Source organism: Sphingomonas sp., from assembly GCF_025362505.1.
Lineage (GTDB): Bacteria > Pseudomonadota > Alphaproteobacteria > Sphingomonadales > Sphingomonadaceae > Sphingomicrobium.
Genome location: NZ_JANYGG010000044.1, coordinates 1 through 57,112 on the forward strand (window position 1 = coordinate 1; position 57,112 = coordinate 57,112).

Consider the following 57,112-nt stretch of genomic DNA (forward strand, 5'->3'; position numbering starts at 1 on the left):
CGCGTCTTCAAATCCTACGACGATATCCTTGATCACTGCTGCTTCGCCTGGAACCGTCTCACCGACCAACCGTGGCGCATCATGTCCCTCGGGCTGCGAACTTGGGCGCATCGGTTCTAATCAGAGAGTCTTGGTATAAGATATTCCTCCGATCTGGGTTTACAGGGCGTTGGCCCTTTCTCGCAGATGAATTTCCAGTTTGGTGCGGACGGCGGGACTCGAACCCGCACGCCCAAAGGGCAGAAGATTTTAAGTCTCCAGCGTCTACCGGTTCCGCCACGTCCGCACTTGCACGGGGGTTGCCCGGTACGCCGTCTGGGTCAAGCTATTCGGCGTTCACTTCGCCGAGATTGAGCCGTTCGCGCATTTCCTTGCCAGGTTTGAAATAGGGCACGCGCTTGGCCGAGACTTCGACCGGCTCGCCGGTACGTGGATTGCGGCCGACGCGGGCATCGCGGCTCCGGGTAGAAAAGGCGCCGAACCCGCGCAGCTCCACGCGCCCGCCTTCGGCCAATTGCCCGGTGATCGAATCAAACAATGCGCCGACAACTTTTTCGACTTCACGCTGCGTGAGGTCGGGGAAATCGCTGCACAATTTCTGCACCAGTTCAGATCGAATCATGGTCCCCGCCCGTTAACTTCGCTTAAGCTCGGTTCCCGCCAAGCCGATACGTCTAGAGTTGTCAAAAAAAGAACGGCGGCGCAAGCCTTTCCGCCGCGCCGCCGCTCCGTGATCGGTCAGCCGCGAACGGCCGCCCGCGCTTTTTACAGACTTACTTCTTGGCGGCCTTGAGCGCTTCGCCCAGAATGTCGCCCAGCGATGCACCGCTGTCGGACGAGCCATACTGCGCAACCGCCTGCTTTTCTTCGCTGATCTGCAGCGCCTTGATCGAGAAGGTCGGCTTCTTCGAGCGATCGAAGCCGGTCACCTGCGCGTCGAACTTCTGGCCGACCTGGAAGCGCTCGGGGCGCTGCTCGTCGCGGTCGCGGCCAAGATCGGTGCGCTTGATGAAGCCGGTCACGCCGTCGTCGCCGACCTGCACTTCCAGCCCACCGTCGCGAACCTCGAGCACGGTCACGGTGACTGTCTCGTTCTTGTTGACGCCCGAACCGCCCGACGTGCCGGCGCCGCCAGCGGCGACCCCGCCGCGCTCAAGCTGCTTCATGCCGAGCGAGATGCGCTCCTTTTCGACATCGACGTCGAGCACGACGGCCTTGACCGTCTCACCCTTGTGATGAAGCGCCAAGGCTTCTTCGCCAGTGACGCCCCAAGCGATATCCGACATGTGGACCATCCCGTCGACGTCGCCGTCGAGCCCGATGAACAGGCCAAATTCGGTGGCGTTCTTGACTTCGCCCTCGACCTGGCTGCCGACGGGGTGCTTCTCGGCAAAGTCGCCCCACGGGTTCGACTGGGCCTGCTTGAGGCCGAGCGAAATGCGGCGCTTCTCCTCGTCGACCTCAAGGATCTTGACTTCGACTTCCTGCGACGTCGAGACGATCTTGCCCGGATGGACGTTCTTTTTGGTCCAGCTCATCTCGGAGACGTGGACGAGGCCCTCGATGCCCGGCTCCAACTCAACGAACGCTCCGTATTCGGTGATGTTGGTGACGCGGCCGGTGAAGTTGCCCTCGATCGGGTATTTCGCTGCGGCGCCTTCCCACGGATCGCTCTCGAGCTGCTTCATGCCGAGCGAGATGCGCTGTGTGTCGCGGTTGATGCGGATGATCTGCACCTTGACCGTGTCACCGATGTTGATCAGCTCCGACGGGTGGCCGACGCGCTTGTAGCTGATGTCGGTGACGTGGAGCAGGCCGTCGATGCCGCCAAGGTCAACGAACGCACCATAATCGGTGATGTTCTTGACGATGCCTTCGATCACCTGACCCTCGGCGAGGGTCTGGATCAGGCCCGAGCGCTGTTCGGCGCGGGTTTCTTCGAGGATCGCGCGGCGCGACACGACGATGTTGCCGCGACGGCGGTCCATCTTGAGGATCTGGAACGGCTGCGGCAGGTCCATCAGCGGACCGACGTCGCGCACCGGGCGGATATCGACCTGGCTGCCGGGCAGGAACGCCACGGCGCCGCCGAGATCGACGGTGAAGCCGCCCTTGACCCGGCCGAAGATCGTGCCTTCGACGCGCTCGGCCTTCTCGAATTCCTTCTCCAGCTTGTCCCACGCGGCTTCGCGGCGGGCGCGGTCGCGCGACAGCATCGCTTCTCCGCTGGCGTTCTCGACGCGGTCGACGAACACTTCGACTTCGTCGCCAACCTTGAGTTCGGCCTTCTGGCCCGGCGCGGCGAATTCGCGCAGCGGCACGCGGCCTTCGGACTTCAGCCCGACGTCGATGACGGCGAGGTCGTTCTCAATGGCGGTGACGATGCCCTTGACGACCTTGCCCTCGAAGGACTCGTTTTCGCCGCCAAGCGATTCATTGAGCATTGCCGCGAAATCGTCGCGGGTCGGAAATGCCGTTGTGGCCATAAAAAAGGTGGTCTTTCAAAAAGCGTTTCGGCCGCTGGCCGGACCAACATGGTCGGCTTCCGTCGAGCGGACTTTGGTGAAACCCTGTCCGCCGCGACGACCCCATGCCGGCGCGGCATCCATTGGGTGCGAAATACGGGAGGAGCGCCAACAGCAAACGGCGCACCCGGACCCGGCGGCCCTCAGGACCACCGACCAAGCCGCGCTCGCCAAAAGACGGGCCGCCCGCGAGACACTCCCGCCGGACGGCAGCGCGCTTAGCCCAGCAAGGGGCAAAGGGCAAGGAAAGCGTCAGGCGAAAAGGCCGGCTGCCTCAGCGATGGCGACGTAGATGGCGTCGAGGTCGGCGTCGTCGATGCAATAGGGCGGCATGACGTAGATCGTGTTGCCGAGCGGGCGAAGCAGAAGGTCGCGGTCGCGGAAGTGGGCAAGAAGACGCGGGGCGAGCGCCGAGAGGTAGCCCTTGTCGCGGGTTTCGAGGTCAATCGCGGTAATCGTCCCGAGCGCGCGGGAGTTGGTGACTCCAGGTAATCCGGCGAGCGCCTCCAACCGCGTCGCCTGCCGCGCCGCCAGCGATGCGACCCGCTCGAGCACCGGCTCCTCCCGCCAGATCGCGAGGTTGGCGGCGGCGGCGGCGCAGGCCATCGGATTGGCGGTATAGCTCGACGAGTGGAAGAACAGCTTCGCGCGATCGGTCGAGCGGTGCGCTTCAAAAATCGCCTCGCTCGCCAGCGTCACCGCCAACGGCACCGCGCCGCCGGTAAGGCCCTTCGACAGGCACATTACGTCGGGCACGACACCGGCCTGCTCGCACGCGGTCAGCGTCCCCGTCCGGCCCCACCCGGTCATCACCTCGTCGGCTATGAACAGCACGTCGTGGGCGGCGCAGATCCGCCGCATCTCGGTCAGCACCCACGCCGGGTAGAACAGCATCCCACCCGCGCCGAGGATCAGCGGCTCGACGATCAGCGCGGCGGGCCTGTCGCGGCATTCGCGTTCGAGCGCGTCGAGCGTCGCCTGCTCGGCGCCCGATGCCGGGAAGGGAATGGTGCCGACGTCGAACAGCAATGGCTCATAGGCGCGGTTGAACGCGCCGCGCGCGCCAACCGACATCGCGCCGATCGTGTCGCCGTGATAGCTGTGCTCGATCACCAGCAGGCGATGACGCGGCTGGCCGATATTGAGCCAGTATCCGAGCGCCATCTTCAGCGCGACCTCGACGCTGGTCGACCCGGAATCGGAGAAGAAGACGCGGGTCAGCGCTGGCGGGAGGATCGCCAGTAGGCCGCGCGCGAGCTCCTCGGCCGGCTCGTGAGTCCAACCGGCGAAGATGATCTGGTCGAGCTTGTGCGCCTGCTCGGCGATCGCCGCCATAATCCGCGGGTTTCGGTGACCGTGCGTCGTTACCCACCACGACGAAATCGCGTCGATGATCCGCCGGCCGTCCGCGGTGTAGAGCGCGGCGCCCTCGGCGTGGGTTACGAGCGGGATCGGCTCGCCCAGCCCATGCTGGGTGAACGGATGCCAGATCGGCGATCCGCTCACGCAAAGTCCGCAAGGTCGAAGTTGGCGGCGAAGGCAGCGGCGAGCGCGGCGGGCTCGAGCGGGTCGATTCTCGGCAGGCGTCCAAGCCGCCTCACCCGACCGATCCGGCAGATGGTCGCCTCGCTATCCTCCTGCGCCTCGCCGATGAAAGCGATCCCGAGGATCGGCACACCGCGCGAGCGGAGCGCCTCGATCGACAGTAGGCTGTGATTGATCGTGCCGAGCGCGGTCCGCGCGACCAGCACCACCGGCGCTCCCCATGTCGCGAACAGGTCGGCGAAGAGGGTTTCGCGGACGATCGGGACGAGCACGCCCCCTGCCCCCTCCACCACCAGATCGTTAATGGGCGGGAGCATCAGACGATCGAGGTCGATTGCGAGCCCGTCGATCTCGGCGGCACGGTGGGGCGAGCAGGGCGTTTTCAGGCAATAGGCTTCAGGGAGCGTTGCCCTCAGCCCGGCACCCGCCAGCGCGACGACCCGTTCGCGATCGGTACCATCGTCGAAACCGGCCTGGATCGGCTTCCAGTATGTGGCGCCGAGCGCCCCGGCGAGGGCTGCGGCGAAAACCGTCTTGCCAATGTCGGTATCGGTCCCGGTCACGATGATAGCCCGGGTCACAGGGCCACCTTCAGCGCATCGGCAAGTGCATTCACGTCGGCCTCCTTCGCATTGAGGGTAAGCGAAATCCGCAGCCGTGATGTCCCCGCCGGGACGGTCGGCGGGCGAATGCCGCGGACATCGAACCCGGCCGCCTGCAGCGCCGCCGCGGCGCGCATCGTCGCGCCATCGTCGCCGATGATCAGCGGCAATATCTGCGATCCGGTCGGCGCGATCCCAAGCGGAGCCAGCTTTCGTTCGGCATGTGCGACAAGCCGCCACAACGCCGCGTGGCGCTCAGGCTCATCGACCAGGATCCGCAGCGCCTCACGCACCGCGCTCGCCATCAGCGGCGACGGCGCGGTCGAGAAGATGAACGGGCGTGCGCGGTTGACAAGGAAGTCGCGCAGCAGCTCCGGCCCGCACAACAGCGCTCCCTCGCAGCCGAGCGCCTTGCCGCAAGTGTGCAGCGTGACGACGTTGTCGGCATCGTGGATCGCGTCGGCGAGGCCGCGCCCGTCGCGCCCGAACACCCCCGTGGCATGCGCTTCGTCGATGACCAGCATCGCATCGTGCGCCGCCGCGACCTTAGCCAGATCGACTAACGGCGCCCGGTCACCATCCATCGAGTAAAGACTTTCGACCGCGATCCACGCCCTCCCCATCCCGCCCGCCGAGCGCCAGCGCTTGATCGCGTCGTCGAACCCGTCGGGGTCATTATGTGCCGCGCTGGTTACCTCGGCCCGCCCCATCCGCATGCCGTCGAGCGCGCTGGCGTGGATCAGCGCATCGTGGACGACGAGGTCGCCGCGCTGCGGCAGCGTCGCGAACAAGGCGGTGTTGGCGGCGAACCCGCTCGAGAAATACAGTGCCGATTGCGACCCGAAAAAGGCCGACGCCTCGGCCTCGATCAGCTCATGCTCCGGATCATTCCCGCGCAGCAGCCGCGAACCGCCCGACCCGACCGGTACACCCCGCGCCATCGCCTCGCGCACTGCCTCGGCAAGGCGCGGCGCCGCGCCGAGCGCAAGATAATCGTTCGAGGCGAAGTCGATCCCCACCCGTGGCCGCAGCGACCGAATGCGGTCGATCGACGCAAGATGCTCGAGCTGGTCGCGATAGTCTTGCAAGCCACCCATCGTCCGCGCCTTAACCAATTTCGCGAGGCGCGCCATCAGGCAGCGGTCAGCGGCGCTGTTCGACCAACGCGATGGCGGCGGTAATCGCTTCGTCGATCTGCAATTCGCCCGTGTCGAGCAACTCCGCATCCTGCGCCATTAACAGTGGCGCCGCCTCGCGGCCCGCGTCGCGCTCGTCACGCGCCCTGATGTCGATCAGCACCTCGTCGAAATGCGCCGGCTTGTCTTTCGCGACCAGCTCGTCGGTGCGGCGGCGCGCGCGGATCTCGGGGCTGGCGGTGACGAACAGCTTCGCCGTCGCGTGCGGCGCGATGACCGTCCCCGTGTCGCGCCCGTCGAGCACCGCTCCACCCTGCTGGTCGGCGAAGTCGCGCTGCCGGTCGAGCAACGCGGCACGAACCGCCGGGAAGGCAGAAATGCGCGACGCCACCTCACCGACGATCTCCGACCGAAGCTCGGGATCGTCGGGCGGCACCAGCCCGGTCTTGCACGCACGGACCGCTTCGAACTCGCTCGCAGGGTCGCCGCCCCAGCGCAAAAGGCTCAGCGCGACCGAACGATACAGCAGCCCGGTGTCCATGTGCGGCAAGCCATAATGCGCCGCCAGCGCCCGCGCGATCGTGCCCTTGCCGCTGGCGGCGGGACCATCGACAGTGATTAGCAGGGGACGCGCTTGGCTCACGCCAGGCGCTTTGACAGGGGGCCGGGGCTATGGCAAGGCGCCGGCGACTGACCGGGCGGCGCCTTTCGCTGCCGTCCCTCACTACAACATTGGAGACGCGGCCAGATGGTCAAACCTGAATGGGGTCACAAGCGCACTTGCCCCAAATGTTCGACCCGCTTCTATGATCTCGGCAAGGACGAGCCCGTCACGTGCATCGCGTGCGGCGCGACCTTCTCGCCCGACGCGGTGCTGAAGTCGAAGCAGCCGCAGGCGTTCGAAACGGCGCAGGCGCCCGACAAGCTCAAGGACGCCAACGAGGATCTCGGCGCCGAGGATCTGGTGCCCGACGAGGACGAAGAGCCTTCGCCGGACGACGAGGTCGACCTGACGACGAGCGACGACGATCTCGGCGTCCCGACCGGCGCCGAAGAGGATGAGCATTAAGTTTGGCTAGCCTGCACTGGCCCCGGCCGGTGCAGGCTAGCCAAACACGCCACGCGATAATTTTTCCCATTTCCAGCGGGGGAAACATCGCCTAATGGCGCTGACATTGGGGCCGTAGCTCAGCTGGGAGAGCGTCGCGATGGCATTGCGAAGGTCTGGGGTTCGATCCCCCACGGCTCCACCACCCCTTCCCAGGCCTTTGTAAGGCGCAGGGATCACCGGAAAACAAGCGCTGTTGAAATCCCAGCTGATCCCGATTCTTGGCGATCAACTGTCGCCCGATATTGCCTCCTTGCGCCAAGCCGATAAAGCGGCCGCAATCATCCTGATGTGCGAGGTGGCCGAGGAAGCTACTTACGTTCGCCATCACAAAAAGAAGATAGCGTTCATCTTCAGCGCCATGCGTCATTTTGCCAACGAATTGCGGCAGGCCGGCTGGACTGTGGATTATGTGGCTCTGGACGATACCGAAAATTGTGGATCATTGCGGGGCGAAGTCGCGCGCGCAGTCGAGCGGCATGGCACGATCGCGGTCACGATCACCGCGCCGGGCGAGTGGCGCTTGCTCGAGGACATGCAAGGCTGGCCATGCCAACCAACGATCTTGTCGGATGATCGCTTCTTGTGCAGCGATTCGGCATTCGCCGCCTGGGCCGAGGGCCGCAAAACGTTGCGGATGGAATATTTCTACCGCGACATGCGCCGCGCAACCGGGCTGCTGATGGATGGCGACCAGCCGGAAGGCGGGAAATGGAATTTTGATCATGACAATCGCAAGCCCGCCAGAGGTGAGCAGCATTTCCCGGGGGTACCGCGCTTCGCCCCGGACGCACTGACAGCGGAGGTGCTGGCGCTGGTTGCCGAGCGCTTTGCTGATCATTTCGGTGATCTTGAACCTTTTTGGTTTGCAGCGACGCGGGCCGATGCTCAGGTAGCGCTGGCGCATTTCATCGACCACGCGCTCGCCCGCTTCGGCGATTTTCAGGATGCCATGTTGCTCAAGGAAAAATTCCTCAGCCATGCGGTTCTCGGCCTCTACATCAACTGCGGATTGCTTGATGCACTCAGTGTGTGCCGCGCTGTTGAAGCTGCCTATCGTAAGGGGCACGTACCGCTTAACGCGGCTGAGGGTTTCATTCGCCAGGTTATCGGCTGGCGCGAATATGTGCGCGGCATTTACTGGCTAAAAATGCCTGATTATATTGCCAATAATGCTTTGGAAGCGACACGGCCGCTGCCTGATTTCTACTGGACCGGCGACACCGAGATGGCCTGTGTCCGCGCTTGCGTCGTCCAGACGCGCGAGGAAGCCTACGCCCATCATATCCAGCGGCTGATGGTCACGGGCAATTTCGCACTGCTAGCCGGCGTCGATCCGTACGCGGTGCATCAATGGTATCTTGCGGTTTATGCCGATGCTTATGAATGGGTCGAGCTGCCGAATACGCTGGGCATGAGCCAATTCGCCGATGGCGGCCTGCTTGCATCCAAGCCCTATGCGGCCAGCGGGGCCTACATCGACCGCATGTCGGATTATTGCAAAAACTGCAGTTTCGACGTGAAGGCAAAGAATGGCGCCAAGGCCTGCCCGTTCAACTACCTCTATTGGGATTTTCTAGTGCGGCACGAGGCACGCCTGCGCCGCAATCCGCGGATGGCCCAAATGTATCGGACCTACGACAAGCTCGCCGATGACCGAAAGCTGGCGATCGCTCAGGATGCCAAGCGGTTTCTGTCCAATTTGTAAGGCCCGACGGCGACGGAGGCTCAGGCCGGGCGGCCGGTCCCGCGGCACCTGTCCGAACAATATTTTACTTCGTCCCAGTCGCGCTCCCATTTTTTGCGCCACGTGAAAGGGCGTTGGCAGGATAGGCAGATCTTGCTGGGCAGCTCTGATTTCTTGCGCATCTTGGCCATGTCACAGATCCAGCGAAAATTGAGGAGCCGCAAGCTTGGGCTCGAGCGCACGCGCCTTTGCACCACGCCGTGCCCTGAGTCCCGCGCGTGACCCGTGTTTGATATATACGCCTTGGGCTTCGGCACGCGCTTCAGCCGATTTGCGACGACTGAAAATCTCGTTCTTGGCGCGCTCGGTCGCTGCCTTGTGGTCCACGATCCGCAAGGGATAGCCGGGACAGGGTGAAGCATTGGCGAAGACATCGATTCGCCATGGCTCATGCACGAGTGCGCCGGCCACACCCGCCAGTTCAGGAACCCACGCACGGATAAAATCCCCGCTCGGGTCTTGGTCATGGCCTTGCTTGATTGGCGAATAGACCCGGACGGTGTTGATGCCGGTTTCGCCCGATTGCATCTGGCATTGCGACCAATGGATCCCGGGTTCAAAATCGACGAACTTGCGCGCGAGAACCAGTCCGGCCTCCTGCCACGGAAGCCACAGATCATAGGTCGCGAACGACATCAGCATCGCGCGCATCCGGAAATTGATATAGCCGACTGCGTTGAGATAACGCATCGCGGCATCGATGAACGGATACCCCGTACGACCTTCGCTCCACGCTTGAAGATGCGCGGCATCGCCGGGCCGAGGTCGCATACCGATATAGATTTTGGCGAATGGTTCCCACTCGATCGCGGGCTCTCGCTCAAGCTTCTGGATGAAGTGACAATGCCAGTGAAGCCGGGCGGTGAAAGACCTTATCGATCGTCCCCAGATGCTATGGTTCGCTGGCCGCTCCCGGGCCAGTTGCGCCGCACGTTGTTGCGCCGCCTGATAAACTTCGCGCACCGAAAGCGTGCCATAAGCCAGATGGGGCGAAAGCCGAGAGCAGGTTTGCTCGGCAGTGACAGGCGACGACATTTCACGCGTATAATGCTCGCCCCGTTCGGACAGAAAACTGTGCAGCAAGGCGACGCCCGCCGCGCGGCCCGGTTGCTGCAGATGAACAAGTCCATCCGGAGCAAGGCCGAGCATGTCGCACGTCGGCAGCGGGTCCGAAGCGACGGGCTCAGCCCAGATGATGTCGGGCGTCGAAGCGATCGGCTGCTGCATCATTGTATTCCAGCGCTTGGCCCAATGGTCGCGATTGAGCCTGCGCTCGCGATGCACGCCAAACTGTTGCCGCTCGGCCCAGGGAATTGTATTAGCCTTGGTCCACGCCTTGACTTTCCGGTCGCGCGCGAAAGTCCAGCCATTGCCGGTTTCCTCGTGCGACCAAAGATCGAACGTTCCAAACGCTCGACGCAGCTCGTCAAGGACCTCGATCGCCTTTCCGCTGCGGATAATCAGTTGTCCGCCTTGAGTAGCGATTTGCGTGCTTAATTCGGCAATGCAACCGCGCCAGAATTGCCATTGCCGCGCGGACGTGTCGGGCAACTGCCAATAATCGGGCTCAACAATGACGAGCGGGAGCACCGGCCCGCAGCGTGCCGCGTCAGCCAGGGCAGCATGGTCGATCAACCGCAGGTCGCGCTTGAACCAGACAAGCTGGATCGTCACGTCGTGATCAACCCCGGGATCTTGTCCTTGAATGCGAAAAATCCCTTGGATGCATGCGGCCATGCGGCGCTGTCCCAAGCCCGGCGAACGGGCACCAGCGCGACGCCGGCTGAGGCAAGCTCCGCAGCAACTGCCGACAGCTGGCTGCCGACTGGTCCAATCGGGGCATAGGGCGTGGCGATGGCCGTGAGCCGAAGTGCCTCGGCCCAACGGATCAAAGCGGCGCCATCAAACTTGTCCAGCATCGCACCGGGGACGCGCAACAGAGTGGCGTTTCTCGAAAGAGCCTCGTCAAGCGCAGCTGTCATGAACGCCGCAACCATCGCCGACCGGGTTGCCGGCATGGGTGCCGCAGCCAGTGCGGTCACGCGCAGATCGCCAAGCTCAAGGCTTTCAGGGTGAAGATCCTCCTCGGTCAGCAGCAGTCCGACGGCGCCTTTCGGCAACGGCGGCGTGTCCGCGATCGGAACGCTGGCTATCGGTGACTCGATCGGCGGGCCCGCGACATAGACAAACGGATCGGGGGTAAATCTTTCGTTGGTAAACTTGGCGATGTTGGCGGCCTTGGCGAGATAGGTTTTGCCCGCCGTCTGCAACCCCGCCACCCAGCGCCATGACAGCGTGTTCGAAGCAGGATCACCGTCGATCAGATGATGATGGAAGAAGTCGGCACCAAGCTGCCATGGCAAGCCGAGCACGAAAATCCACAAGCTGGCAAACCACATCCGCGCATGATTATGGAGATAGCCGGCCTCCTTCAGCTCCACCGTCCATGCGTCAAAACACGCGATGCCGGTCGAACCGGCGCAGGCGGCATGATATTCCGCCGACCGGGTCAGGCTGTCCACCTCGGCCAGGTATTGCGTCCAAACCGCTGGGCGCATCTCGAGCCAGCCTTTCCAATAGGTCCGCCAGCAAACTTCCTGAATGAATTTTTCTGCATCGACGAAACGGTGTCGCGCGAGGACACGTTTGATCACTTCCTGCTCGGTAATCAGCCGATGCCGAATGTAGGGCGACAGCATTGAGATATTTGTCCGATCAGTCGGCCCATGATCGAAATTGCGCTGCCCGGCATATTGTCGCCCGGCATGCGGCAAGAACGCTTCAAGCGCAGCCAGTGCCGCAGCACGTGACGGCTGAAATATGTTGGACATATGAAGAACGTTATCAGCCTTTGCGGTTCGGCAACAGACCCGACGACCGGATATTTTTCAGTCTTTTGAATACCGCAAGGAGCTGGTGAGGGTTTTTAAGCAAGGATCATCTTAACCGTGGGAATCAAACTAGCGTGGCTCGCCCCGCACGCCCGAGCGCCGCGCGATGATCGTACTCGCGGCTCTCGCGAGCCAAAGTCGCCTCAAACCACCTTGATGATGATCAGCGAGACATTGTCGGGCGCGCCGCGGACGAGGACGGCGTCGAGCAATTTCCCGGCGGCTTCAGACGGCTCGAATTCGGCCATTTCGTCGCGCATTTCCCCATCATCGACAAGCCGCGTCAGCCCGTCGCTGGCCAGTAGGAACTGATCGCCCGGTCGCGCATCGCCGCCAACCGTATCGACGATGAGCGTTTCGGCTGCGCCGACCGCACGAGTGATAACGTTGGCGTTGGGGTGGTTGTGGGCTTCGTCCGGAGCGATCATGCCGGCTTCCACCAGTTCCTGGACCAGGCTGTGGTCGCGGGTCAGCTGGCGGATGACCCCGCTGCGCACCCGATAGGCGCGGCTGTCGCCCGCCCAGAAACATCGATACTGGCCGTCGCGGATGATCAAGCCGACGACGGTGCTTCCAATCGTTCGCGGATGGATGTCGGAGCGAGCCAGCACGATCAGCTCCTGATTGACGCGGATCATCGCCGAAACGGCATTGGCGGTGTCGGCTTCAAGGTTGCTGGTGATGGGCAGCCCGGCCAGCGCCTCGACCACCATCGCGCTGGCGACTTCGCCCGCCTCATGCCCGCCCATGCCGTCGGCTACCGCCCACAGTCCGCGCTCGGTGCATTCCAGCAAGCTGTCTTCATTCACTTTTCGGCGCAAGCCGACATGGGTTCGAGTGACGCATTCGAAACCCATCCTTAAGCCCCTCATTTACGCTGCACGGCCAGACTAGCAATTAAACTTGCTACGTGCGATTTCGTTTTTTCGCAAAAGATCGTTGCGGGGGAAATCGACGTTGAGCAAGCCATATAGCAACCGGGCACTGCCCTCCGGCACGATATTGCGCGAATGGCGGCTCGAAGAGATATTGGGCGTCGGTGGCTTCGGCATCGTCTATAAGGGCCGCGGCATCTATTTCGATGAACTTGTTGCAATTAAGGAATATTTTCCAAGCTCGATCAGCGAGCGCGAGGCCGATGATACGGTCGTGCCGATCGATTCCGATGCCGAGGAGGTCCATGCGCTTGGCCTGAAGAAGTTCGTCGAGGAAGCCAAGCTGCTGTGGAACCTGTCGACTCCCACGCGCCACCCCAACATCGTCAACGTCCGCAGCCTGTTCGAGATTCACGGCACCGCCTACATGGTGATGGATTTCGAGGATGGGATGTCGCTGTCGCGGATGCTCAAGAAGGGCACCCGGTTCAACGAGCGCAGCCTGCTCAGCATCGTCCAGCCGATCGCCTTGGGGCTCGACCGGGCGCATCGCGTTGGCGTCTGCCATCGCGACATCAAGCCGCCCAACATCCTCATCAATCCCGACGGACGGCCGGTGCTGATCGATTTCGGCTCGGCGCGGTTCGAGGCGGCCGAGGCGACCAGCACGACGGTTACCTTCCATACCCCGCCGTATGCGGCGATCGAACAATATGTGAAAACCTATGACCAGGGGCCGTGGACCGATATCTACGCGCTCGGCGTGGTGCTTTACGAATGCGTTGCCGGAGAAAAGCCACCCGAAGTGCTCGAGCGGCTTCATGGCGGTCTCGGGACCCCGCTCGCGAGCGGTCACTGGCCGGGCTATAGTCCTCGTTTCCTCGCTGCGGTCGACGCTGCGATGACCATCCGGCCAAGCGATCGGCCCCGCTCGATCCCCGAGTGGCTGGCGATGTTCGACGAGAAATCGCTCCCGATCCATTCGACCACGGTCGAGGTCGATGACGACGACGATGCGACCCGCTTCTCGGTCTACGACAAGAGTGTCGAGGATATCGTCCCGGTCGCGCCGCCGACGTCAACCGTGGCGCCGGGCGAGCGTATCGAAACCCAGGTGCCGGACCATCCAAGCGAGGCCGAATTCAAGCGGTCCGGGCATGAAACGAATGCGACGAAGAAGGCCAAGCCGCTTGCCAAGGAGGCTGACCCGGTCGTGGCTTCAGCGGCGGCTTCGAAGCCCGTCGCCGAGGCTCCTCCCTCAGCGCCAACGAAGACTGATGCACAGGCCGCTTCCGCGACTCCGCAAAAGCCCGAGGTAACGGCCAAGGAAAAGCAAAAGTCCCCTCCCACCATTGGCGCGAAGTCGACGAAGTCGCCGTTGCTGATCGGTGGCGGCGCGGTTGCGCTGGCGGTCGCTGGATTTGGCGGATGGGCGATGCTTCATCGTGGGGACACCGCCCCCACCGAGGCGACCAATGCGGTCACGCCGGCTTCGGTCGGGGCGGTGGCGCAGCGGGTCACGCTGGCCGATTACGAAACGATCGCGCCGGGCACAAAAACGCTCGCCGACGATGCGCGCCGCGCCGGCGCTCCCGCCGTGGCGGTCGATGCCCTCGCCGCTGCCGGTGAGCGTCTTGGCGGATTCTTCGAGAGCCTCGAGCCACTCGTGGCCGACCGTGGCAAGGCCGCCGCGGCGGCGGCGCGCGCGGGCGAGATGCGAATGCTCGCCGCCTCGGCCAGTACCGACTTCGCGACCGCCCTCATGCGCGATGCGGACAGCCGCGTGGCCCGGACGAAGGCGACAGACGATCCGGCGATCCGCAACACGCTGGCGGCGATGCATGGCGCGATCGATCCGGCGGCGACCGTCACCGACTCGGCTCAGGCGCTCGCGCTGGCCCGCCAGGCGCTCGGCCAGTGGCAGGTGGTCGGGTCCGCGGTGAATGCGGCCGGAAAGCAGGTCGCAGCGGCAGCGAAAACCAAGGCGGCCGCGCTGGCGGCGACCGAGTCGAAGAGAGCCGCGACGACCGCGCTGAGTGTGGCGCCAACCAGCGTCTATGCAGCACCGGCGCCCGTCGCTGTTACCGCTCCCTCGACGACCGGGGTGTCGCCGGGCAAGATGGCGCAGTTCAATGCCGTGGTCGACGAAGGGCGAAGCCTCGCGCGGCAAGTGATCGGGTCGAACAACAGCCCTGCCGACGTGTCGATGGCCAAGAATTACGATAAATATCTGCGCACGCTGAAGGATTCGATGCGCGGGGTAAAGTCCGACCGCGATGCCGACCGGCTGATTTCGCAGGCACGCCAGACCAAGGCCTATCTGGTCTATCTCAAACATTAGAGTCGGTTCGAGGACAACGGCACCGGCCAGCACCAGCGCAATTGGAACGAATCTACGCCGGAATCTCCAGCGAGCGTTCGCTGTAGGCGACTGACCACTCGTTGAGGTCGGCGAGCATGATCGCTGCGGTATTGTCTAGCGCGGCGGCGAGCGGCTCGAGCCGGCTTGCCTGCTTGAGGCGCACGGCGTTGGCTTCGAGGGCGACGACGGTGTTGGCGGAGCGGCTGGCGGCGAGGAGGTGCTCGCCATGGCCGCGCATCCCGAACACCGCGGCGCTGACCGCGGGCAATCCGGCGGTCGCGAAGATGAAAAAGCCCATGATCGACTGGATCCAGTGATGAAGCGGGCCATAGCCGATGATGAACAAGACACAGGCGGCGATCACCGCGCCCATCAGGAAATTGCCGATCTCGTGCAGCCGGTGATCGAGCTTGTGCATCCGTTCGGCATTAACCTGATGATAGCTGGCCTGAGGTCCGACCTGTTCACGCAGCACGTCGTCGGCCAACTCGCGGATCCTTGCAGGAGTCATAACGCCGCGCGGACTGTCGAGCTCGCGCCATACCGCCGCGGCATACCAGCGGGTCCAGTCGGCCCCGGCCTCGCGGTGCAGTTGGCCATGGATGAAGTCGCTGCGAAATGGCGTGTTGATCAGCCCCGAACGCTTCAGAAAGGCCAGCGGACGAAGCGATTCGGCCAGATGACGGTATTGCAGCCAACGGCGGTGCCAATCGCCATTGGTTCCCGAACTGGTGTTGAGAAACAGCAGGCCGATCACACCAAGCTCGGAGATGACGAGAAAAATCTTTACGCTCGGGACGATCAAACCCATCAGCGCCAGAAGTACCGCGAGCGCGGACAGCACGTAATTGGTGACATGACCGCTACGGAACCGCTGCGCGTAGAAGATCGCCAGGACATTGGCCCAGCCATAGCTTCGATCGAGAGTAGGCGAGGAGCTTGCCGCCTCGATGCCGTGCAAAGACTGTCGGTCGCCACGGACATCCTGTTCGATCGACCGCGCGCGGTGCGGCGCCCACGAGATCGCCTTTATCTTGAGCAACGCCAGCAGCAGCGGATATTCGATCCGCCAGTTGATGCGCTGTTCCCGCTCGGCGAAATAGAGGGCGAGTTGCTCGCGCTCGAGATCGGTATGCGGTGCCAGCGTCTCGCGCAGCAGGGCATCATAGCCCGCCGCGTCGGCCAGCGGTTCGGCAACCGGATCGATCACGTCGCCCCCGGTCAACAGGCGCGGCGTCCCGACGGTTGCTGTCTCCCGGTCGATCGCGACGTGGATCACCGGCACCGAAGCGGCCAGCGCGAGGTCAACGACGTGTGCGGTTCCACCGGGACCATTGCCTTCGCCGCCGTCCCAGACCGCAACCAGGATATCGGCCGCGGCGATAACGGCCTTGCCGACCAGCACATAGGCGCCTTCGGCATCCGCGCGATCACCGGGCAGCGCGAAATACTCGCCCGAGGATTCGAGCTGGCGGCGGAATTCGTCGCGTTCGACCCCTTCAGCGAAATCCTCGCAATATTCTTCCGGGCTGAACGGCAGCAATGCCCGAACATGAAATCCGCAATCGCTCGCGATGGTTGCCGCGAGCTGGTCGGCGCCAGTCGCGAGCGGGGAGTGGAGGCGAAGCAAGGGCGGAGCGGTATCGAAGATCATTTGCTCGGAATCGTGGAGTCGCACCGCGGCCTCTCGCAGCTCGGCAAATACGGAGGCGATCACGGGTTGCAGGGCTGCGACGGCGCCCGCGGGAAGGATTACCGCGCGATGACCGGTGATGGCGATGTTGAGCGTCAGGCGGGGACGCGGCGGATGCTGAATCGACAACACTACCTCGTCAATAGGGGCTGAAGCATCTGAACCGCCGACCGGTGACTAGAGTTCGGCGCGCGTGCGCAGCGCATGGGTCATCACGGTGTTGCCGATCCTCAGGATCGAGCCGACCTCGAGCATGGTCGGCGCGGAAACGCGTTCGCCATTAACGAACGAACCGTTGGTCGAACTAAGATCGGTAATGCGCAGTTGATCGTCGACCTGCTCGACCAGGCAATGGATACGCGAAACCCTGGCGTCGACAAGAACGACGTCGGCGGGAGCATTGCGCCCAATCTTCAACCCGAGCTTGCCAACGACGAACCGTTTATCGACCCGGTCTTCGATCATCATTTCGAGACAATGCAGCTCGTCGCCGGGCTGCTCAAAGCCATCCGAATTCGTATAGATTTGGGTCGGTTCGTAATCATCGTCGTCGTCTTCGTCGTGGGAGACGTTCAGTACTGCGTTGCCCCGCGATGCACCGATTGCGTTCTGCAACGTCGACAGTGCGACCATCAAATTGTCGACCTTGCCATCCGCGAAGCGCTGGACGGTGGCAAAGCGGCGATCCGTCGGCGCAGCTTGGGGGGCGGCGTATCTTGCGGCGGCGGGCGCTGCCGGCTGACTGTCGGCTTGCGCTCCCTTGCTCCGGTCGATGAATCGGTGAAGATCCTGCACAAAGTTTCGCCAGCCCGGATCGGCGAGGTCGCCGGTCCAGCACGAAAGGTCGGTGGTGTGGGTCAGTTCGAAGATGATCGGCCGATCGCACGGCTCTATGATAACCGGTGCGAGCTTTTTGCGACGGTCGGCGAGCGTAGCTTCCGCCCGCACCCAGCGCGAGGTCACCGAGCGCGGCGACCACAGTACGACCACGGCCTTGGCGGCCTTCAGTTCGGTTTCGATAACCTCGTCGAATGTTTCACCCGAATGGAGCGCGGCATCCCACCAGACTTTGAAGCCTTCCTTGACGAAACACTCCGAAAAATGGCGCGCGGCCGGTCGATCTTCCCGACTGTAGGAAATGAAGATGTCTGGCCCCGGCACGTAATTTAATCCCTGTGGAACGCAGCAATCGATACACAAGCGCCACGACGGCCTTCTATATCATTGCAATTCATGCAGATTTTTACGCCGATTGAAAACACGCGGTATCGTTCTTCGGCGACTCAAAAAAAACCGCACACAATGCCCGAGGTCAAGAATATCGCAGCGCCATGCATACGCAAGGAAAATCCCCTTGTTTTTAGCCGTTACCTGCCCCGCTTAACCCAAAATGAGCCACTTTATCGGTTCGCTGCCGGAGCGCCGATTGACCAACCATCGTATCTCCCTGACAAGGCAGGGGGGGGGTAAAGTTTGACCAGCGAGACACCAGCAGTGGGCGAAACGGCGGTCGGGATCCGCTCGACGCTGCGACACGACCTCTATCGCCAACTCGACCCGGCGGCCCGGAGCGGATACCTTTCGCTGCTCAATCGGCTGCTCGTGCTTTCGATCTGCCTCGCGGCATTCGTGGCGGTGATCGAGACCGAACCGATTATCGTGGCGGGTCGCGAAACCATGTTCCGCCATATCGAACTAGCGTTCGGCACCCTGTTCGGCCTGGAATATTTGGCCCGGCTGTGGGTTTGCGTCGAACAGCCGGAGCATCATGGCGTGCGCCGGTCGCGGTGGCGCTATGCGGTGTCGCCAGCGGCAATCATCGATCTGATCGCGATCCTGCCGGCGCTGCTAGCGCTCGCCGGCGGCGGCGCGTTGGTCCTGCGCTTTTTCCGTGTGCTGCGCATCCTGCGGCTGGCGAAGCTCGGCCGGATGTCGCGCGCCTGGCTGAACCTGATCGAAGCGGTGCACTCGCGGCGGCATGAATTGTGGCTGATCTTCGCACTCGCCGGAGTTGCAATTCTGGTTAGCAGCACCCTGCTTTACTGGGCGGAGTCCGATGCTCAGCCCGAAAAGTTCGGAAGCATACCGCGCGCCTTCTGGTGGGCGGTGGTGACGCTCACGACGGTCGGCTATGGCGACATTTATCCGATCACTCCGCTGGGCAAACTCTTCGCCTCGATGGTCGCTGTCGCCGGGATCGGCCTGATCGCGCTGCCGACCGGAATCCTCGCTGCGGCGTTCAGCGATGCCATGCAGCGCGATCGGCGGATCGAAGCCCAACATCGGCATGACGACCCAGTCAACGAGCCGCCCGATAGCGACGGTGCTTAATCCCGACCGTCGTGAACGGTCATACCACTGCTTACGGGTGGCTCCAAAATGAAGTGGCTGCGGCACTGGTCGAGTGCTGCACGCCAGTTCAGTCGCAGGACGGAATGTTCCAACTATCTGCCCCCGAGTCGATAAACCCCGGAGCTACGCGGCGACTGTTACAGCAATGAGGCGGTAGTTGGATCGCCAGCGGGCGAGCAGCAGCAGTGCGGCGAACGGGGCGAGCCACACCACCCGGCTCTGATAGCGGTCGTGGACGTCGCTCAGTGCCCCGGCGAGCGCGGCGTTGGTGACGAGCCCGGCGATGATCGCGGCGAGCAGGCCGAGACTGTCGCGGTCACGGCGGCGCCATGCGGCGGCCATCAGGAATGGCAGCGCGAGCAGTGCGAGGATCGCGATCGGAGTGGTCACCGCGCGGAGCAAGCGCTTCGGCGTGGTGTCGGTTACCTGGCGCGACGCATCGAGTGCGGGCAACGCTTCGGGACGGTAGCGCGTCAGGGTGAAGGCGATCCCGCCGCGCCGGTCGTGGCAGCCGACCGGGCACTCGTCGTCGAGCGCGGCGAAGTGGACTAATTGGCGCAGCGTGCCGCGCGCAGAGCTGGCGAGGAAGGCCAATGGCCGATCGCGAATTGCGCCGCGATTGGCTTGGCCCATCTCTGCGATCAGCGGCCAGCGGTCCGCCTCGACCCGCGGGTGCCAGACGAGATCGGTGATCGGGCTCGCCGCGCCGCCCCATAGCAGTTGCTGGCTGCCGCGCGGCAGGCTGGGCGCCAGCGCGCACAGCCGCCGCGGTCCATCGCGGCCACAATGGTCGGCGAGCCACGGCGCGATGAGGCCGTCCTCGCTCAACCGCGCGTAGAGAAACAGCGAGCCCATCGGCGCCGGCGCCGGCCGGTGGAGCACGGCGGCGTTAAGCCCGACCTGGAGCAGAAGCGCGGCGGCGGCGGCGGCAAGCGCAGCCAAGGCACGGCGGCCAAACGCTGTCCAGCCGAGCCCGAGCAGTTTCTCGGCGAGCAGCGCGGCGAAGGCGGCGGCGAGCAACACCGGGATGTGGGTATAGTGCATCGACGCGGCGGCGATGGCGGCGAGCCACAGGCTGGGCGCTCCCGCCGCGCCCGGATCGCGCCGGGCGGCGAGCCAGCCGAGCAGCACGGTTGCGCCAGTGAACGCGTCGGGCATGAACTGGCCGGCGTGCCAGCCGAGCGACGAAAGCAGGATGGTTGCGCCAAGCGCGACCAGGGCGGTCCGCGCGGACCCGGTCAGCAGCCGCGCGGCGGGCCACAGGATCGCGGCGAGCAGCAGGCACTGGACGACGATCCCGAGCCACAGCCCGGCGAGGCCCGGCACGGTCGTGACGAACGGTTTGAGGAAGAAACCGTAAATGCTCGACCGGTCGATCGCATAATCATGCCCAAGCGCGATCGCGAGATAGGTGCCGCTGTCGGGGAAAATCAGCGGGAAACAGTTCCACAGCGCGGGCGAGAGCAGCCCGACGGCAAGCAGCGCGATGGCGCCGATGTCACGCGCTCTGGTTGCTGATCCCCCGGTCATCGCTCCAGCTTAGACGAGCGCCGCACAAACGAAAACGGCGGCGTCTTTCGACGCCGCCGTTCGCGTAACCTTGCGGTCAACCTTACTTGAGGTTGCCCGAAACGTTGTTGAACGTCGAGTTCAGCTTGGTGCCGATGCCCTGCATCGCGCCGATGGCGGCAACCGAGATCAGAGCGGCAATCAGGCCGTACTCAATCGCGGTGGCACCCTTTTCGTTCTTGATCAGCTTGAGAAACTTCAGCATGTCCGGTCTCCTATGTGTTCCACGAGAGGACCCGTGTCCCCCGACCAGCACCCGTCCAAGCGGCGCCGGTTGAGAGAAGAACTAGACCCGGAAAATTGAGAAAGACTTAAACCGATAGGTTAGCGCGGCTTAACCATAAGTTTTTTCTACGCGCGACATTCCCCGCGATTAACCGGACATGGCGTCACGGCTTTCGACCGCCCCTGCCGCCACCCTGATGGCGGATATTTGCGGGCCGCCCGCGGCGCGGACCGCGCGGCGCTGTCCGGTCCTTCCTCGGTGCCGCGAACTTGCCCTGCGGCAACTCGAAGCGCAGCGCGCCCGACACGGGGTTGGCCTCGACCAGCTTGAGCTCGAGCTTCTGGCCCATGCGGAACGTTTCGCCGCTGTCATCACCGACCAGCGCTTTTGCGGCCTCGTCATAGCGGAAATATTCATTGCCGAGGATCGCGGCGGGTACCAGCCCGTCACCGCCCAGCCCCTCGACCGTAGCGAAAAAGCCGAACGGCTGGACCCCGCTGATACGGCAGGGAAGCAATTGCCCGACCCGGTCCGCCAGAAAGGCCGCGACATAGCGGTCGATAGTCTCGCGCTCGGCCTCCATCGCGCGGCGTTCGAGCATCGAGATATGCTCGCCGAGCGTTTCCATCCCGGCCGCCACGCCGTCCGAAATCCCGCCCTCGCCAAGCTGGTACGACCGAACCAGCGAGCGGTGCACCGCGAGGTCGGCGTAGCGGCGGATCGGCGAGGTGAAGTGGGCGTAACTGCCCAGCGCGAGGCCGAAATGGCCAAGGTTCTGCGGGCCGTAGCGCGCCTGCATCTGGGTGCGCAGGACCTGCTCCATGATCTCGGGGCGCGCGTCATGGGCGCCGACTCGCTCAAGGATATGGTTGAAGGTCTGTGGGCGGATCACCTGGCCGAGCGCGAATTCAATGTCGAAGGTCGCGAGATAATCCTTGAGCGCGGTCAGCTTCTCGCGGCCCGGCGCTTCGTGGATGCGGTACATCACCGGCGCCTTCTTCGCCTCAAGCGCCTTGGCCGCGGCGACATTGGCGGCGATCATGTAATCCTCGACCAGCCGGTGCGCATCGAGTCGTTCGCGCGGCGCGACCGAGAGGATGCGGCCCTTCTCGTCGAGCATGACGCGGCGCTCGGGCAGGTCGAGTTCGAGCGGCTGGCGTTTTTCGCGGGCGGACAGGAGCGCGCGCCAGCAGGACCACAGGGGCTTGAGCGCGGCTTCGACGATGTCGGGGTCGACGAGCCCGGCCATCCCGTCAATTGCCGCCTGCGCGTCTTCATAGGCGATGTTGGCGGCGACACGGATTTTCGCGCGGGCAAAGCGCCACGATTTGAGCGCGCCGTCCGTGCCGACGACGAGGTGGCAGGCGAGCGCGGCGCGGTCCCTGCCGGCCTTCAGCGAACAGATGTCGGCCGACAATTCCTCGGGTAGCATCGGCACGACGCGGTCCGGGAAATAGACGCTGTTGCCCCGGGCGCGGGCTTCCTTGTCGAGCGCCGAGCCTTCGCGGACGTAGAAGCTGACGTCGGCGATGGCGACGATCGCGTCCCATCCGCCGTCATCACGCGCGGTGGCCCAGATCGCGTCGTCATGGTCGCGGGCATCGGCCGGGTCGATCGCGACGATAGGGAGATGGGTGAGGTCCTCGCGCTCGCCCAGCGGCTGTTTCGCGACCCGCTCGGCCTCCTCGATCGCGTCCTCGCCGAACACATCGCGCAGGCCATGCTTGTGGATCGCGATCAGGCTGAAGCCGCGCGGCGCGAACGGGTCGCCGAGAATCGCGTCGACCCGCGCGGTCACTCGCGGCGGGCGGCCCGACGGTTCGGCCAGGACGAGGTCGCCGACCTCGGCGTTGTTGAGGTCAGAGATCATGAACTCGCGCCGCTCGCGTTTGTCCACGGGGGTCAGGTAATGGCGGCTGCCCTCGGCGCGCACTACGCCGAGCAGCATCTCGGCCGACTTGGCGAGCAGCTTCATCGGGTGGGCGACATGCCCCTTCCCCGCCTCCTCGGTCCGCGCGAGGATGCGGTCGTTGAGCGCCAGCGCCGAGCGCCGCCCCTTCTCGATCACGCGCAGCCGCGGCGGCGGGGTCTCGGCGTGCCATTGTTCGGGCACCGCGAGCACTTGCCCATCCTCGATCGACACCACCCGCAGCACGGTCACTCGGGGCACCCCGCCCGTCTTGTGGAAAGCGCGACCGGGAGCCGAGTCGATCAGTCCCTCGTCGGCCATGTCCTTGAGCAGCGCTTTCAGCAGAATCTTCTCATGCGGCGAAAGGCCGAAGGCACGCGCGATCTCGCGCTTGCCGGCGGGCTGCCCCGATTGCTCAATGAATTCGAGGATCTGCTTCGGGGTGGGAAGGCCCTTGGCGGGGTGCGAGGTGCGATTCATGCGCTCCCATTAGCCGTCATTGCGGGCGAAGCGAAGCAACCCGGTCGGCGTAGTGCTAGGTTGCTTCGCTTCGCTCGCAATGACGGGTTACTTCTCTACCGGCGGCGCGACATAAGGGCGGAACGCGCCGCCGGGGACGGCGCTGGCGACGGGGCTTTCGAAGCCATCGGCCGAGACCGAGGAGACCCCAAACACCCAATCGTCGACGCGGATATGGGGGAGGACAGCCTGGCATTTCAGATCGAACGATTCCGTCATCATGAGCCCAGTAGTGGGGGCATGGAGGGCACTATTTGAAAAACACGCCCACTTCTCTCGGACCGACTTTTGATCAGTCCAACTGACTGCGTCGGTCCGCCGCCAGCGCACAACATGGCTAACCGCGCCACGAACCGGTTTCCAAGTAACTTTCGTATCGGTGCTCACCGCGCCTTCAACCACTGGCTCCGGCGGCGGTGGGGCGCTCGCAATCGCCGCGAGGGCGGCGACGTTGAGCTTGGTCACCTTCGCGAGGTACGCAAAGTCCATATGGTCGATGGTGTCGCCATATGCTTTCCCCTTCTCGACGCGCACATCCTGGTGCTGCCAGTCGTAATTCTCGACCGCGACCGAGAAGCGCACCGCAGGATAGCCGGCGTTGAGAAATTCGGTGTGGTCGCCGCCGCGCCCGAAGCGGTCGTTGCGCCAGATCTGCCGCACGTCGAGCCCGATGGCCAGCCGGTCGGCGAGGCTGTCAAGGAACCGCGAGATGTTGCGCGACGGCGAATCATTCTCGCCACCCTGGCTGCGCTGCGCCTGGGCCAGATCCTCGCGCCCCTGCCAGCGCGGCCCTTCGGAGAAGATGCGGACGTGGGTCGAATCGCAAATCCCGTCCGACCCGCAGACATTGCCGATGATGTCGTTGTTGAGGTTGGCAATGATGTTACAGCCTTGTGTCTTGACGTAATCGGCGAGCAGCTTGCCCCCATACAACCCTTGCTCCTCGCCCGAGAGCAAGGCGTAGACGATCGTCCCGCGGAATTTATGATTCGACAACACGCGTGCCGCCTCGAGCACCGCCGCCGAGCCCGACCCGTCGTCGTTGGCGCCGGGCGCATCGGCGGTGGCGTTCATCGGGTCGGTGACGCGGCTATCGATGTGCCCGGTGATGATCACGACGTCGTTCGGCCGCTCGGTCCCACGCTGGATGGCGATGACGTCGGTGAGCCTGGTCGGCGTGGGGACGCGCTCGCCCTCGACGGTGGTCGTTGGTCGCTCGATGACGAGGCACCCGCCGCACGCCGCCGACTCGGCCTTGAACCGCGCCTCGGCCCAATTCAGCGCCGCGCCGATGCCGCGTCTGGGATCACTCTGCGAGGACAGCGTGTGGCGCGTCCCGAAGCTGACCAGCCCCGCGACATTCGCCCGCAATCGCTCGGCGCTGACCGGCGCGACGATGGCGCGGAGGCGCTCGTCTGGGGACGGCGGCGCGGCGGCGGTCAGTAGTGGGGTGGCGATCAGACCGAGCAATAGCAAGCGAACCAGACGCATTTTCGAACCTCCGACAGGCAAATGCCAGGTTCGGCCGATCTTGCGCCGCCGCCCCGCCGCTGGCAATCTTCGCCGGCGTCCGGGCGCATCCCGAAAATCCCTTTGCCCCCAAGAGCGTTGACTGGCAAAATAGTCGGTGACAAGGCGACCGGCGAATCCGCCATCGCGACGAACCGGTTTCCCGTTCGACGGGCGAGCCTCGCCGGAACAGCACAGGAGTTAGATACCGTGGCCACCGCCCTGAAAATCGAGACATCGTCGGACGCCGAGCAAATATCCGCGCTGATCGCCCGTTCGCGCAAGGCGCAGGAGCAGATCGCCAACTATACCCAGGAACAGGTCGATGCGCTGATCCGGGCGATGGTGTGGGCAGTGGCCAAGCCAGGTGTCGCCGAAATGATCGCGCGCCACACCGTCGAGGAAACCCAGCTCGGCAATTACGAAGGCAAATATCTCAAGATCTTCCGCAAGACCCGCGCGACATTGATGGACATCATCGACGACAAGTCGGTCGGCGTGATCGAGGAGGACGCGGTCCGCAATATCGTCAAGATCGCCAAGCCGGTCGGTGTGATCGGCGCGCTGTCGCCGTCGACCAATCCCGAGGCGACGCCGGTGATCAAGGCGATTTGCGCAGTCAAGGGGCGCAATTCGATCATCGTCGCGCCGCACCCGCGCGCCAAGCTGACCAACAAGCTGATCTGCGACCTGATGCGCGAGGCGATCGTCAAGATGGGCGCGCCGGCCGACATCGTCCTGTCGATCGACGTGCCCTCGATCGAAAAGACCAACGAGCTGATGCGGCAGTGCGACCGCATCCTCGCCACCGGCGGCGCCGCAATGGTTACGGCGGCTTATTCCAGTGGCACCCCGGCGCTGGGAGTCGGCGCCGGCAATGCCGTGATCACCGTCGACGAGACCGCCGACCTCGACGACGCGGCCGAGAAGATTCGCCTGTCCAAGACGCTCGACCTCGCCGCCTCGTGCAGTTCCGACAATGCGGTGATCCTGGTCGATGCCATCTATGACGACATGCTGGCCAAGCTGGTCGCCAAGGGCGGACTGGTGCTCGACGGCGCCGACAAGGCCAAGCTCCAGGACGTGATCTGGGTCGATGGACACATCAACGCCAAGGTCGTCGCCCAGACGCCGCAGTTCATCGCCGGCGTCGCGGGCTTTGCGGTGCCGGACGATACCCAGTTCTTCATCGTCCCCGAAACCGGGGCCGGTCCCGATCATCCCTTCTCGGGCGAGAAGTTGACCGTGACGATGGCGCTTTACCGGGCGAAGGACCTCGACGAGGCGATCGCGCTGACCAACCGCATCCAGGCCTATCAGGGTCAGGGTCACAGCTGCGGCATCTATTCGCGGTCGGACGCCAACATCATGAAGCTGGCGATGGCGACGCGGACCAGCCGCGTCATGGTCAACCAGCCTCAGGCGGCGTCGAACAGCGGCAATTTGTGGAACGGGATGCGCCAGACCTTCTCGCTTGGCTGCGGCAGCTGGGGCGGCAACGGCACCAACAACAACATCACCTGGCGCGACCTGATCAACGAGACCTGGGTGTCGAAGCCATTGGCGGTACCCAAAACCTTGCCGAGCGACGAGGTGCTGTTCGGCGACATCATCGAAAAGCTCGGCTGATGACCGCGTCGGGGCGCCGGTCGACGGCGGGTAGTTCGCCCTTTGAGGCGAGCTTCGGCTTTTCGCGGGCGGTGCGGGTGGGTGACCGAATTCTCGTCTCGGGCACCGCGCCGGTCGAGGCGGACGGATCATCGACCCCCGGCGACGCGGCCGCGCAGACCCGCCGCGTGTTCGCGATCATCCTCGCTGCGATCGAGGAGCTCGGCGGGACCGCCGCCGACGTGGTCCGGACGCGGATGTTCATCGCCGACCCGGCCGACGCCGCCGCGATCGGCGCGGTCCATGGCGCGATGTTCGGAAAGATCCGCCCCGCCGCGACGATGGTCGTCGCGCAGCTCCTCCGCCCCGAATGGCTCGTCGAGATCGAGGCCGAAGCGATAGTGGCAAGCCCGGCCTAGCCTTGCTAGGGCGACACGCATGAGCCAGTTCGACCTCACCGACGACCAGCGCCAGATCCAGGAGATGGCGCAGAAATTCACCGCTGATGCGATCACGCCCCATGCCGCCGAGTGGGACGAGAAGCACGTCTTCCCGCGCGATACGATCCGCGCCGCGGCGGAGCTCGGCTTCGGGTCGATTTATGTCAGCGAGGAAGGCGGCGGGATCGGGCTGGGGCGGCTTGAAGCGGCGCTGATCATGGAGGCGATGGCCTATGGCTGTCCCTCGACCAGCGCGTTCATCTCAATCCACAACATGGCGGCGTGGATGATCGACCGCTTCGGCTCGGCCGAGGTGAAGGCGAAGTACCTGCCCTCGATGGTGACGATGGAGCGGCTCGCCAGCTATTGCCTGACCGAGCCCGGGTCGGGGTCGGACGCAGCCGCGCTCAAAACCAAGGCGGTTCGCGACGGCGATGATTATGTGGTGTCCGGCTCAAAGGCGTTCATCTCCGGCGGCGGCGAGAATGAGCTTTACGTCACCATGGTCCGCACCGGTGAGGATGGACCGAAGGGTATTTCCTGCCTGGTGATCGAGAAGGACATGCCGGGCGTGTCGTTCGGCGCGCCCGAGAAGAAGCTCGGCTGGCATTCCCAGCCTACCGCCCAGGTCAATTTCGACGAAGTCCGCGTGCCGGTCGCCAACCGTGTCGGCGGCGAGGGCGAGGGGTTTCGAATCGCGATGCTGGGGCTCGACGGCGGGCGACTCAACATCGGCGCCTGCTCATTGGGCGGCGCGCAACGCTGCCTCGACGAGGCAGTCGCCTATACCAGGGAACGCAAGCAGTTCGGCCACGCCATCGCCGACTTTCAGGCGACGCAGTTCACGCTGGCCGACATGGCAACCGACCTCGAGGCAGCGCGCGCATTGCTCTACATGGCGGCGGTCAAGGTCACCGAAAATGCCCCCGACAAGACGAGGTTCGCGGCGATGGCCAAGCGGCTCGCGACCGACAATGGCTCGTCGATCGTCGACCGCGCGCTGCAATTGCACGGCGGCTACGGCTATCTGCAGGATTATCCGATCGAGCGTTTCTGGCGCGACTTGCGCGTCCACTCGATCCTCGAAGGAACCAACCAGGTAATGCGAATGATCATCAGCCGCGACCTCCTTCGCCAGTGACAGGGATCATCGCATGACCAAAGTGTCGGGACTTCCATTCGATCCATTCGCCCTTGCGCGGGCGACGGGGGAATCGATAGCGGGGCTCGCCGCGCAGCCGGCAGACCTGCTCGACGTCCAACTCGCGGCGGCCAAGCAGTGGGGCGATTACTGGTCGTCGCTGATGACACCGGGCGAGAAGGTTCGCGACCGCCGGTTCGCTTCGCCCGAATGGCAGGACGATCCTTATTTCCGGGCGGTTCGCGATGCCTATCTCCTGGCGTCTGAACAGTTGCGCGGCGCGATCGGGCAGTTCGGCGGCGACGGGTCGAACGCGGCGATGGCGCGCGTCCTGCTCGACCAATATATCAACGCTGTCTCGCCGACCAATTTCGCCGGGACCAACCCGGCGGTCATCGCTCGGGTCAAGGAAACCGGCGGCAAGAACCTGATCAACGGCTTCTTCAACTTGATCGAAGACATCGCCAGCGGCAAGGGCATCGTCAAACGGCGTTCCGATCACGATGCGTTCGTCAAGGGTGAGACGATCGCGGCCACACCGGGCGAGGTCGTCTTCCAGAATGCGCTGTTCCAGCTGATCCAGTACACGCCGACGACGGCGAAGGTGGCGGCCGAGCCGCTGCTTTACGTCCCGCCGCTGGTCAATCGCTTCTACATGATCGACCTGGTGCCGCGGTCGAGCCTCATCAAGTGGCTCGTGGACCAGGGGCAGACGGTGTTCGTCGTCTCGTGGGTCAATCCGACCGCCGAGCACAGGGACAAGAGCGTCGAGGATTATGTCGTCGACGGCGTCATCACGGCGATCGAACAAGTGCGTAAGCGGACCGGGACGGCGCCCGACCTGTTCGCCTTCTGCCTTGGCGGCACGCTGGTCGCCATCGCGCTGGCGCGGCTGGCGGCCAACGGGCGAGGGAACGAAGCCAATTCGGCGACGCTGATCGGGACGTTGGTCGACTTTTCCGACATGCGCGACTGGTCGGCGTTCGTCCATGAAGGCCATCTGTCGATGCTCGAGGATCGTCTCGAGCGTCAGGGATATATTGACAGCGTCGAGCTGCAGCGGTTGTTCGCGGCGATGCGCGCCAACGATCTCATCTGGTCGTCGGTGGTCCAGCATTATCTGCTCGACCAGCCGGCGCCGGCGTCGGACCTGCTTTATTGGTTCGAGGACGGCGCGCGGATCCCAGCGGCGTTCATGACATCCTACAATCGCCAGCTGTTGCTGGAGAATCGGCTGCGCGAGCCGGCCGGCTTCGCGGTGCGGGGCGAGCCGGTCGACCTCGCCGCGATCACGGCGCCGCTGCTGGTCGTCGCGCTGAAGGAAGACCATGTCTCGGCGTGGGAAGCGGTGTATGGCGGCGCGGAGTTGCTGGGCGCGGACTTCATTCTTGGCGGTTCGGGTCACAACGCCGGGGTGATTAACCCGCCTGCTGCGAACAAGCATGGCTATTGGACGAACGATACGCAGCCCGACTCCGCCGGCGCATGGCTCGACGGCGCGACCCGCCACGACGGCAGCTGGTGGCCGCACTGGGTCGGCTGGCTCGGCGCGCACCGCTCGGGAAAGCAGGTTGCGGCGCGCCGTATCGAGGGCGGGATCGAGCCCGCTCCGGGATCTTATGCAAAGGCTGATTGATGACGATGATGACCGATGAACTCCGCAGCTTCGTCGATGGACAAGCTGGCCGGCTCAGCCTGAACCGGCCCAAGGCGCTGCACGCGCTTAACTTGACCATGGTCCAGGCGATGGCGCACGCGCTGCTCGCCTGGCGCAACGACCCGGCGGTGCGGATCGTGATGATCGATCATGCCGAGGGGCGCGGTTTTTGCGCCGGAGGCGACGTTGTCGGCATCGCCAACAACGTCGCCGGGCATGAAGAAGCGGCGCGCGCCTTCTTCTTCCACGAATATCGGCTCAACCATCTGATGTACACTTACCCGAAACCGGGCGTGGCCTTCATGGACGGGGTGACGATGGGCGGCGGTGTCGGCATCTCCTGCCCGTGCCGCTATCGCGTGGCGACGGAGAACACGCTGTTCGCCATGCCCGAAACCGCGATCGGGATTTTCCCCGACGTGGGTGGCGGGCGATATCTATCGCGGCTGCGCGGGCGGCTGGCGCAATTCCTCGCGCTGACCGGCGCGCGGTTGAGCGGGGCGGAGTGCAAGGCGTTGCGGCTTGCGACCCATTATTTGCCGAGTGCGTCCCTGAAAGAAGCCAAGCACCGGATAGCGGCGGATCCTTACCGGGTCGAAGCAATCCTCGACGAGCTGGCGATCGACCCGCCCGAAGCGCCGATCATGGGCCGCCTGGCGCTGATCGACAAATGCTTCGCGTCGAACTCGCTGAACGAAATCCTTGCCGCGCTGGATGCCGGGGCGACCGTCAGCGATACATGGTGCGCCAAGGAAGCGAAGACCATTCGCGCCAAGTCGCCGACGGCATGCAGCGTCACATTGAAGCTGCTCGTTGAAAGCCCAATGAACCTCCATTTCATCGACGAGATGAAGATGGAATATGGCATCATGGTCCGGCTGATCCGCCATCCCGACTTTCGCGAAGGGGTCCGCGCGCTACTGATCGACAAGGATAATGCGCCGCGCTGGTCGGCGCCGGCCGAGGTCGGTTCCTTCTTCGAGCCGCTGCCGCGCGACGAGGCATGGTCACCATTCCCGGCCGATAACAACGAGGCATTCCAATGAGCTTCGAAACCATCCTCGTCGAACATCGCGGCGCCGTCACTCTGGTCACGCTCAACCGCCCGCAGGCGCTCAACGCGCTCAACTCAGGGGTGCTGCGCGACTTGATCGCTGCCTTCGCCGCTTATGACGCCGACGATACACAGCGCTGCCTCGTCCTCACCGGCTCGGAAAAGGCCTTCGCCGCCGGTGCCGACATCAAGGAGATGCAGGCGCAGGGGTTCGCCGACATGTACGGATCGAACTTCTTCGCTGGCTGGGAGAAAGTCACCGCGACGCGCAAGCCATGGCTCGCGGCGGTGTCGGGCTTCGCGCTCGGCGGCGGCTGCGAGGTCGCGATGATGGCCGACTTCATCATCGCCGCTGACAGCGCAAAATTCGGCCAGCCCGAGATCAAGCTCGGCGTGACGCCGGGGATGGGGGGGTCGCAGCGGCTCACGCTAGCGATCGGCAAGGCCAAGGCGATGGAGATGTGCCTCACCGGCCGGATGATGGGCGCCGAGGAGGCCGAGCGCGCTGGCCTGGTGGCGAGGGTCGTCCCCGCTGCCGACCTGCTCGACGAAGCACTGAAAACCGCGCAGGCGATCGCAGCCATGGCCCCCCTCGCCGCGATCGCGACCAAGGAAATGGTCAACGCCACCTTCGAGATGAGCCTGGCCCAGGGCATCGCCTTCGAGCGCCGCCTGTTCCACGGCCTGTTCGGTACCGCCGACCAGAAGGAAGGTATGGCCGCCTTCGTTGAAAAGCGCCCCGGCAACTGGACCGGCCGCTAGTCCTTTTTCGGAAATAGGCGGTGGCAGCCGCAGGCTGACGGAAGGGTCGGCACCACAAGCGCCATCTCTGCAAGACGCAAAAAGGCCCCGAAGGATCGCTCCCCCGGGGCCTTTTTTCTGTCCGTGGACGGGAGGGCCGCCGAAGCGACCCTCACTCCCCTTACATGCCCGAACCCGGACCGTAAGTGATTTCTACGCGGCGGTTCTGCGGCTCGCGGACACCGTCGGCGGTCTCGACCAGCGGACGGCTCTCGCCGAACGCCTGGGTCGTGATCGCACCGTCGGCGATACCCTTGCCCGCGAGATACGCCTTCACGGCGTCCGCACGGCGCTGCGACAGCGCAACGTTGTAGGCGTCCGAACCCGACTTGTCGGCGTGACCGGCCAGCATGACCGAGGCACGACCGGTCTGCGCATAGGCAGCCGCGGCGTTGTCGAGGATCGCCGCTGCTTCCGGCGTGATGTCCGACTTGTCCCAATCAAAGAACACGATGAATGGACCAACCGGAACCGGAGCCGGAGCCGGGCAAGCCGACGCCGCCGGGATCACCGAACCGTCCGGGCACGTCTGCGTTGCAGGCGGCGGCGGGGGGGGCGGCGGCGGGGGCGGCGGCGGCGGGGGCGGGGGCGGGGGCGCCGCGAAGTTGAAGATCAGGCTCGCCAACAACGAGTGCGACCGGAAGCGCCCGTTATAATTCTCGACGCCGGTCACGACCGTGTCGTTGAACCGCAGCTTATTTACGGTGAAATAACGATACTTCAGGCCGATGTCCATGTTCGGGCTGATCGCCTTGCGCACGCCGGCAATAGCCTGCCACGCAAAGCGGCTGTCGCGATCGGAGACTCCCGAACCCAGCGACGGCACCGACACGTCATACTTGACGCGGGCAATACCGGCGCCGCCGCCGACATAGCCGTTCCAGCCATTGTCGTCGCCGAAGTCGAGCAACAGGTTGGCCATCGACGAGAGCGCCGATGCATGACCGTTGGCTCTGAAGTCGCCCGACGGATTCGTGACACCGGCCGACGTCCGGACATCCTTCAGTCCCGCCCGTTTGTAGCCGATTTCCGCTTCTGCGCGCAGGAACCCGAAATCGTAACCGCCGATCAGATCGCCGTCGAGGCCGGTCTTGTGATTGATGACGATACCGTCGGCGACGTTGAGCACGGTAACTCCCGCGCGCGTCTTGGTATAATCGAAGTGTGTGTCTTCGACGAGCATGGCACCGCCTTCGACCCCGACATACCACGAGTGGTCGCGAGCGACCGCTGGGGTTGCCAGGGCTGTCGAAGCGAGCGCCAGCGTGATGGCCAGCTTCCGCATGTTAATCCCCTTTTCAGATGCGTTCAAAGAGTGAACTGCATAAACACTTTATGGGGAGCCGCGGTGCCGCGCAAGTCAACGATATGCAAAGCCTGTTGCGCAAATACATCAATTCAGCCTCGATTAGCTGTTAAGTGACTGCTCAATGTCACTCTTATGGCGCGATCAGACCATGCGCCCGAAGCGACGATAAAATGCTGCTGATCGTGGCGCGCGCTTGCGCATCGTTGGTCGACCCGCCCACCGTGTCGCTGATCGCCGGCCGCCGCGGTCCGACCACCGCAGTCCCGTCGACCATCAAGCCAGTCGCTCGCACGGTGCCATAATCCCATCCAGCGGCCCCGCGGTGGATCGCCTCGATCCCCTCGCTCGCCACGACCGCGCGCAATCCCTCGCGCGGGACGACGAAGCGCCACCCGCCGTAGGTCGCGATCGCCAGCTGGTCGGCCTTGCCGGCCCACGCCCCGCTCGCCCCCGCCGCGACAATGTAGCAGGCGCCAGACACCGGGCTAGCCGGCGGACTGGCCAGCGCGCGTTGCTCGACACAGGCGGCAACGCACCCGTCGAGCAGCACGAGCGCCTCGTTATGGGCGATTTCCTTCTGCGCCTGGCCGGCGATTAGCAGCGGCAATGAAAGTCGGCTCGTCGTCATCTCAGGCTCCCTATAATGTCACGATAATCACGGCAGCGCGCGACACCGCGCGGTCGCCGACTTGCACGACCGAAATGCTCACCACACCCGCGTCGAACGGCGAAAGCTCACTGGCGGCCAACACCAGCATCGGCGCGTCGCTATCCCACACCCGTTCGACCGCACCGGCCGCGATGCGCACCTGATAGTGCTCGAGCGCCTCGCCCAGCGGCGCGTCGACCCCGTCGCTCCAGCCCCAGCCGAACCGACTCCGCCTCACCCACTCGATTCGCAGCCCGCCCGCGTTCCCGACCGCGTTCACCGCGCACGGCGACGGCGGCCGCAACGCCTCCCCCCCCGCCACTCGCCGCGCCGCGACCGCCGCGCCATCGCCAAGTCCTTGCGCCAGCGCCGCGACCTCGGCCCCGACCATCTCGCCCGGCAACGTCACCGGCGTCAGCCGGTCAGCCTCGATCAGCACGAACATCTCGCCGACACCGTGCCCCGCCATCGCCCATTCGCTCCCGCGCCGCCCGCGCAGCAGGCGAGACAGCCGAAACCGCCCCGCCCCGATCATGTCGGCCTGCCCAAACTGGATCAGCTCGTCGCCCAGCGCGGCGAGGTTCGTCCCCATCGCCAGCGCATCATCATCGCAGCTGGTCAGCCAGGCATCGCAATTCACCAGTTGCACCACAACCGACGACACATCGTCTCGAACCGCCGTACTTCCTACCGCCAGCGCGCTCGTCACGGCCCCGACGATCGCCGCGCGGTTGATCGTCACCATCGCACGCTCGGACCCATTGGCGGTGATCCTCACCACCACCGGTCGACACGCCCCCGCACTCGACGCCGCGATCATCAGGGTCGGCCCCGCCTCGCCCGTGCCAAGGTCGGGCAGGTCGAGTAACACCAGCCGCGTCGCGCTCGCCGCCACGTCGGCCGACCCGCTAGCCCGCCCGCCATCGGCGGCAAGCGCTGCCGCCCCTCCCGACCGCCGCACCAGTTCTGCCGTCACCACCAGCGCCGTCACCTCCACGCTCGCAACATCCCAGTCGCCCGTCAGCCCCGCCCCGCGCACCGTGTCTCCCGGCTGCAAATCAATGAATGCCGGCGGCAACTGCACCACCGCCCGCTCGCGCTCGGCCCACATGCGCGCCAACCGCGCCTCGGCCAGCGCCCGCGCGGCGTCCACTGTCAGCACGGCGGCAAGATCGACCGACAGATGCGTCCGCCCGCCCGCCTCGCCCGCGCCCGCCCGCCCCGACTGGTAATCGCGCGCCGGATCATAATAGCCGAGCCCAAGCCCCGCCGGCATCTCGCCCAGCGGCCGCCGCGACCGCGCCATCTTCGCGGCGCCCTTCTCCGCGACGGCACTGCCCGGATCGGCTTCCGCCACCGTCCGCGAGACCGCTCTCCGATCGCCGACCACAACACCTTCATCGCGCAGCCGAAGCCCAAACATTTCCACAATCGGCGTCACCGCCCCGCGGCGGTCGCTGCCATGCGCCGCATAGCCGCTCAGTGCCGCCACCGCCCCGCTATCGATGACTCCGCCGCTAGCATCGCCAATCACCGCGCCGACCTCGACCGCGCCCTCGTCGCCGACCACCTCGAACGTCAGCAACGGGATGCGATTGCCATATTCGGCCAGCGCGAGATCCTCGAACACCGCCAGCGCCAGCCCGCGAAACGCCGACGTCGCTCCCGCTCCTTCGACCGCCGCGATCAGCGGATCGACCGCCTGCCCCTCGCCACCATCGTGGAACCGCACCGTCCCCGCGACCTTCAGATCGCCCGCCGCGCCGCGCAGCAATTTCCCGTCCGCCCAGATCCGCCCGATCCGCACCGTCCGCCGCGACGACAGCGCAACTGCAAAACTCGCCGTATAGCTATAGCGCAGGCTGTCGCTGCCGCCCTTGCCGCCGCTGACCGCCTGCTCACCTTCCTTGAGGTCGGTCGCCCATATCAGGCTCCCGGCGACCCGCATCGTCCCGTAAATCCGCGGGATCATCGTCCCGTACGAAGCCGTCTGGATCGTTAGGTCGCCCAGCCGAGGCCCCCTTCGCGGTCCGCTCCCGAACAGTTGCTGATCGACCGCTTGCCCGACCAGGCTGCCCAGCGCGCCGCCAACAGGTCCCCCCAGCGCGGTCCCGACCGCGCTCAGCACCAATGTCGCCATTGCTCAAATCCCTCGCGTACGACGCCGAAACACCGCCACCACCGGCCACGGCGTCGCGCCCGGCCGTTCGACCACGCCATGCCGGACATCGGCGTGGATCATCCCGTCTCCGCTCGACACGCCAAGATGCAGCACCCCCGGCCCCGCCCACAGCACCAGCACATCGCCCGGCACGACCCGCGTCCGCGCAATCCGCCGAAACCATGGCACCAGCCCCGCCTCGATCTCGCCCCGCGTCACGCCTCGCAGCGCATAATCCCGCCGCCCGCTTCCCGCCGGAAGTCCATGCGCCGCGAGCACTAATCCCAGGCAATCGATGCCCTGTTCGCGCGACCGCCCCTGCAGCCGGAACCGTGTTCCCACCAGAGCCCGCGCGCGGTCTACCGCGACGGCGCCCGCAACCACGCTCATGCCCCCGGATACCGCGTCAGCAGGTCATTACCCGGAACGTGCGGCTCGCCGCGAAAATTGACGACGTTCGAAAAGCGCGCGGAGCAGGTTGCGATCATCTTGTCGCACCCCTCGCGCAGCTCGACCCGATCACCCACCGCGACCGCACCCGGCGCCAGCTCGCGCACCCGCACGTCCGTCCCCTCACAGCCCCAGATCACGGTCTTCAACCCGGTGTTGGCCCCGCTCAACCAGCGCAGCCGCCCGAACAGAACCCGCCCCTCCGCCGCCCTGTCGATCGTCACCCGATCGCCGTCGCACGCCACCACCACCGCCCGCACTGTCCGCCCGGCCATGTCAACCCGGCACCGCTCATCCCCCAGGCTCGCCCGGCACGTCGGCGACGTCACCGGACACACAGGCGCATCGAGCTTTGCCGCGCCCCCGCGCAGCTCAGCCGAATACGTCTCGCCATCGACCGCGACCTCGCCGATCTCACCCCCGGCCAGGATCATTGCGTCAGCCGCCGGATCGCTCCAGTCGACTGCGCTCAGCGTCACCGCAGCCCCGTCCCAGCGACCCGCCGCCAGGTCGACCGCGCCCAGCGCCCCGCTCGTCACCGCTCCCGCGACTTCGCCCGACCCCGGCTCCAGTCCACCCTTGCGAACGATCCCCGCCGGCATCATCCCCGGCGCCGCCTCGTACCGCACCCCGTCATGCTCGACCGCCCGGTCCACACTGGTCAGTGCGCACCCCGCGCCATCCCTCCGCTCGAGCCGCCAGCAGAACGCCAGGCTGGTCAGCGGCCCCTCGCTGATCCGGCTCATGCCTCGCGCACCTCGATCAGCGGCACGCTCGGCGCCGCGCCCGCCAGGAAACTCGCCCGGTTGATCTCGAGCCGATCCTCCGCAAACCGCACCGGCACGTCGAACAGATACCCTGCCGTCACTGCCTCCCCGGTCACCGGCGCGACGTCGAACAGCAGCTCGCCGCCCGCCTCGACCGTCCACCCCGTCGCTCGGGCGACCCCGCCGACCGCGACCACTACCGACCCAGCCACCGGCCGCGTGATCCGCCGCTCCTCGCCGCCGCCGTAATGCTTGACCAGCGCGAACCGCACCCGCGCGCCATCGCCAGTCCCGAGCAGTTGGTCCGAAACCCCCGCCACCCCCGTCATCCCGCTCGAACTGCAATCGTAAGGATCGCGAAACCGGAACCCGACCGCGCTCCCCCGCCGCGCCCGAAAGAAAGCGATCAGCGCCTCCAGTTCGCCATCTCCGCGCACCCCCGGCCCGGCATCGAACCGCAACCGAGCGCTCGCCCAGTTCGCATTGCGAAACTCATGCCCGCTCGCCGATGTCACGACATTGGTCGAAAAACCCGGCGCAACGCTTGCCTCGACCCCGATCGCAATCGGGAAATCGACCTCGTCGAACGCATTCATCTCATCGTCTCCCCCGAACAAGGTCAGCCCATCGCGCATGATTTGCGGCAGTGCCCAGATCAGCACCTGGCGCACTCCTCGCCCCCGCGCCTCGTCCGCCGCCGCGACGATCGCCCGCCAGTCCGCGCGGGCCGTCCCCGCCGCCGCGAACCCGCTCAAATACTGCTGCTTGTCGGGCCCGTACCCAAGCCGCGCCTCGACCGCCGCATAAGCCCCCCGCCGCCGCTGGTCAGCGCCGTCGGTAACCCACTCATAATCCTCGAGCTGGAGCACATCTGCCGCCGGCAAGGCCCACCCCACCGGCAAATTCGCCCGCCGAACTTCGGGCGATGCCGGATCGAGCGGCCCCGGCAGATAAACCAGCAGATGCGTCACCACCGCCGCGCTCACCGCCCGCGCCGCCGCGAAGATTCCCGCCGTCGCGCTCGACAGCAACACCCCCGCCGCATCGAGCAGCGCCCGTTCGCCCGCGCTCTTGCTCCCGCGTATATCCCCGATCACCACCGGCGACCCGCCGAGCGCCGCCCCTAGAACAGCCCGCGCCGCATCGTCATACAGACAGATCCGGTGATCCGCCGTCACCCACCACCACGGCTCGCCGACCTGCACCCGAGGCACCAACCCTGCCTCGACCGACAGCCCCACGAGTTGCGCCGCGATCCGCTGCAGATAGCCCATCGCGCCCGCATTCGCCGGCGACAGCAACACCGACGGCGGATCGTAAGCCGTCAGCCCCTTCGCCCCGTCGCTCGTCCGCTGCGCCCACGCATCGGGACAGCGGCTCTCGGGCAATTCGAACGACAACGACCAGATCAGCGCATAGCCATGCGCCTTCGCCGCCCGCGCCAGATCGCGATGCCACGCCAGCGCCGCCGCATTCACCCCGGCGCTCGCATCGACTCCGCCCGCCCCCGTCAGCGTCGAATAATGACTCATCCCGATGTAATGATTGATCGTCCCGCGGTAGCCGAGCTTCTCCGCCGCCGCGACAATCCGCTCAGGGCTCAGATCATAGCAATCGTCGTAAGCCGTGCAGATCCCGACCGGCAATTCCGGCGCCACGCAATCGTTGATCGCGACCACGCTGCCCGGCCCGTCACAGGCGATCTCCGAAACCCGCACCCGCCCCGCCGCGACCCGCATCGCGCTCGATCCGGCCGCATAGTCAGGCGGCACCAGGCTGATGAACATTCGCGAAATGCTGCGCACAAAAATCCGCTCGCCGGGCATCGTATAGCCCGCATCGAGCGCGTCGAAATCGAGCTTGATCACGGCATCCCCCGCCGTCCCGACCGCATAATTCCACAGCCGCACATACCAGGCGCGCTCCGCCCCCGACGCGTCGCGCCCCTCGATCGTCAGCGTCGCGCCATTCGCGCCATCGAGCCCGATCAGCCCCTCCGCCTGCCAGCGAAAGCGCAGCACGCACCCCGAATAATCCTCGCTCGTCTCACGCGCGTGCGCCGCGTGCGCCCGCCGATCGCGGCTCTCGAAGATCAGCCCGACCAGATCACCCTGGCGCACGAACGACGCTTCGACGTTCAGCGAATGCCCGTCACCTCCCGTCACGACGCTGGCGCTCGCCCCGCCCGGAAAATCGACCGTCCAGCCCAGCGGATCGAACCGCTTCACCCAATCGCGATCGAGCGGCGCATCGCCCCGCGTGAACCACAGATTCATCGCCCGTCCGCCAGCGCCGACCGCACCGCCCGGGCCACTTGCCGCGACGATTGCCGCAGCACCCCCGGATCGCCGGGGCTTGGCGTGACGATCGAAATCGCCACCCGCACATCGCGCCCGCCGCCTCCGCCACCCGCCGGCTCGATCCGCCCAGCCCCCGACGGCACGAACATCTCGGGCCCGCGCTCACCGACCATATAAGCCCGCCCCGCACTCACCGGCCCGCCCGTCGCCCGCCCCGGCAAGCCGAACACCGACCCCAGCGCACTCGCCACGATTGCCCCGATACCGCCGACCGCCCCGCCGCCGCCCGAGCTTCCGAATGCATTGCGCATCGACGCATTGGCGATCTCGCCGAGCGCGGTCAGCGCGACCTTCTTCAGATCGTCGAACCCGAATTTCCCCGACATCACCGCCTTGCCGAGCGCGCGCTCGATGGTCAGCCCCGCGCGCCCCGCGCCCGACGCCAGCGGCCCCTCCAATTCCCCGCGCATCGCCGCCACGTCGCGCGCGAACGCGGTCGTGTCGGCGCGCACGCTGACCACCATCTGGTCGACGAAATCGCTCATCATTGTTCCCCGTCATCATCCGGAAATCGCGCTAGCAATTCGCCCAGCGTCGCGCGGTCCGCCGGCTCCCCGCCAGCCTCGGTTACCCCACCCAGGGCAGCCGCCATCTCGGCCGGAGTTGCATCCCAGAACTCCCCCGGCCGCCACCCGAGCAACACCGCCGCCGCTCCCGCCAGCCGCGCCGCGCCCGCGCCGAATTCAGGCGCGCCGAAGGACAGGCTCACCCCCGCCCCTGCAGGATCTGCCCAAGCAGCAGCCGCAGCACCGGCGTCACCTTTGCCAGCCCCATCTCGACTACCGCCTCGCCGATCGCCGCTCGCGTGACCCCCGTCGGGCGGCCCTTCGACACATGGTCGAACAGCGCCACCATCTCGCTCAAGCCCAGCCGCCCCTCGCTCGCCCGTTCGACCAGCGCGAACAGCGACCCCAGCTCCTCTTCCGCCGCCACCAGTGCCGAGAAACTTGGCCGCAACACGACCGTCTCGCCGCCGACCACCAGGCTCGCCTCCCCCCGATAAGGGTTGGCGCCACTCACAGCGAAACCACCGGCCCCGAGCTTTCGAGCGCCATCGTGTACGCCCGCTCGCCATTGTAATCGCCCGAATAATCGAGCTTGTTGACGACGAAGCTCCCGCGCATCCGCTCGCCGCTCTCGAAGCTCAATTCATAAGTCTGGATCACCCCCGACAGCGCGAGGCCCCGCACCTGCACCTCCGCCGCGCTCCCCGTGAAAATCCCGCTCGCTGCAACCGACACCGACCGCACCCCCGCGCCCGACAGCAGCTCGCGCCACCCGCCGCTGTCCTTGCTCGTCACCGCGACCAGGTCGCCGTTGATCGCCAAATTGGTCGTCTTCAGCCCCGCCACCGTCGCAAACGTCGGGCTCGCCCCGCCGCTGCCGATCTTGAGCAAAAACGCGCTCCCCCGTTCCGCCGCCATGTTCGTTCTCCCCGTTTGAAAAAATCAGGCCGCCAGCAATCGCGCCCTAAAATCGATCGCCACCGCCCACGGCCCCGCGACATCGCGCACCACTCGCCGCCGCAGCAATTGCACCGAAACCAGCTGCCACCCCGCGACGTCGCGAGTGCCGACTACGCACCCCTCGACCGCGTCGCCCAGCGCCGCCAACCCGTCGGCCCGCGTGTCCCACAAGGTCACTGCCAACCCGACTTCGCGCCCCGCGCCCGACTTGTGCCCCCAGTCGCTCTCGCTTGCCGCATCGAGCGCCACATAAGGAAACCCGGCTCGCGCCGGCGGACCGTCATAAACTCCGTCGAGCAGCCCCAGCGCTGCCAGCCGCCCCGCCACCGCCGCCTGCAGCGCCGCCCCCGCGCTCACTGGATTCGCCCCCGAAGGCGCAGCTGCGAATCCTCGAGCATGACGCGCATCAGGTCAGGCCCGCTCGCCACGATCCCCCGCGCGTCGCGCGTAATTTTCATCAACACAGACACCTCGTTGAGGATTGCCTCGGCCTCTGCCAGCCGCTCCTCCACGCGCTTCTCGATCAGCGCCATTCCACGCTCGATCAACGGGTCCAGCATCATGACCTCACCTCCTCGCATCGCATGACAATCCGGTCGGGGCTGCGCGGGTCGCCGATCAGTTGGCGGATCGCCATCTCCCGCGTCCCCCACCGCACCCGCATGTCGATCGCGATCCCGTCGCGTTTCCGGATCGTCACGACGAACCGCGGCATTGCGCTCAGCGCCATGCCCTGCGCCTCCGCCCCCGCGCCCTCGGGCGCGATCGATGCTAGGCAGTCGGCCACCTTGTGCCAGCCGAACTGCTGCACCCCGATCGACGTCCGCGCCTCGGTCGGCGCCAAAATCGTCACCCGCTCGCGCAGCGTTCCCGCGAATTCGGTCACGACATCCGCATCCGGCGATACGGCCGCCACAGCGCTGTCACCGCGGCCGGCGGCTCCCCGCCCGACCCGTCGCGCTGCGCGAACAAATGCCCGACCAGCCGGACGATTCCCTGCCGCAGCGGTTCGGGCACCCCATTGCGATCGCTCGCCAGCCCGGCCGTCGCGGTCACCCGCACGCGCCCCGACCCGGCCCCCGTCAACCGGACCCAGCCGCCGCCGTGTGCATCGATATCGACCGCGTAATCGCCCGAGGTCAGCACCACCGCCGACCCGTCGACCGCGACCATCTCAACCGCTCCGATCGCCCGCACCGGCGTCGCGCCGAGCCGCTGCCACGCCGCGCCCGCGCTGAGCACCTCGACCACTTCGCGCGCCACCACCACCTGGCCGATGAATGCCTCGCACAGCGCGCTCGCTGTCCGGATCAGCCCGGCGACAATCGCCTCCTCCTCGCCAGTCTCGATCCGCACATATGCCTGCGCCTCGGCCATCGTCACCGCCGGCAACGCCCCCGCCGCGACGCTCATCACCGGTCCTCCACGCGCAGCAGGATCGACCGCGTATCCTCGCGCTGCGTCACGAACCGCACATGGTTGGCCAGCCGGTACAACCGTCCGACCACGCCCCCGCCGACCTTCACGCTCGTACCGAGCAGCCCGAATTCGCTCGATATCACCGCCAGCCCGCCGGGTTCGTCGGGCTCGACGCTCCACGTGCTGGTCACGATCTCGTCCTCGTTCAGATAATCAGCGCCCCAATCGACCGCATAGTCGAGCAGCGCCGCCGGATCCTTCAGCAGCAGCGTCATCCGATGTTCCTTTCACTTGATTTAGGTCGCCGCTCAGCGCGGCTCGGGCACCGTGGTTCGGTCGGCCAGCGCGAACACCGTCCGCTTCGACGGTGGTTTGCGCAGCACCTGCGACCCCTCGCCGCTGCCCGCCACCGCCTCGCCGCTCACGGTGCTTCGCCCGATACTCACGACGCGCGCATCCACAGCGGCAACCGCCGCCGCACGACCGTCGCGGCCGCCTGGCCTGACAGGGTGATGCTCGCACTCGGGAAATTGCCCGGCGCGATCGCCGCCACTTTAACGCCCATCGGCAGATGGTCGGCGTCGCGATACTGGTCGGCATAAAGCAGGTCGCCGACTGCCACGGGCACTCCCGCGCTAAGGAATCCCGACCAGCCGTCGCCGCGGTCGACCCGGGTCAGCGTGGCGCTCCCGGCGGAAAGGTCGGCGAACAGCGGCGACGACGGCGTGAACACGCCCCCGATCGCGACGAACATCGACCCGCTCGCCGCGCGGTAGGGACTATCGAGCTCGATGCTCCCGTCGGCCCGCGTGCGATACCCGTTCTGCAGTCTCGCGGTAACGGCATACGGGCTACCGCCCGTCACGGCTTCGATCATGAACACATGACCGCTGTCGGTGTCATAGATCACCGCCCCGGGCCGTATCCCGGTCAGCACCAAGCCGGCGGCATTGGTCACCACCGAAAACGTCAGGCCAAGCCCGCTCAGCACGCAGTTGAGGCCGGCCTTGCCACTCGCCCAGATCGCGCGCGGATTGTCGATCGTTTCGGCGCCGTCCCCGGCCGTCGGGCTCAGTGATGCCGTATAGATCGATGCCGGGTAATCGCGCGATGTCTGGCGGTTGCGCGGCGCTGTCGAGCTTGCCCGATACTCGCCAAGCACCGTCTCGTTGCGCGCCGGATAACGGATCGCCCCGCCCGTCGCCGGCAACGTGAAGGCCGGCGTGACCAGCCCCCCGGCGAGCGTGTTGATCGCCCGCGCCCGCGCCGCGCTCATCGTCCCGTCCACGTCATACCCGTCCTGCGCGGTGAACCCGCAATTGCGCACGTCGAGCCCGAGGTTCTGGATCGAAGCGACGTTAACGAAATTGCCGAGATCGCACCCGTCGAGCAGGATCGGCGCAGTGGGCGGCGCGCCGGCTCCCCCGAACGGCCCGATCGCCACTCCGCCGATGAGATAATGCGCGACCCCGCGCCCTCCGGCCACGGCGGACTGGCCATCGAAGCTCAAGTTCCCGCCATTGAACTGGATGATCGCGCCCGACGCACCCGACGTGCCCAGCGTGCCGATGCGATACAGCGCCTCGCCGTACATCGTGTCGAACACCAGCGACCCCCGGGCAGCCTGGTTCTGCAACTCGAACAGCTGGATGCCTTCGGCCGTCGAACACAGCGTCCACCGGCCTTCGACCCGGCCATTCTGCCGGCCGTGCATCATCCCTGCCAGCAAGGTATGGAAATTGGCGGCATCGAACCGTTCCATCGACAGGTTGCGTGCCTGCGTGTTGCCGATCGTCACCGGCACCGTCGTATGCAACGCGAAGCAATCCTCGGTGCGCAGGAAATCGCCATTGGCGTCCCAGTCCGACGGCTGGCAGGCCACGCCGACCGAAAACCCGATGATCCCGACATTGCGCAGGATCGGCGCGCTCGACGGATGGGTGCGGCCATAGCCGATCCGCGCCGCCGTCGGCAGGAACGCCGGCGGGGTCTGCACCGGATAGGCGATCGCCTGCCCCGCCGGGCCGCAATAGCCCCACATCACCGACCCGTCGGCGATCATGTCGCGCTGGTCGCTGGAGATCGGCGCGCTCGTCCCGCTGGTCCCGGCGATGCGGCAGGTCAGCAAATTCCCCGCGACCGTGACATATTGGCCCTTGGGGACCGCCGCATTCGCCGCCCACACGCCGACCGCCGTCGGCTGCGGACCGCAATAGGGATCGACCGCCACCGCGCAGTTGGGATTGTAACGCAGCAGCGCATTGCGCGCCGGCCTTGCCGGATCGTGCCACCGCGTGATGTCGCGGTCATCGATCCCGAACACCGCTCGCGCGCCGTTGACATAGGTGCCGAGCTGCTTGTTCATCGTCCACGCACGCCCCGCCGACAGCAACGACAGATCCTCGACCCCGCTGTAGCGCCCGCCCTCGATCGCGATCCCCGGCCGGTCGTCGAAATCGCACATCAATGTCGTCCCGCCGAGCCCGATCGGAAACGCGATGCCCGCACCGCGCAGCACGACCTTGCTGAACGTGTCGGCGTAGCTGAGCTCGATCATCTGCCCGATCCGCAGCATCCCCGCCGGCAAGCGGCAGTCCCGCGCGGCCCCCGCCGTATAGCGCCGCAGATAGACCCGCCAGTCGATCATCGCCTGGATTGCCGGGGCGTTGTCGGTCCCGGTCATCACACCGGTCGCTTCATTATAATAGCCGTCGGCGATCGCTCCGAAATGCCCGGCGTGAACCTGGCAGCCGTCGTCGTCGATCACCCAATATTGCCCGTCGGCGTCGCGCGCCCGGACACGGTCGAGGATCGCCGCCACCGCCGCCGCTCCCGCCGCCTGCTCGGCCACCGGCAGCGCGGTGACATATTCCTGCCCGATGCTCGTCAGCGTGCCCTGGTCCGGATCGCGGACATAGGCCCCCGGCGCCAGCCCGACCGCCGTCCGCCCGGCTGTGAAGATCCGCCGCACCGCGACCGGGATCCGCGTCGTCGCCAATTCGCTGAACAGCGGCGTCAGCTTCGCCAGCTCATTGACCGCTGCGCCCAGATTGCTCTGGTCGCGCGTCGCCAGCGTCGTCGTATCGATCGCCCCGGCATTGGCTTTGCGAAACCACTCGGCCCCGGCGACCAGCGACACCGTCTTCACACCCGTCGTGAAATTGGTCAGCGTGCCCGAAATCGACTCGCGCACAATCGATCCGTCCGCGGCAATCGTGCCGCGCCCGACCTCGGTCTCGGCCGGCTTGTCGACCCCCGCGACCGTATAATAGAAGCGATCGCCCACGCTCAGGGACGCCGCGAAACTGGCAAACCCGGAAACCGCGGCGCCAAGCGCCAGGTTACCCGTTCCCACGGTCGAGCAAGTGCAGCGCACAAGGTCGACAAACCTTGGCGTAAAGGACGTCGGCATGGCCGCACTCCTGAAATAAAGTCGAAAAAAAGGGGCCGCGCACGTTCCCGCGCACAGCCCCGGTCGGGGATAGTTTGTGCCAACCCGTGCCCCCGCCCGGCCAACCCATTCAGTGTATCGTGTGGGTTGGCCGGGCGGGGGTGCGGGCTGGCACAGTTCTTCGAAACAACTACGCGAACTTCAGCAGCTTGATGCTTTCCGAATTCGTCACCTGCCCGCCGATCCGCTTGGTCGCATAGAAATGCACATAGGGCTTGTGCGTATAGGGATCGCGCAGGATCGACGTCGCCGCGCGCTCGGCAATCGTATAGCCCTGCTTGAAATTGCCGAACGCGATCGACAGCGAATTGGCCGCGATATCCGGCATATCCTCGGCCTCGATCACCGGATAGCCGAGCAGGCTTGAAGGCGCCCCCGCGACCAGACCCGGTGACCAGATGAACGCGCCATCGGTCGTCTTGAACTTGCGAATGACGCTCGCTGTGGTCGAGTTCATCACGAACACCGCTCCCTGCCGATACGGCTGGCGCAGGGACTGCACCAGGTCGATCAGCTTGTCCTGCGGATTGCTCGCCGGGAATGCCGCCGCGGTCCCCGTCCCGATGAACTGCAGCGTTCCCATCGCCCGCACCCCGTCGAGCGTTGTCGCACTGGGCGACGACAGGAAACCGAGCGGCTGCGAACTGCCGGTCCCCTTGATGAACGCCACCCCCTCGGCGCGCGCGAATTCGGTCGCGATTTCCTGCGCCAGCCACTTCTCGACATCGAACATCGCATCGTCGAGCATCTGCTGCGACGCCGCCGGATTGGCATAGAGATCGCCCGACGCCGGCACGATTTCGGTGAACGTCGGCGTGCCCGTCTCGGGCCGAGCCGCTTCGAACCCGACCCAGCCCGACGGCGTGCCGCCGGTCGCGACCAGCTTGCGATAATTCGCCGTGCCGACCTTGACCACGTTGGCGATCGCGCGGATCGGCGAGATCGCTACCAGCGTTTCGCCGATCGCCTGGTCGATCTCGCGCGGCACGGCATAGCCGCCGATCGCATCGGCCGACGACCCGAGCGCCTTCAGCTCGACCCCGCTCTCGATCCCCTTGCGCAGATATTGCGCCACGAACGCACTCACCTCGCCCGACTTGACCCCGTCGAGCGCCGGCCGTTTGGCCGCGATCGACCCGTCGGCGATCTTCTTCTTGAGCAGCGCCAGCTCCGCATTCAGCGCCGCGATCCCGTCATCCCGAGCTTCGATCGCCTCGAAACTATCCTCGAGCGCATCCGCCTTCACTTCGATCCTGTCCATCTGCACACCCTCCCCTTCCCGAAAGCACCACGCCCCCAGGTCCGTTTGTTGAAAAATTTGAAACCATCATCCCGGTCGGCAGAAATCCCTACCGCTCGACCGCATGAACCCGCGCCAGCTTCTGCATCGGGCTCGCCACCAGGCTCACCTCGACCAGCTCCAGCTCGTGCAACTCGCGAACCCCATTGGCCCGGGCCGATCGCCCGACCCGATAGCCGAAACTCAACCCGTCGAGCGCCCCGCTCGCGACCAAGCCAGCCGCCCGCAGTGCATCGGCATCGCCGCCAAGCTCGCCGATCACCCGCAGTCCGCGCGTGTCCTCCTCGACCCGCGTAACCCGCCCGATCACCGCCCCGGCCTTATGCTGCCACAACAGCGGAATCGCGCGCTTCGTCGCCAAACTCGCCGCAAACGCCCCCTTGCGGATGACATCTCCTCCGCCATCCACCCGGTTGAACACCGCCGCATAGCCCGCGAACCTCACGCCAACAGCCCCGCCGCAAGCCGGAACCGCACCGCCAGCCCGATCAGCAACAACGCCAGCGCCACCCGCACGAACCACGACACCACCGCCCGCCACGCCGACCGCTTGGCATCGCGCCACGCCGACAACAGCTCGCGCAATTCATCCATGTCGCGCCGCGCCCGTGGATCATCGAGCCCAAGCGCGCCCAGCGCCCGCGTCGCCCCCGCCTCGCTCGCCTCCTCGACCAGCGCGCGCAGCGTCACCAGCTCGCCACCGCGCGCCTCGGCCTGCGCCATCAAACGAGCCAATATGGCTTCCTCGTTCATTTCGCTTGCTCCCCTCACGCCGCCGTCCCCGTCTCATAGCCGAGCATCGCGCGCTTCTCCTCGCGTGTCAGGAAATCGGCCTTCGACACCGCGTCCCACAGTCGCACCCGGTCCTCGGCAAGCTCGCTCAGCACGTCGACATCGACCGTCAGTCCGACGCTCGCATCCGCCTCGAACCAGTGGTCGAGCATCACCTCGAGCCCGCCCAGGATCCGCCGCGCCATCGGCAGCACCGTCTGTCTCGTCAAAGCCCGCCCGGCCTCGCGCGCATTCGAATAGGTTGCGTCGCCGGGCAACCCGACCAGCACCGGCGGCACCCCGAACGCCAGCGCGATATCGCGCGCCGCCCCCTCCTTCAGCGCGACGAAATCCATGTCCGCCGGAGTCATGCTCATCGCTTGCCATTTGAGCCCGCCATCGAGCACCATCGGCCGCCCGGCCGCCTCGGCGCCTGAAAACAGCGTCTCCAGTTCGCCCTTCAACCGCGCGAACTGGTCGGCCGACAACACCGATCCGTCACCCGGATCATAGATCATCGCCCCCGATGGCCGCGCCGCATTGTCGAGCAGCGACTTGTTCCATTTCGCCGCGCGATTATGCACCGCGGCGGGCGCGATAGCCGCTCCCAGGCAGCCCAGACCATAATGATCGTCGAGCGGGTTATATGCCCGGATATGCGCCACCTGCCGCCGCCCGAGCGCATCGATCAAGGGGATCGACGCCCCCCCGTTCTGGCTTCGATAAACGAACCCGACCGGTTGTCCGCGACGATCGAAGTCGACCGTCACGCGGTCCGGCCGCAACACCACCAATTCCTCCGGTTGCCCGGCATCGTCGGGGATCATCTGGACATAGGCATTGCCATTGAGCAGCAGCCCGGCCGCGATCGTCTCGAGCACCCCGTCGGCCATCACCAGCTTTTCCGCGGCAATATTCTTCGTCACCGAATAAACCGGCAACGCCCCGACGCTCGACGACACCAGCCGCACCGACCGCTGGCCGACCGGGTTGATCTCGAACACCTCGCGCACCATCGCCTCGTAGGACCGAGGCGTTGCGTCGGAAGCATTCGCCCGAAGCCACTCGGGCACGCCAAAACCGGCCGTCGGCGCAGCGGCCGACTTCCTCGAAAACCACATCATAAGATCCTTTCCTTAGCCCCTCTCCCCTTGCGGGAGAGGGAGGGACCCGCGCCGCCGGCGTGGGAGGGTGAGGGCACTACGCGCGCCTTCTCGAGAACCGCTAAACCCGCCAGACCCGCGGCCCGCTCCCCCGGCTTCCCGCCAGTTCGGTCATCGCCCACACCATCGCATCGGCCCGGTCGGGCGAACGCGTCGGCCCCTCGTATCCGCCGCCCATCTGCAGCCCCGAAAGCTCGTCCTCCAGCGCCGGAAAAGCCCCCGCGAACCATGCCGCGCCAGCCTCGAATCGCACCGCAATCGGTTCGGCCCGCGCCACCTTGCCCTTCGACGCATGGACCAGCTTGACCATTCCTGGCTCGACCCCCGCCGCGCGCAGCACCGACGCGACCATCGCCCCGCCGTTATTGGCCTCGGCGACAATCCGGTCGGCGCGCCACGTCGCGGTCGCGGCCCTCACCGCCGCCGCCCATTTCTCGGGGCTCGCCCCCTGGATGGTGGCGTCGGCCAGCACATAGAAATTATCCCCCGCGCGCCCGGCGACGACGATGCCGCACGCATCGCTCCCCGCCCCCGCGCCAGCCGGCGGATCGACCCCGACCACGATCCGCTCCATCACCGGCAGCCGCCCGATCTTCACCCGGCAGCGCTCGATCATTGCCCGCGGCCACAGCGATCCTTCGGCCTCGTCGAGCAGCTCCCCGTTCAGTTCCTGCCGCCCGAGCCGCGTGCCGCCATAGGTCGCCTTCATCACCGCCAGGAACCGCCCCGGCAGCGACACATTCTCGTCGCTCCGCCCGCCGCTCTCGACCGTCCGCGGATCGGCCCGCAGCCGGGTCAGCAGCGGCATCGGCTTGGGCGTCGTCGTCACCAGCGCCCGCGGTCGCGACCCACGCCGCAGCCCCATCTGCAAATTGTCCCACGTCCCTTCCGGGTCATGCCATTTGGCCAGCTCGTCGCACCATGCGAAATCATGCTCCGGCCCGCGCAGGCCATCGCCGTCCTCGCCCGAAAACAGCGTCGCCGAGCTCCCGTTGGGCCACGTCAATTTACGCTGGCTCGGCTCCCACTTGAGCGTCACCCCCGCATTGGTCGCGACCGCCAGAATCCCGCTCGTCCCTTCGACCATGATCCGCCGCGCCTCGTCGATCGTCGCCCCGACCAGCGCGATCCGGCAGCGCTTGGCCAGCCCCAGCCGGAACACCCATTCGGCCCCGGCGCGGGTCTTGCCGAACCCGCGCCCGGCGATCATCAGCCACGTCCGCCAGCCATTCTCGCCCGGTACCCTCTGCCCGTTGCTCGCCCACGCCTCGAACAGCGCATCGAACTGCAACTGGTCGTGCGGTGACAGGCGCATGATCATCCTGAATGCCATTACCAGATCCCCCCGTGCCAAGGCCTCGACCGCCAGGCGAATATTGTCGATCGGCCTCATTCGCCCGTTTCCCCGTCGATCCCCGGCATACCGCTCAGATCGACCGATTCCGCCCCGATCGCCGACCAGCCATCTTCCTCGGCCTTCTCGGGTCCGAGCAACTGAACTCGCACCCGCTTCAACTTCATCAGCAACCGGTCGCGCACCTCCAGCGCCTCTGCCGGGCTGATCGCCGCTTCGGCCGCTTCGATCCGTTCGGGTTCGCGCGCGGTGTCGCGGTGCATCCTCAGCAGCGTCAGCGCGATCCGGTCGTCATACTCGACCGACTGTTCCTCGCGCCCGTCCTTGTGGACGATCGTCCGCATCTTCCCGTTGAGCGCGCGCTCCAGTACCTCGACCTCCAGCCGGGCATAACCCTGCGCTACCGCCTGCCCCCACGCCGCGCGGAACACCGCATCGGTCGCGCGTCGGCGATAGACCGTCGAATTGCCGACCCGCGCCCGCTTCGCCGCCAGCGTCACGTTGCACGTCGCGCTCAGCGCTTCCAAAAACCTGGCCTCCTTCGCGCTGCTCCAGCCGCCCCGCTGCGCCTCGCGCTTGTGGACCTTGTCGCCCGCCACCAGCACCAGCGATTTCCGTCCCGCCATCGTCATCATCTCCCCCACGCAAGGTAGCGGGGACCGTCCGCGTCACCGGCAGCAGCTGCCGACGCGCGGACGATCCCCGCCCAGCAACGCAAAAAGGCCTCCGCACCGCCCGCCGCCGCGCCCCGCCACCAGGAAGCGCAACATCAGGTCGATCCGAAAGCCCTGGCGAATCGGGGCCGCCCGCCCCAACTCGCAATTCGTCACTGTTCCTAGGTTGTGCCAGATGAGCGTGACGCTGTCAAGCTTTTTGTGCCGGTTTGGTTATTTTTGGCTAAGCCGACCGCCGTTGCCACCAGCCCCGGTCAGGAAGCACCGCCCGCGCCGCAATGTGCCCCGCGCCGAAGATCACCGCGTCGTGCAACACATACTCCCTCCCCGCACCAGGCACACAATCGCCTAGTGCATCAGCACCAATTCCTCCGACATCGTTGGGTGCAGCGCCACCGTCGCGTCGAAGTCGGCCTTCTTCAACCCGGCCTTGACAGCGATCGCCGCCGCCTGGAGGATTTCCGGCGAATCGGGCCCGATCATGTGGATGCCGATCACCCGCTCGGATGCCTCGTCGACGACCAGCTTGTAGAGCGATCGCTCGTTGCGCCCCGCCATCACGTTCTTCATCGCGCGGAAGTCCGATGTGTAGACCTTGACCGTACCATATCGGTTGCGGGCATCGCTTTCGGTCAGCCCGACGCTGGCGATCGGCGGATGGCTGAACACCGCATGGGGCACGCAGTCGTAATCGACCTCGACCACTCCGCCCGACCCGAATTGCGTATCGGCGAATGCCTGACCCTCGCGGATCGCGACCGGGGTCAGCTGGATCCGGTCGGTCACGTCGCCGACCGCGAAGATGCTCGGGACGTTGGTCCGGTTGGCCTTGTCGACCTTGACCTCGCCGCGGGTGCCGAGATCGACCCCGGCCTCCTCTAGCCCCAGCCCCTCGACATTCGGCTTGCGCCCGACCGCGAACAGCACCGCGTCGGCCTCGAGGTCGTCGCACCCGTCCAACGCGAGGTGCAGCATGCCGTCCTCGCGCTTGTCGATCCTGCTGAAGCTCGCATTGAACTTGAAGTCGATGCCCTTGGCCAACGAGATCTGCAGCAGCCGGTCGCGCATCGACTCGTCATAGCCGCGCAGGATCGTGTCCGAACGATTGACCAGCGTCACGTGCGAACCGAACTGGTGGAAAATCCCCGCAAACTCATTGGCGATGTAGCCGCCGCCGACGATCACGATCCGCTTCGGCAGCCGCTCGAGGTGAAACACCTCGTTGGACGTAATCGCATGCTCGATGCCCTCGACGTCCGGAAGAAACGGCCGCGCCCCGGTCGCGATCAATATCTTGGCCGCGCTCACCGTCCGCCCCGAAGCCAGCCGCACCAGGTTCGGCCCGACGATCGTCGCCCGCTCAAGGAACGTCTCGACCTTGTTGCTCGCCAGCGTCTGGCCGTACAGCCCCTCGAGCCGTTTGACCTCGGCCTGCACATGGTCGCGCAGCACCGGCCAGTCGAACCGTTTGACCGGCACGTCCCAGCCGAACATTGCCGCGTCGTTCAAATCCTCGGCAAAGTGCGCGCCATAGACCAGTAATTTTTTCGGCACGCAGCCACGGATGACGCAGGTCCCGCCGACCCGATATTCCTCGGCGACCGCCACCCTCGCGCCATGCCCCGCCGCGATCCGCGACGCGCGCACCCCGCCCGATCCGGCGCCAATGACGAACAGGTCATAGTCATAATCGCTCGCGACTTCACTCACAGTCCGGCCCTTTCGATCAGTGCGCGGGTCGACGGATCGAACCGCTTGCGTGTCGCGGGATCATCGATCGCGCGCGCCATCTGCTTGCCCAGTTCGACCCCGAACTGGTCGAACGGATTAATCCCGAGCAGCACCGCATTGGCGAACGTCCGATGCTCGTAGAACGCCAGCAGCGCGCCCAGGGTCCTGGGATCGAGCCGGTCGAGCAGGATCGCCGATGACGGCCGGTTCCCCGGATAAGCCTTTGCGCCGTCGTCACTTTCGCGCCCGGTCATCAGCGCCGCCCCTTGCGCGAAGGCATTGAGCAGCAATTGCCGGTGATGCGTGTCGTCCTGTCCGTCTTCCTGCTCGATCACCGCGACAAACTCGACCGGTACGACCCCGGTCCCCTGATGGAGCAGCTGGAACACCGCGTGCTGCGCATCGGTCCCGACCCCACCCCATGTAACCGGAGCGGTTTTTCGTCCGACCGGCGCACCCTCGGTGCCGACTGACTTTCCGTTCGACTCCATCTCGAGCTGCTGCAAGTAGGACGGCAGCAACCGCAGCCGCTCGTCATAGGCGAATACCGCCCGCGTCGCGCACCCCAGCACCTGCGTCGCGGTCAGATCCGCGAACGCCGCCATCAGCGGTGCATTGGCCTGCCCCTCGCTAAACCGGAAATGCCGGTCGATCTCCGCCGCGCCCTCGAGCAATTCCTCGAATGCCGGCCAGCCGAGCGCCAGCGCGACCGAAAATCCGACCGTCGACCACAGCGAATAGCGCCCCCCGACGGTTTCGCCGAATGGCAGGATCCGCGTGCTGTCGATGCCATACTCGATCGCCGCCTCGGGCGCCGCGGTGATCGCGATCACCCGCCCGAACGCATCCCCGACGCCATGATCCTCGAGCCACGCCAGCGCCGCATTGAGGTTGGTCAGCGTCTCGGTCGTGGTGAACGTCTTCGACACCACGGCAACCAATGTGGTTGCCGGATCGAGCCCTGACACCGCATCCTCGAACGCCTGCCCGTCGATGTTCGACAGGACCCGCACGTCATAGCGCGTTCCGTCATGGCCGAGCGCATCGATCACCAGATCGGGCCCCAGCGCCGACCCGCCGATGCCGATATGCAGCACGCCGGTGACATCGCCGAACGCCTCGGCCTCGATCGCGTCGACCAGCGCGCGCATCCTCAAGTGCCCGGCGGCGGCGAGGTCATTATGCTCGGCCGATCCCGACCCGCGTTCGGCGACATGGGTCGCGGCGCGCCCTTCGCTCGTATTGACAACCGCGCCGGTGAACAGCGCCTCGCGCTTCGCCGCAAACCCTTGCGCCTCGGCCAGCGCCTCGAACGCCGCGACCAATCGCTCGTCGAGATGGGTCTTCGACCAGTCGAAATACATCCCGCCCAGCGCCAGCGACATCGTTGCCAGCCGCTCCGAATTCTCCGCGAACAACTCAGTCAGGCGCTTGGGCGAATGGCCGTCGATCGCGGCCCACGGGTCTTTGGTCATGCCCTGTCACCTAGTGACGCCGGACCGCGATTGCCACCCCGACTTGACCTTCGCCGGCTTCACCGCAAGGTGCGTCGCATGACATCGCGCTCCCGCACCCAGCTTCGTCGGTCCGCCTCGCACAAGCAGGGCTCGACTCTCGGCTTCCTGCTGAAACTCGCCCTTTTCGCGTGGATCCTGCGCAGCCTGATTGTCGCGCCGTTTTCCATCCCCTCGGGCTCGATGCTCCCGACGATGGCGATCGGCGATTATCTGTTCGTCTCGAAATGGCCCTACGGCTATTCGCGCTTCAGCTTTCCGTGGAACGTCCCCTCCTTCGACGGCCGTGTCCTCGCCCATTATCCGGCGCGCGGCGACATCGCAGTGTTCAAGCCGCCCGGCGAGGAGAAGGTCGACTACGTCAAGCGCGTCATCGGCCTCCCCGGCGACACGATCGAGGTCCGCAACGGCACCCTCATCCTCAACGGCACCGCGGTCCCCAAGGTCAGGCTCGGCGACTATGCCATGCCGGTCACCCCCAACAGCCCGTGCCGCACCGTCGGCAGGGTCCAGCCGCGCTTCGGCCAGGCGCCAGGCGGCGGCCAGTCCTGCCTTTACCCGGCGTTTCGCGAGACGCTCCCCGGCGGCAAGACCTATACCGTGCTCGACCAGCTCGACTCGCCGCTCGCCGACCATTTCGGCCCGGTCAAAGTCCCCGCCGGCACGGTGTTCATGATGGGCGACAACCGCGACGACAGCGAAGACAGCCGCTTCACCGTCGCCGAGGGCGGGGTCGGCTTCGTGCCCCTCGACCATCTCGTCGGCCGCGCTGGCTATGCCTTCTGGTCGACCGACGGTCGCGCCGAATATCTCAAGCCGTGGACCTGGTTCACCGCGTTGCGCGCCAGCCGCTTGGGCACCGCCTACTGATGGCCGATCTCGCCGCGTTTCTCGTCACCGTGCTGGGCCAGCCGCCGCACGACCCGGCACTCTTCACCCGCGCCATGACACACGGGAGCATGTCGGGGGGCAGCGCGTCGGGGGGCAGCGCGTCGGCGGCCAGCACGTCGGCGGCCAGCATGGGCAGCGGTGGCGGCGAAACCTATGAACGGCTGGAATTCCTCGGCGACCGGGTCCTCGGACTCGCCATCGCGCGCTGGCTGTACGAGCGCTTCCCGGCAGAGCCCGAGGGGAAATTATCGCGCCGCTACAATGTCCTCGTGGCGCGCGAGACGTGCGGCGAGGTCGGCCGCACCCTCGGCCTGCCCGCCCACATCCGGCTTGGCAAGCAGGCCCGCGACGACCGCGCCAACATGAGCGACAATGTCATCGGCGACGTCGTCGAGGCGCTGCTCGGCGCGCTCTACCTCGACCAGGGGATCGATGCCGCGACCGCCTTCGTCCGCCAGCATTGGGCGCCGTACCTCGACGGCCAGCAGGGCGCCCCGGTTCACCCCAAGTCGGGCTTGCAGGAAATCGCCGCCGCGCGCGGCCTCGGTACCCCGGCCTATGAGCTCATGACCCGCTCCGGCGCGCACCACGCCCCGACCTTTCGTGTGCGCGTCACCGTCGCGCGCGGTGGCGAGGCCGAGGCCGAGGGCACCAGCAAGCAGGAAGCCGAAACTGCGGCGGCGGCAGCGCTGCTGGAGAAGCTGGCCAAGCCCCGCTGACCGTCGTTGCGAGGAGCCGCAGGCGACGAAGCAACCCACGTCTCGCCACCCGAAAGCTGGATTTCTTCGCTCCGCTCGCAATGACGAGCAACCTTGTCCCGCCGCGCGCATGATCCTACCGCCTCCCGCAATGACTCACCCCACCCAACGCTGCGGCCTCGTTGCCGTCCTCGGCGCGCCCAACGCCGGCAAGTCGACCCTCGTCAACGCGCTCGTCGGCGAGAAGGTCGCGATCGTCAGCCCCAAGGCGCAGACCACCCGCGCCCGGCTGATGGGCATCGCCATCGCCGATGACGCCCAGCTGATCCTCGTCGACACCCCGGGCATCTTCGAACCCCACCGCCGGCTCGACCGGGCGATGGTCGCCGCCGCGTGGGAAGGCGCCGAATCCGCCGACCGCACCCTGCTCGTGGTCGACGCCGCGGCCAAGGTCGGCGCGCGCGTCGAGACCATTCTCGCCGGGATCGAGGGCCGCCCCGAACCGCTGATCCTCGTCCTCAACAAGGCCGACATCGCGAAAAAGGACGACCTCCTCGTCCTCGCCCAGTCGCTCTCGCTCCGCCTCAACCCCGAAGCGGTGTTCATGATCTCCGCGAGCACCGGCGACGGCGTGGCCGACCTCAAAGCCTACCTCGCTTCGGCCATGCCCGCGGGCCCGTGGCAGTTCCCCGCCGACCAGCTCTCCGACGCGACCGACCGCATGGTCGCGGCCGAGATTACCCGCGAGCAGCTCTACCTCCAGCTTCATGCCGAGCTCCCCTACGCCAGCGCGGTCGAGACCGAGAAATGGGAGGACCGCCGCGACGGATCGACCGTCATCCACCAGCAGATCCTGGTCGAGCGCGACAGCCAGAAGGCGATCGTCGTCGGCAAGGGCGGCGCGCAACTCAAGAAGATCGGCCAGACCGCGCGCGAGGCGATCGCCGACCACCTCGGCCGCAAGGTCCACCTCTTCCTCCACGTCAAGGTCAACCCCAAGTGGGACGAGGACCGCAGCCTCTACAAGGACATCGGGCTAGAGTGGAGCGAGTAGCTCCCCCACCAACCGCGGCACCTCGACCCCCGCGCGCCCGATCCGCACCTCGTCGAACATCACGCTCCCAAGGCTCGGCGCAAGGTTGATCTCGACCGTTCGCGCCCCGCAATATTTGGCGGTCTGGACATAGCCCGCGGCGGGATAGACCGCCCCCGACGTGCCGATCGACACGAACAGGTCGCACGACCGCAGCGCCGTCTCGATCCGCTCCATCTCGTAAGGCATCTCCCCGAACCAGACGATGTCCGGCCGGACCGCGCCCGCTGCATCGCAGGCGGGACACACCGCCTCCTCCCCCATCGGCGCGGCCCACCCGAACCGCCCGTCGCAGGCCAGACACCAGCCGCGCAGCAACTTACCATGCATATGCACCAGCCTCTTCGCCCCAGCCCGCTCGTGCAGATCATCGACATTCTGCGTGACGATCAGCAGCTCCCCCGGCCATGTCGCATCCAACCGCGCCAGCGCCTCATGCGCCGCATTGGGCACCACCTCGCCCAACCGCGCCCGCCGCGCGTCTTAGAAAGCATGGACCAGCCCCGGATCGGCCGCGAACCCCGCGGGCGTCGCAACCTCCTCGACCCGGTGTCCTTCCCACAAGCCATCCTCGGCGCGAAACGTCGCCAGCCCGCTCTCGGCCGAAATCCCCGCCCCGGTC

54 protein-coding genes, 2 tRNA genes and 2 pseudogenes (1 of these 58 cut by a window edge) are annotated in these 57,112 nt (G+C 66.0%); 15 read left to right on the plus strand and 43 right to left on the minus strand.

Going from position 1 to position 57,112, the window contains the following annotated elements:
• Positions 1–120, plus strand: a pseudogene (locus tag Q0R27_RS03575) (IS630 family transposase); the annotation flags it as partial.
• A gap of 80 nt (positions 121–200) precedes the next feature.
• Here Q0R27_RS03575 and Q0R27_RS03580 read toward each other — a convergent pair.
• The 7 genes from Q0R27_RS03580 to Q0R27_RS03610 all read right to left on the minus strand — a co-directional run bounded on the left by Q0R27_RS03580 (position 201) and on the right by Q0R27_RS03610 (position 6,433).
• Positions 201–286 (minus strand) — tRNA-Leu (locus Q0R27_RS03580).
• Positions 287–325: 39 nt separating this feature from the next.
• Positions 326–622, minus strand: coding sequence for an integration host factor subunit beta (locus Q0R27_RS03585; RefSeq protein WP_293940956.1), 297 nt, complete (start codon positions 620–622; stop codon positions 326–328).
• Positions 623–773: 151 nt separating this feature from the next.
• Positions 774–2,486, minus strand: a complete 1,713-nt coding sequence (gene rpsA, locus Q0R27_RS03590) for a 30S ribosomal protein S1 (protein WP_293940958.1) — start codon at positions 2,484–2,486, stop codon at positions 774–776.
• A gap of 291 nt (positions 2,487–2,777) precedes the next feature.
• Positions 2,778–4,031, minus strand: coding sequence for an adenosylmethionine--8-amino-7-oxononanoate transaminase (locus Q0R27_RS03595; protein WP_293940959.1), 1,254 nt, complete (start codon positions 4,029–4,031; stop codon positions 2,778–2,780).
• Positions 4,028–4,651 (minus strand): dethiobiotin synthase, encoded by a 624-nt coding sequence (gene bioD, locus Q0R27_RS03600; protein ID WP_293940961.1) that lies wholly within the window; start codon positions 4,649–4,651, stop codon positions 4,028–4,030. Before bioD ends, Q0R27_RS03595 begins: the two co-directional genes overlap by 4 nt.
• Positions 4,648–5,769, minus strand: coding sequence for an 8-amino-7-oxononanoate synthase (locus Q0R27_RS03605; RefSeq protein ID WP_293940963.1), 1,122 nt, complete (start codon positions 5,767–5,769; stop codon positions 4,648–4,650). The genes bioD and Q0R27_RS03605 overlap by 4 nt, the downstream gene beginning before the upstream one ends.
• A 46-nt stretch (positions 5,770–5,815) precedes the next feature.
• Complete coding sequence (locus Q0R27_RS03610) at positions 5,816–6,433, minus strand: d(CMP) kinase (RefSeq protein ID WP_293941071.1); 618 nt, start codon at positions 6,431–6,433, stop codon at positions 5,816–5,818.
• Positions 6,434–6,556: 123 nt separating this feature from the next.
• Here Q0R27_RS03610 and Q0R27_RS03615 point away from each other — a divergent pair, with 123 nt between their 5' ends.
• The 3 genes from Q0R27_RS03615 to Q0R27_RS03625 all read left to right on the plus strand — a co-directional run bounded on the left by Q0R27_RS03615 (position 6,557) and on the right by Q0R27_RS03625 (position 8,624).
• Positions 6,557–6,877: a TIGR02300 family protein gene (locus Q0R27_RS03615; protein WP_293940965.1), complete on the plus strand. Its 321-nt coding sequence runs from the start codon at positions 6,557–6,559 to the stop codon at positions 6,875–6,877.
• Between the two features lie 108 nt (positions 6,878–6,985).
• Positions 6,986–7,061: transfer RNA gene (locus Q0R27_RS03620), tRNA-Ala, on the plus strand.
• A gap of 51 nt (positions 7,062–7,112) precedes the next feature.
• Positions 7,113–8,624 (plus strand): cryptochrome/photolyase family protein, encoded by a 1,512-nt coding sequence (locus Q0R27_RS03625; RefSeq protein ID WP_293940967.1) that lies wholly within the window; start codon positions 7,113–7,115, stop codon positions 8,622–8,624.
• 20 nt (positions 8,625–8,644) lie between these two features.
• On the opposite strand, the gene Q0R27_RS03630 is transcribed toward Q0R27_RS03625, so the two are convergent.
• The 4 genes from Q0R27_RS03630 to Q0R27_RS03645 all read right to left on the minus strand — a co-directional run bounded on the left by Q0R27_RS03630 (position 8,645) and on the right by Q0R27_RS03645 (position 12,411).
• Positions 8,645–8,794: a DUF2256 domain-containing protein gene (locus Q0R27_RS03630; protein ID WP_293940969.1), complete on the minus strand. Its 150-nt coding sequence runs from the start codon at positions 8,792–8,794 to the stop codon at positions 8,645–8,647.
• 1 nt (position 8,795) lies between these two features.
• A complete protein-coding gene (locus Q0R27_RS03635) occupies positions 8,796–10,337 on the minus strand; it encodes an FAD-binding domain-containing protein (protein ID WP_293940971.1) in 1,542 nt (513 codons plus the stop codon).
• On the minus strand, positions 10,334–11,362 hold the full coding sequence (locus Q0R27_RS03640; RefSeq protein ID WP_293940973.1) for an FAD-binding domain-containing protein: 1,029 nt from the start codon (positions 11,360–11,362) through the stop codon (positions 10,334–10,336). Before Q0R27_RS03640 ends, Q0R27_RS03635 begins: the two co-directional genes overlap by 4 nt.
• A gap of 335 nt (positions 11,363–11,697) precedes the next feature.
• Positions 11,698–12,411: a protein phosphatase 2C domain-containing protein gene (locus tag Q0R27_RS03645; RefSeq protein WP_293940974.1), complete on the minus strand. Its 714-nt coding sequence runs from the start codon at positions 12,409–12,411 to the stop codon at positions 11,698–11,700.
• A 100-nt stretch (positions 12,412–12,511) separates the two neighbouring features.
• On the opposite strand from Q0R27_RS03645, the gene Q0R27_RS03650 reads away from it, so the two are divergent.
• Positions 12,512–14,770: a protein kinase gene (locus Q0R27_RS03650; protein WP_293940975.1), complete on the plus strand. Its 2,259-nt coding sequence runs from the start codon at positions 12,512–12,514 to the stop codon at positions 14,768–14,770.
• A 52-nt stretch (positions 14,771–14,822) separates the two neighbouring features.
• On the opposite strand, the gene Q0R27_RS03655 is transcribed toward Q0R27_RS03650, so the two are convergent.
• Together Q0R27_RS03655 and Q0R27_RS03660 are read right to left on the minus strand one after the other, a co-directional pair.
• The gene (locus tag Q0R27_RS03655; protein ID WP_293940977.1) at positions 14,823–16,613 is read right to left on the minus strand and encodes a hypothetical protein; all 1,791 of its coding nucleotides are present in this window, start codon (positions 16,611–16,613) and stop codon (positions 14,823–14,825) included.
• Between the two features lie 48 nt (positions 16,614–16,661).
• Positions 16,662–17,645, minus strand: a complete 984-nt coding sequence (locus tag Q0R27_RS03660) for a TIR domain-containing protein (protein WP_293940980.1) — start codon at positions 17,643–17,645, stop codon at positions 16,662–16,664.
• 312 nt (positions 17,646–17,957) lie between these two features.
• Here Q0R27_RS03660 and Q0R27_RS03665 point away from each other — a divergent pair, with 312 nt between their 5' ends.
• Positions 17,958–18,815 carry an ion transporter gene (locus Q0R27_RS03665; RefSeq protein WP_293940982.1) on the plus strand — a complete coding sequence of 286 codons (858 nt, stop codon included), beginning with the start codon at positions 17,958–17,960 and terminating at the stop codon, positions 18,813–18,815.
• 144 nt (positions 18,816–18,959) lie between these two features.
• Here the strand turns inward: Q0R27_RS03665 and Q0R27_RS03670 are convergent, their stop codons facing one another.
• The 4 genes from Q0R27_RS03670 to Q0R27_RS03685 all read right to left on the minus strand — a co-directional run bounded on the left by Q0R27_RS03670 (position 18,960) and on the right by Q0R27_RS03685 (position 24,550).
• Positions 18,960–20,366, minus strand: a complete 1,407-nt coding sequence (locus Q0R27_RS03670; protein WP_293940985.1) for a hypothetical protein — start codon at positions 20,364–20,366, stop codon at positions 18,960–18,962.
• A gap of 82 nt (positions 20,367–20,448) precedes the next feature.
• Positions 20,449–20,607, minus strand: coding sequence for a Flp family type IVb pilin (locus Q0R27_RS03675; RefSeq protein ID WP_293941074.1), 159 nt, complete (start codon positions 20,605–20,607; stop codon positions 20,449–20,451).
• A gap of 187 nt (positions 20,608–20,794) precedes the next feature.
• Positions 20,795–23,020 (minus strand): VacB/RNase II family 3'-5' exoribonuclease, encoded by a 2,226-nt coding sequence (locus Q0R27_RS03680; protein ID WP_293940988.1) that lies wholly within the window; start codon positions 23,018–23,020, stop codon positions 20,795–20,797.
• 87 nt (positions 23,021–23,107) lie between these two features.
• Positions 23,108–24,550 carry a M28 family peptidase gene (locus Q0R27_RS03685; protein WP_293940991.1) on the minus strand — a complete coding sequence of 481 codons (1,443 nt, stop codon included), beginning with the start codon at positions 24,548–24,550 and terminating at the stop codon, positions 23,108–23,110.
• A 228-nt stretch (positions 24,551–24,778) separates the two neighbouring features.
• Here Q0R27_RS03685 and Q0R27_RS03690 point away from each other — a divergent pair, with 228 nt between their 5' ends.
• From Q0R27_RS03690 to Q0R27_RS03715, 6 genes are read left to right on the plus strand one after another with little or no spacing between them, the layout of a single operon-like run.
• Positions 24,779–26,197: an aldehyde dehydrogenase family protein gene (locus tag Q0R27_RS03690; RefSeq protein WP_293940994.1), complete on the plus strand. Its 1,419-nt coding sequence runs from the start codon at positions 24,779–24,781 to the stop codon at positions 26,195–26,197.
• Entirely contained in the window at positions 26,197–26,595 is a 399-nt protein-coding gene (locus Q0R27_RS03695; RefSeq protein WP_293940996.1) for a RidA family protein, read from the plus strand. Before Q0R27_RS03690 ends, Q0R27_RS03695 begins: the two co-directional genes overlap by 1 nt.
• Positions 26,596–26,614: 19 nt before the next feature.
• Entirely contained in the window at positions 26,615–27,757 is a 1,143-nt protein-coding gene (locus Q0R27_RS03700) for an acyl-CoA dehydrogenase family protein (protein ID WP_293940999.1), read from the plus strand.
• 13 nt (positions 27,758–27,770) lie between these two features.
• Positions 27,771–29,393, plus strand: a complete 1,623-nt coding sequence (locus tag Q0R27_RS03705) for a class I poly(R)-hydroxyalkanoic acid synthase (protein WP_293941001.1) — start codon at positions 27,771–27,773, stop codon at positions 29,391–29,393.
• Positions 29,393–30,460 carry an enoyl-CoA hydratase/isomerase family protein gene (locus Q0R27_RS03710; RefSeq protein ID WP_293941003.1) on the plus strand — a complete coding sequence of 356 codons (1,068 nt, stop codon included), beginning with the start codon at positions 29,393–29,395 and terminating at the stop codon, positions 30,458–30,460. Before Q0R27_RS03705 ends, Q0R27_RS03710 begins: the two co-directional genes overlap by 1 nt.
• Positions 30,457–31,230 (plus strand): enoyl-CoA hydratase, encoded by a 774-nt coding sequence (locus Q0R27_RS03715; RefSeq protein WP_293941006.1) that lies wholly within the window; start codon positions 30,457–30,459, stop codon positions 31,228–31,230. The genes Q0R27_RS03710 and Q0R27_RS03715 overlap by 4 nt, the downstream gene beginning before the upstream one ends.
• A gap of 160 nt (positions 31,231–31,390) precedes the next feature.
• On the opposite strand, the gene Q0R27_RS03720 is transcribed toward Q0R27_RS03715, so the two are convergent.
• The 25 genes from Q0R27_RS03720 to pgi all read right to left on the minus strand — a co-directional run bounded on the left by Q0R27_RS03720 (position 31,391) and on the right by pgi (position 53,769).
• A complete protein-coding gene (locus Q0R27_RS03720; protein WP_293941008.1) occupies positions 31,391–32,554 on the minus strand; it encodes an OmpA family protein in 1,164 nt (387 codons plus the stop codon).
• 154 nt (positions 32,555–32,708) lie between these two features.
• Entirely contained in the window at positions 32,709–33,206 is a 498-nt protein-coding gene (locus Q0R27_RS03725) for a DUF2793 domain-containing protein (RefSeq protein WP_293941011.1), read from the minus strand.
• Between the two features lie 10 nt (positions 33,207–33,216).
• Positions 33,217–35,367, minus strand: a complete 2,151-nt coding sequence (locus Q0R27_RS03730) for a phage tail protein (RefSeq protein ID WP_293941014.1) — start codon at positions 35,365–35,367, stop codon at positions 33,217–33,219.
• Positions 35,368–35,370: 3 nt separating this feature from the next.
• On the minus strand, positions 35,371–35,778 hold the full coding sequence (locus Q0R27_RS03735) for a peptidoglycan endopeptidase (protein WP_293941016.1): 408 nt from the start codon (positions 35,776–35,778) through the stop codon (positions 35,371–35,373).
• Positions 35,775–36,584: a DUF2163 domain-containing protein gene (locus tag Q0R27_RS03740; protein ID WP_293941019.1), complete on the minus strand. Its 810-nt coding sequence runs from the start codon at positions 36,582–36,584 to the stop codon at positions 35,775–35,777. The genes Q0R27_RS03735 and Q0R27_RS03740 overlap by 4 nt, the downstream gene beginning before the upstream one ends.
• Positions 36,581–38,881: a DUF2460 domain-containing protein gene (locus tag Q0R27_RS03745; RefSeq protein WP_293941022.1), complete on the minus strand. Its 2,301-nt coding sequence runs from the start codon at positions 38,879–38,881 to the stop codon at positions 36,581–36,583. The genes Q0R27_RS03740 and Q0R27_RS03745 overlap by 4 nt, the downstream gene beginning before the upstream one ends.
• The gene (locus Q0R27_RS03750) at positions 38,878–39,450 is read right to left on the minus strand and encodes a tail tape measure protein (protein WP_293941023.1); all 573 of its coding nucleotides are present in this window, start codon (positions 39,448–39,450) and stop codon (positions 38,878–38,880) included. Before Q0R27_RS03750 ends, Q0R27_RS03745 begins: the two co-directional genes overlap by 4 nt.
• Positions 39,450–39,674, minus strand: coding sequence for a phage tail assembly chaperone (locus Q0R27_RS03755; RefSeq protein WP_293941026.1), 225 nt, complete (start codon positions 39,672–39,674; stop codon positions 39,450–39,452). The genes Q0R27_RS03750 and Q0R27_RS03755 overlap by 1 nt, the downstream gene beginning before the upstream one ends.
• Positions 39,671–39,985, minus strand: a complete 315-nt coding sequence (locus Q0R27_RS03760) for a gene transfer agent family protein (protein ID WP_293941028.1) — start codon at positions 39,983–39,985, stop codon at positions 39,671–39,673. Before Q0R27_RS03760 ends, Q0R27_RS03755 begins: the two co-directional genes overlap by 4 nt.
• Positions 39,982–40,389 (minus strand): phage major tail protein, TP901-1 family, encoded by a 408-nt coding sequence (locus Q0R27_RS03765; protein ID WP_293941031.1) that lies wholly within the window; start codon positions 40,387–40,389, stop codon positions 39,982–39,984. The genes Q0R27_RS03760 and Q0R27_RS03765 overlap by 4 nt, the downstream gene beginning before the upstream one ends.
• A gap of 24 nt (positions 40,390–40,413) precedes the next feature.
• On the minus strand, positions 40,414–40,788 hold the full coding sequence (locus Q0R27_RS03770) for a DUF3168 domain-containing protein (RefSeq protein WP_293941033.1): 375 nt from the start codon (positions 40,786–40,788) through the stop codon (positions 40,414–40,416).
• Entirely contained in the window at positions 40,785–40,994 is a 210-nt protein-coding gene (locus Q0R27_RS03775; RefSeq protein ID WP_293941035.1) for a hypothetical protein, read from the minus strand. Before Q0R27_RS03775 ends, Q0R27_RS03770 begins: the two co-directional genes overlap by 4 nt.
• Positions 40,991–41,317, minus strand: coding sequence for a head-tail adaptor protein (locus tag Q0R27_RS03780; protein ID WP_293941036.1), 327 nt, complete (start codon positions 41,315–41,317; stop codon positions 40,991–40,993). Before Q0R27_RS03780 ends, Q0R27_RS03775 begins: the two co-directional genes overlap by 4 nt.
• Positions 41,314–41,844, minus strand: coding sequence for a hypothetical protein (locus Q0R27_RS03785; RefSeq protein ID WP_293941038.1), 531 nt, complete (start codon positions 41,842–41,844; stop codon positions 41,314–41,316). The genes Q0R27_RS03780 and Q0R27_RS03785 overlap by 4 nt, the downstream gene beginning before the upstream one ends.
• Positions 41,844–42,125: a hypothetical protein gene (locus Q0R27_RS03790; protein WP_293941040.1), complete on the minus strand. Its 282-nt coding sequence runs from the start codon at positions 42,123–42,125 to the stop codon at positions 41,844–41,846. Before Q0R27_RS03790 ends, Q0R27_RS03785 begins: the two co-directional genes overlap by 1 nt.
• 33 nt (positions 42,126–42,158) lie before the next feature.
• Complete coding sequence (locus Q0R27_RS03795; RefSeq protein WP_293941041.1) at positions 42,159–42,296, minus strand: hypothetical protein; 138 nt, start codon at positions 42,294–42,296, stop codon at positions 42,159–42,161.
• Positions 42,293–45,262, minus strand: a complete 2,970-nt coding sequence (locus Q0R27_RS03800; protein WP_293941042.1) for a hypothetical protein — start codon at positions 45,260–45,262, stop codon at positions 42,293–42,295. The genes Q0R27_RS03795 and Q0R27_RS03800 overlap by 4 nt, the downstream gene beginning before the upstream one ends.
• A 169-nt stretch (positions 45,263–45,431) precedes the next feature.
• On the minus strand, positions 45,432–46,562 hold the full coding sequence (locus Q0R27_RS03805) for a phage major capsid protein (RefSeq protein ID WP_293941044.1): 1,131 nt from the start codon (positions 46,560–46,562) through the stop codon (positions 45,432–45,434).
• Between the two features lie 88 nt (positions 46,563–46,650).
• Positions 46,651–47,046 (minus strand): HK97 family phage prohead protease, encoded by a 396-nt coding sequence (locus Q0R27_RS03810; protein ID WP_293941047.1) that lies wholly within the window; start codon positions 47,044–47,046, stop codon positions 46,651–46,653.
• Positions 47,043–47,354: a DUF6127 family protein gene (locus Q0R27_RS03815; protein ID WP_293941050.1), complete on the minus strand. Its 312-nt coding sequence runs from the start codon at positions 47,352–47,354 to the stop codon at positions 47,043–47,045. Before Q0R27_RS03815 ends, Q0R27_RS03810 begins: the two co-directional genes overlap by 4 nt.
• A gap of 14 nt (positions 47,355–47,368) precedes the next feature.
• Positions 47,369–48,496: a phage portal protein gene (locus Q0R27_RS03820; RefSeq protein WP_293941053.1), complete on the minus strand. Its 1,128-nt coding sequence runs from the start codon at positions 48,494–48,496 to the stop codon at positions 47,369–47,371.
• A gap of 100 nt (positions 48,497–48,596) precedes the next feature.
• The gene (locus Q0R27_RS03825; protein ID WP_293941054.1) at positions 48,597–49,928 is read right to left on the minus strand and encodes a terminase family protein; all 1,332 of its coding nucleotides are present in this window, start codon (positions 49,926–49,928) and stop codon (positions 48,597–48,599) included.
• The gene (locus tag Q0R27_RS03830) at positions 49,925–50,521 is read right to left on the minus strand and encodes a hypothetical protein (protein ID WP_293941057.1); all 597 of its coding nucleotides are present in this window, start codon (positions 50,519–50,521) and stop codon (positions 49,925–49,927) included. The genes Q0R27_RS03825 and Q0R27_RS03830 overlap by 4 nt, the downstream gene beginning before the upstream one ends.
• Before the next feature lie 390 nt (positions 50,522–50,911).
• Positions 50,912–52,273, minus strand: a complete 1,362-nt coding sequence (gene gorA / locus Q0R27_RS03835; protein ID WP_293941059.1) for a glutathione-disulfide reductase — start codon at positions 52,271–52,273, stop codon at positions 50,912–50,914.
• A complete protein-coding gene (pgi, locus tag Q0R27_RS03840; protein WP_293941061.1) occupies positions 52,270–53,769 on the minus strand; it encodes a glucose-6-phosphate isomerase in 1,500 nt (499 codons plus the stop codon). Before pgi ends, gorA begins: the two co-directional genes overlap by 4 nt.
• 78 nt (positions 53,770–53,847) lie before the next feature.
• On the opposite strand from pgi, the gene lepB reads away from it, so the two are divergent.
• From lepB to era, 3 genes are all read left to right on the plus strand, one after another.
• Complete coding sequence (gene lepB / locus Q0R27_RS03845) at positions 53,848–54,678, plus strand: signal peptidase I (protein WP_293941063.1); 831 nt, start codon at positions 53,848–53,850, stop codon at positions 54,676–54,678.
• Positions 54,678–55,418, plus strand: coding sequence for a ribonuclease III (rnc, locus tag Q0R27_RS03850; RefSeq protein WP_293941065.1), 741 nt, complete (start codon positions 54,678–54,680; stop codon positions 55,416–55,418). Before lepB ends, rnc begins: the two co-directional genes overlap by 1 nt.
• A gap of 130 nt (positions 55,419–55,548) precedes the next feature.
• Positions 55,549–56,451: a GTPase Era gene (gene era, locus Q0R27_RS03855; RefSeq protein ID WP_293941068.1), complete on the plus strand. Its 903-nt coding sequence runs from the start codon at positions 55,549–55,551 to the stop codon at positions 56,449–56,451.
• Here era and Q0R27_RS03860 read toward each other — a convergent pair.
• Positions 56,434–57,112 (minus strand): annotated as a pseudogene (locus Q0R27_RS03860) (NAD-dependent deacylase) (it continues 29 nt past the right edge of the window). The gene era and the pseudogene Q0R27_RS03860 overlap by 18 nt on opposite strands.

Excerpts from the sequence above, each read along its gene's own strand:
- Q0R27_RS03695 (WP_293940996.1), top strand. The coding sequence starts at position 26,197 with ATGACCGCGTCGGGGCGCCGGTCGACGGCGGGTAGTTCGCCCTTTGAG.
- Q0R27_RS03615 (WP_293940965.1), top strand. The coding sequence starts at position 6,557 with ATGGTCAAACCTGAATGGGGTCACAAGCGCACTTGCCCCAAATGTTCG.
- Q0R27_RS03670 (WP_293940985.1), bottom strand. The coding sequence starts at position 20,366 with ATGACCGGGGGATCAGCAACCAGAGCGCGTGACATCGGCGCCATCGCG.
- Q0R27_RS03830 (WP_293941057.1), bottom strand. The coding sequence starts at position 50,521 with ATGACGATGGCGGGACGGAAATCGCTGGTGCTGGTGGCGGGCGACAAG.
- Q0R27_RS03720 (WP_293941008.1), bottom strand. The coding sequence starts at position 32,554 with ATGCGGAAGCTGGCCATCACGCTGGCGCTCGCTTCGACAGCCCTGGCA.
- Q0R27_RS03765 (WP_293941031.1), bottom strand. The coding sequence starts at position 40,389 with ATGGCGGCGGAACGGGGGAGCGCGTTTTTGCTCAAGATCGGCAGCGGC.
- Q0R27_RS03815 (WP_293941050.1), bottom strand. The coding sequence starts at position 47,354 with ATGAACGAGGAAGCCATATTGGCTCGTTTGATGGCGCAGGCCGAGGCG.
- rnc (WP_293941065.1), top strand. The coding sequence starts at position 54,678 with ATGGCCGATCTCGCCGCGTTTCTCGTCACCGTGCTGGGCCAGCCGCCG.
- Q0R27_RS03730 (WP_293941014.1), bottom strand. The coding sequence starts at position 35,367 with ATGGCGACATTGGTGCTGAGCGCGGTCGGGACCGCGCTGGGGGGACCT.
- Q0R27_RS03630 (WP_293940969.1), bottom strand. The coding sequence starts at position 8,794 with ATGGCCAAGATGCGCAAGAAATCAGAGCTGCCCAGCAAGATCTGCCTA.
- Q0R27_RS03785 (WP_293941038.1), bottom strand. The coding sequence starts at position 41,844 with ATGAGCGTCGCGGCGGGGGCGTTGCCGGCGGTGACGATGGCCGAGGCG.
- Q0R27_RS03700 (WP_293940999.1), top strand. The coding sequence starts at position 26,615 with ATGAGCCAGTTCGACCTCACCGACGACCAGCGCCAGATCCAGGAGATG.
- Q0R27_RS03705 (WP_293941001.1), top strand. The coding sequence starts at position 27,771 with ATGACCAAAGTGTCGGGACTTCCATTCGATCCATTCGCCCTTGCGCGG.
- Q0R27_RS03740 (WP_293941019.1), bottom strand. The coding sequence starts at position 36,584 with ATGAGCCGGATCAGCGAGGGGCCGCTGACCAGCCTGGCGTTCTGCTGG.
- Q0R27_RS03745 (WP_293941022.1), bottom strand. The coding sequence starts at position 38,881 with ATGAATCTGTGGTTCACGCGGGGCGATGCGCCGCTCGATCGCGATTGG.
- Q0R27_RS03680 (WP_293940988.1), bottom strand. The coding sequence starts at position 23,020 with ATGAATCGCACCTCGCACCCCGCCAAGGGCCTTCCCACCCCGAAGCAG.
- Q0R27_RS03725 (WP_293941011.1), bottom strand. The coding sequence starts at position 33,206 with ATGACGACGAGCCGACTTTCATTGCCGCTGCTAATCGCCGGCCAGGCG.
- Q0R27_RS03825 (WP_293941054.1), bottom strand. The coding sequence starts at position 49,928 with ATGAGGCCGATCGACAATATTCGCCTGGCGGTCGAGGCCTTGGCACGG.
- Q0R27_RS03605 (WP_293940963.1), bottom strand. The coding sequence starts at position 5,769 with ATGGGTGGCTTGCAAGACTATCGCGACCAGCTCGAGCATCTTGCGTCG.
- Q0R27_RS03585 (WP_293940956.1), bottom strand. The coding sequence starts at position 622 with ATGATTCGATCTGAACTGGTGCAGAAATTGTGCAGCGATTTCCCCGAC.
- Q0R27_RS03685 (WP_293940991.1), bottom strand. The coding sequence starts at position 24,550 with ATGCGTCTGGTTCGCTTGCTATTGCTCGGTCTGATCGCCACCCCACTA.
- pgi (WP_293941061.1), bottom strand. The coding sequence starts at position 53,769 with ATGACCAAAGACCCGTGGGCCGCGATCGACGGCCATTCGCCCAAGCGC.
- Q0R27_RS03715 (WP_293941006.1), top strand. The coding sequence starts at position 30,457 with ATGAGCTTCGAAACCATCCTCGTCGAACATCGCGGCGCCGTCACTCTG.
- Q0R27_RS03775 (WP_293941035.1), bottom strand. The coding sequence starts at position 40,994 with ATGATGCTGGACCCGTTGATCGAGCGTGGAATGGCGCTGATCGAGAAG.
- rpsA (WP_293940958.1), bottom strand. The coding sequence starts at position 2,486 with ATGGCCACAACGGCATTTCCGACCCGCGACGATTTCGCGGCAATGCTC.
- era (WP_293941068.1), top strand. The coding sequence starts at position 55,549 with ATGACTCACCCCACCCAACGCTGCGGCCTCGTTGCCGTCCTCGGCGCG.
- Q0R27_RS03710 (WP_293941003.1), top strand. The coding sequence starts at position 29,393 with ATGACGATGATGACCGATGAACTCCGCAGCTTCGTCGATGGACAAGCT.
- Q0R27_RS03735 (WP_293941016.1), bottom strand. The coding sequence starts at position 35,778 with ATGAGCGTGGTTGCGGGCGCCGTCGCGGTAGACCGCGCGCGGGCTCTG.
- Q0R27_RS03800 (WP_293941042.1), bottom strand. The coding sequence starts at position 45,262 with ATGCCGACGTCCTTTACGCCAAGGTTTGTCGACCTTGTGCGCTGCACT.
- Q0R27_RS03820 (WP_293941053.1), bottom strand. The coding sequence starts at position 48,496 with ATGATGTGGTTTTCGAGGAAGTCGGCCGCTGCGCCGACGGCCGGTTTT.
- Q0R27_RS03645 (WP_293940974.1), bottom strand. The coding sequence starts at position 12,411 with ATGGGTTTCGAATGCGTCACTCGAACCCATGTCGGCTTGCGCCGAAAA.
- lepB (WP_293941063.1), top strand. The coding sequence starts at position 53,848 with ATGACATCGCGCTCCCGCACCCAGCTTCGTCGGTCCGCCTCGCACAAG.
- Q0R27_RS03750 (WP_293941023.1), bottom strand. The coding sequence starts at position 39,450 with ATGAGCGATTTCGTCGACCAGATGGTGGTCAGCGTGCGCGCCGACACG.
- Q0R27_RS03790 (WP_293941040.1), bottom strand. The coding sequence starts at position 42,125 with ATGACGCTGCTGCTGAAGGATCCGGCGGCGCTGCTCGACTATGCGGTC.
- Q0R27_RS03640 (WP_293940973.1), bottom strand. The coding sequence starts at position 11,362 with ATGCTGTCGCCCTACATTCGGCATCGGCTGATTACCGAGCAGGAAGTG.
- Q0R27_RS03805 (WP_293941044.1), bottom strand. The coding sequence starts at position 46,562 with ATGGACAGGATCGAAGTGAAGGCGGATGCGCTCGAGGATAGTTTCGAG.